The organism is Eubacterium sp. BIOML-A2 (genome assembly GCF_009680135.1).
In the GTDB taxonomy this organism is placed as follows: Bacteria; Bacillota; Clostridia; order Lachnospirales; family Lachnospiraceae; genus Faecalicatena; species Faecalicatena contortus_B.
The window spans coordinates 1-57,671 of record NZ_WKZK01000011.1 but is presented as its reverse complement, the minus strand read 5'-3'; the positions used below and the strand labels follow the sequence as shown (position 1 = coordinate 57,671).

Genomic DNA, 57,671 nt, shown 5'->3' with positions numbered 1-57,671 from the left:
TCCGGTCATCGGAATTGCTGAGCCTTTTCACAAGCACATCCACCATATAAAAACCTTCCCCGAATACCTCGTGGCTGTATGTGAATTTTGAAGCCACCTCGCCCATGATTGTTACCTGATTGTTTTCAATAATCTTATCTGACATAATTTTGTAGTTCTCCCTTCCTCTGAGTGGTATTTTTGAGTCAATACTAAGTCTATGAACATGACATATGCTTTAGAACGAAAAGCAGGTTTGAATCGTTCGACAAAGTTTTGAGATCCGGGCGAAAATTGTCCAAATAGCATGAAGAATATCGTAAAATTGCATTCCGTCTCCGCTGCCTTCTGTAAATGTGCCTTCCCTTCCGTAATTTTTTGTGATAGAATAAAAAAGTTGTAACCACATATCATAAGTAGGAAAGAGTGTTGAAAATTATGAAAACAAAACGTGAAGATATTAGAAACATCGCGATTATCGCCCACGTTGACCACGGCAAGACCACCCTGGTCGACGAACTTTTAAAACAAAGCGGTGTTTTCCGCGAGAACCAGGAAGTCGCAGAGCGTGTCATGGACTCCAATGACATCGAGAGGGAACGAGGTATCACAATTCTCTCCAAAAATACTGCCGTCTTCTATAAAGGAACCAAAATCAATATCATCGATACGCCCGGGCATGCTGATTTCGGCGGAGAGGTAGAGCGCGTCCTCAAAATGGTCAACGGCGTTGTCCTCGTTGTGGATGCTTTTGAAGGTGCTATGCCGCAGACCAAATTCGTGCTGCGCAAGGCGCTGGAGCTGGAGCTGCCCGTGATCGTCTGCATCAATAAAATAGACAGGCCAGAGGCAAGACCCGATGAAGTCATCGACGAAGTGCTGGAACTTTTCATGGATCTGGACGCCTCCGATGAGCAGCTGGACTGCCCCTTCATCTACGCTTCCGCCAAGTCCGGAATTGCCGTGCTGGACCTGACTGACGATGAGAAGGACATGCAGCCTTTATTTGAAACAATCCTGGACTATATCCCGGCGCCGGAAGGCGACCCGGAAGCGCCGACACAGGTGCTGATCAGTACCATTGACTACAACGAATACGTGGGACGGATCGGAGTCGGAAAAGTAGACAACGGAACGATTTCCGTCAACCAGGATATGGTACTTGTAAACCATCACGATCCGGATAAACTGGAAAAGGTAAAGATCAGCAAGCTGTACGAATTCGACGGCCTCAGCAAGGTGGAAGTCAAAGAAGCAAGCATTGGTTCCATCGTTGCCATTTCCGGTATCTCCGGTATTTCCATCGGAGACACCCTGTGTTCTCCCGACTGCCCGGAGGCGATTCCTTTCCAGAAGATCTCCGAGCCCACGATATCCATGCAGTTCATTGTCAATGACAGCCCTTTTGCGGGCAAAGAAGGAAAATATGTCACCTCCCGCCACATCAGAGACCGTCTGTTCCGAGAGTTAAACACCGACGTCAGCCTCCGCGTGGAGGAAACGGAAAATGCAGACAGCTTCAAGGTATCCGGACGCGGCGAACTGCACCTGTCTGTCCTGATCGAAAATATGAGACGCGAAGGCTATGAATTTGCCGTAAGCAAGGCAGAGGTCCTCTACAGAACGGATGAAAACGGCAAAAAGCTAGAGCCCATGGAAATTGCCTATGTGGACGTCCCCGACGAATTTACAGGGACCGTCATCGACAAGCTGAGCCAGCGCAAGGGGGAACTGCAGAACATGGGCGCCTCCAACGGCGGCTATACACGTCTGGAATTTTCCATCCCATCCAGAGGACTGATCGGATACAGAGGAGAATTTCTAACCGATACAAAAGGAAACGGAATCCTCAACACCAGCTTTGACGGCTATGCGCCCTACAAGGGGGATATTCAGTACCGCAAGCAGGGTTCCCTGATTGCCTTTGAGAATGGGGAGTCCGTAACCTACGGATTATTCAGCGCCCAGGAGCGAGGCACCTTATTTATCGGCCCCGGTGAAAAAGTATATGCAGGTATGGTAATCGGCCAGAATGGGAAAGCTGAAGATATCGAACTAAATGTCTGCAAGACCAAGCATCTGACCAACACCCGTTCTTCCAGCGCGGATGAAGCATTAAGGCTCACCACGCCGCGCATATTAAGCCTGGAAGAGGCGCTGGATTTCATTGATACCGACGAACTGCTGGAAGTTACGCCGCAGTCACTGCGTATCCGCAAGAAAATCCTGGATTCCAGAATGCGCAAAAGAAGTAATGCAAAATAAAAGCAGGCTTATAAAACTCGCGCCTGTGGCGGCTGCACTGCGGCATCTGTCTCTTACGCCACAGTGCGCCTCCCGCCGGGGGCTTTTTGTTTTTTAAGTGGATTATCCAATAAATGCTATAACACCCTTCGTTCTGCATTCGTTTATTGCGTGCATCATTTCCCCACAGTTCGGGCTCCGCATGGCAAAGCTTACGTTGGGAAAAATTAGAAGAATTGAAGTGATTCGTTCTATACAATAAAGTTTTTACATGCTATAATATTTACATAATACAAGCAGTAAACATACGACTGTCTGTATAATATGAACAAAAGGAGTTGAGCATCATGAAATTTATTATTAGTGGAAAGAACATCGACGTAACACCAGGCTTAAAAGACACTATTGAACACAAGTTGGGAAAACTCGAAAGGTATTTTACTCCTGAAACAGAAATTATCGTAACGCTCAGTGTAGAGAAAGAAAGACAAAAGATCGAGGTAACAATCCCGGTTAAGGGAAATATTATCCGCTCCGAGCAGACAAGCAATGATATGTATGTATCCATCGACCTCGTAGAGGAAGTAATCGAGCGACAGCTCCGCAAGTATAAAAACAAACTGGTTGCAAAGAGCCAGGGGCACCCAACAGCCTCTGCCGGCGGAAGCAACTTCAAAAAAGAATTCTTTGAATCAGAAGACAGCGAACAGCAGGATGACGAGATCCGCATCGTAAGGACAAAGCGTTTCGGAATCAAGCCAATGTATCCGGAAGACGCCTGCATCCAGATGGATCTGGTAGGGCATTCCTTCTTCGTCTTCTGCAATGCTGAGACAGATGAGGTAAACGTAGTTTATAAACGAAAAGACGGGTCATTCGGACTCATAGAACCTGAATTCGATTAGATTTTGGAAGCGGGGGATGCTGTGGCTGAGGGACGCCTGAACGGAATGTGGAGAGGGAGACACCGGGACACAAGAGGATGGGGCATGGAAGTAACCCGCTTACGGAGAAGTACTAACACAAAATAAGCTGCCCACGAGGGCACAGACAACATGCGACGAGAAAGCCTGATGCTTTCTCGTCTTAGATTGTCCTGGAAAGTGATTTTGGAAAATCACTTTCCATCCCTCGTGGGCAGCTTATTTTGTGTAAGTACTTCTAGACCGTGCGCTCTATACTTCCATGCCCCATCCTCTTGTGTCCCGGCGTCTCCCTCTCCACATTCCGCTCAGGCTGGGCTTCATCCGGCTGCAGAACCTCCGCTTTTTGGGGGAATCTGACGGTAGGGCCGGATTGAATTGGGTATGCGGTGCGCTTTCCACCCCTGACATCCCTGGCTCCTTCCAATCTGCCGCACCCAGGATGCTCCATCCGCGGCGCCCCCCTTCATTCAAAAACAACCTCGCCGTCCACAACCGCATACCAGCACTCCCCCTCTTTTTGGATCTGGCTTTTTCCGTTTGTTCCTTCTATGATTTCTTTGGTGATATGTTTTTCTTCCTCCTGGGATACAAGGGCCGTGATTTCTACGGAGTCGGTATATGCGGTGTCAAGCAGCGGGATATTTTTTTGTGCGAGCAGGTATTGTATTTTTCCCAGACCGGTATAATCCGTGCTTATTTTCAGTTTAAATCCGTAAATCCTGGTTATAATCTTACTGTGAGACAGGCCTTCCCGCGATGCTGCTGTGTATGCCCTCACCAGCCCTCCTGTTCCAAGCAGCGTGCCTCCAAAGTATCTGGTGACGACGATGAGCACATTGTGCAGGCCCTGTCCCCTTATAACCTCGAGAATGGGCTTGCCTGCGGTTCCGCTCGGCTCTCCGTCGTCGCTGCAGCGCTCCTGTACATTTTCAACACCGGTTACATAAGCCCAGCAGTGATGCCTGGCATCCCAGTACTGCCTTTTTACTTTTTCCAGGTACTCCATTGCCTCTTCTGTAGAGGAAACAGGAAATACATCGGCTATGAAACGTGACTTTTTTTCGACGATTTCCGCAGAGGCTCCCTGATATACTGTTTTATAATTCATCGGCTTTACCTCAATTTCTTTAGTAATCATTAATAGAATATAACAGAACTGTAGAAAACCACAAGAAATTATTAAGATTTTTTTAGAAATATGAAGTTTTCCTATTTTTTCTTTATTTAAGCAGGTAAATTTGATATAATGAGTGGAATGATTAAAGGAGGATATGATTCATGAATTACGGAAAAGAAAATCTCGATAAGAGAAAGAAGAATATCTCTTCAAAAAAGAATATGAAAAAGAAGCGGGTTGGCGTCCGTTTTTTCAAAGCTCTAGTGATCTGCGTCTTACTCATTGCAGTAATCGGGGCCGGAGGAGTCGGTCTGTTTGTCAAAAAAATTATAGATGATGCCCCCAAAGTGACTCCTAACATGGTCAAGCCCTCCGGAGCCACTTCCTTTGTTTACACGGAAGACGGACAACTTTTGGATAAGTTCCGTCAGAAGGGATCCAATCGTGTCTATAAAACATACGATGACATTCCGATCAATCTGACGCATGCATTTGTAGCGATTGAGGATGAGCGTTTCTACAAGCACAACGGGATTGATATGCAGGGGATCCTCAGGGCCGCTGTAGTCGGTGTGACCTCGGGCAATTTTTCAGAGGGTGCAAGTACGCTGACCCAGCAGCTGATTAAAAACAACGTATTCCCGAATTTTACAGAAGAGAAGACATTCTATGACAGGCTGGAGAGGAAACTCCAGGAGCAGTATCTGGCTGTTGAGATTGAAAAACAGATGAGCAAAGAAGAGATAGCGGAAGCCTACATGAACACTATCAATCTTGGGCAAAACTGCCTCGGCGTACAGACTGCGGCAAAACGCTATTTTGACAAGGACGTATCCGAACTGAACCTCTCTGAGTGCGCCGTCCTGGCAGGTATTACACAGAATCCTACGGATTATGATCCGGTGAATTTTCCGGAGGCTAATGCCAAGAGACGGGACATAGTACTGAAAAACATGCTGGATCAGGGCTATATCAGCAAGGAAGAATATGACGAGGCCAAAGCTGATCCTGTATACGACAGAATCAAAGCAACTTCACAGGATGCTACCGATAACACCCCATATTCCTATTTTGTTGATGAACTTACACAGCAGATTATCCACGATCTCAGGGAACGCAAGGGCTATACTGAAACGCAGGCATATAACTTGCTTTACAGCGGCGGCCTGACAATCACAGCAACCCAGGATCTTGCAATCCAGAATATCTGTGACGAAGAGGTTGCCAATCCGAACAATTATCCATACACCGTTGAATATGGACTTGAATATGCACTGACTGTTACACATCCTGATGGGAACTCAGATAACTACAGCAAGGAGATGCTTGGGGAGTATATCCGCAGCGCATGGGGAAGAGAATTCCCGCTTGTATTCTCCTCTCCTGATGAAGCTGAACAGGCAATTGCGGAATATAAAGGCACTCTTGGCATTACAGAAGAAGATACCATAATTGAAAATAAGGATATCACCCCGCAGCCTCAGACCTCCGTAGTCCTGATGGATCAATATACAGGTAAGGTAAAGGCGATTGTGGGCGGCCGTGGTGAAAAGACAACGAGTCTTTCCCTTAACCGTGCAACCGATTCGACAAGGCAGCCAGGTTCCTGTTTCAAAATATTATCAACCTATGCACCTGCCATGGACTCCGGCGGTTATACACTTGCAACTACAATTGTAGATGAGCCTTACAGCTATGCGAGTGGTAAGCCTGTGAACAACTGGGATCACCACTATATCGGCAGCACGCGTGTGCGTTATGCAATTGAGCATTCCATGAACGTCTGCGCGGTCAAGACACTGACAGCCATCGGCCCGCAGACAGGTTATGACTATCTGCTGAACTTTGGATTTACCACTCTGGTGAATAACGACGATGACAATTATCCAGGATTCACCGATGTGGCACAGGCCACGGCGCTCGGAGGAATCACACGCGGTATCTACAACCTGGAAATGACCGCGGCATACGCAGCAATTGCAAACAACGGTATCTACACAGAGCCGATCCTCTACACAAAGGTTCTGGACAAGGACGGAAATGTGCTGCTGGACAACACCAAACCTGCGACTCACCAGGTCATTAAAGACTCGACTGCAGCGCTTCTTACAAGTGCAATGCAGGATGTTATCACCCGTGGTACAGGTACTGCCGCAAGATTATACAGCATGCCTGCAGCCGGCAAAACAGGTACAACTGAAAACAGTACTGACCTCTGGCTCTCCGCATATACGCCATATTACACATGTTCCGTCTGGGGCGGCTACGACTCTAATAAGCCGATGAGCAATATGGATCAGGCATGGCATGAGGTTATGTGGAAGAACATCATGGAACGCGTTCATGAAGGCCTGGAGTATAAAGATTTCACTATGCCTTCCACCGTTGAACAGAAGACAATCTGTACGCAGACCGGGTTACTGGCTACTGCAACCTGTCCTCCTCTGACCGAATATTTTGCAAAGGGAACCGCTCCGTCACAGAGTTGTTCCGGGCACTATGTACCGAAAGAGGAAAAAGAAGACGATGAGAAAGATAAGGATAAAGATAAAGACAATGATAAAAAAGAGGAAAATCCCGAGAATCCGGATGAAAACGGAGGAAGTGTCACACCGCCGGAAGGCGGCGGCAATGAAGGCGGTGGAAATGAAGGCGGCGGCAATGAAGGCGGCGGTAATGAAGGCGGTGGAGCCGAAACGCCGGATGCCGGAGGCGGAGAAGAACCTCCTGCCGAATAATTCCTTCGCAGCAGAACTCTGATAGATCCGTCTTTTACGGCGTAACAGCCGGGAATAAAATGAAAGCCAGCATGCTGAACATGTTGGCTTTCATTTTATTCCCGGCTGTTGCACCGCCATACTACATTTCAATCGTCCTGCCGCGTTTCCATACCGCAGGCCCTCTGCCATATTCCACTAAGCCAGCTCCCCCAGCACCAGCTTAGCAGCTCCGCAGATCCCCGCGTCATTCCCCAAAGTGGCGAGTACAAACTTTACATCCTTATTTGCAAAAAAGGCCCGTTCAAGGTATGGCTTCTCAATGTAAGGAATCAGCATATCTCCTGCCTTGGACACGCCGCCCCCGATTACAAAGACTGCTGGATCTGCCACCGCTGCCAGATTTGCAAGGGCATGGCCAAGATACCGGCCAAATTCCTCCGCAATTTCCTTCGCCACAACATCCTCAGCCTTAACCGCATCAAATACGTCCTTTGCGGAGACGCATTCCAGATTTAGCATTGTATTTCTCGTTTCTTCTGCCAGCTTCTTTTTCGCCAGCCTAACGATTCCTGTCGCCGAAGCATATTGCTCCAGGCAGCCGTGGTTTCCACAGCCACAAGTATCTGTCTCCTCATAATTCACACAGATATGGCCGATTTCACCGCCCGCTCCATGAGCACCGGTCAGCACTCGTCCGCCAATGATTACTCCGCCTCCGACGCCTGTCCCGAGCGTAACCATTACCATATTCTTCTGGCCAGCTCCGCCGCCTTTCCACATCTCTCCAAGGGCGGCTACATTGGCATCATTCCCGATCTGTGCGTACAGCCCCGTGAGCTCTTCCAGCTCTTTCCTGACATTTTTATAATTCCATCCCAGGTTCGCGGTACCGTCTACAATTCCCTCTTCTGTTACAGGGGCCGGCACGCCGACTCCCACTCCCACGATATCATCCTTCTTCAGTCCCTTTTCCTCAATCTTTTCCAGGATCGATGCGGAAATATCCGGAAGAATGGCTTTTCCTTCCTCTTCTGTGCGCGTCACAATCTCCCATTTATCTAGGATCTTTCCCGTCTCCTCGAATAATCCCATCTTAACGGTAGTTCCCCCAACATCTATGCCAAAACAATACTTCATGTTAACTCTCCTGTCTGATTTATATTCCCTATGCTGACTATCTGTTTTTTGTCAGGTTTTCCTGGACACGTTTGTATAATTCCTGGGCCGCATTATATCCCATCTGTTTCTGTCTGTGGTTAACCGCTGCGGATTCCACGATGATTGCAAGATTACGTCCCGGACGGATCGGAATGCTGTGGCAAACAACACGGTTACCAAGAAATTCCGTATAGTTCTCTTCCAGCCCAAGTCTGTCATACTCCTTGTCCCTGTTCCAGTCTTCCAGAGTAATGACCAGGTCGATATTCTGGGTTTCCCTGACACTCTGTACGCCGAACATCGACTTCACATCCACAATACCAATGCCTCGAAGCTCTATAAAATGCCTTGTAATATCGGGAGCAGCTCCGACAAGCGTATCGTCGCTGACTTTCCTGATCTCCACTACATCGTCCGTCACCAGGCGGTGGCCCCGCTTAATCAATTCGAGCGCAGCCTCACTCTTGCCGATTCCGCTCTCCCCCATAATTAAAACACCCACACCATATACATCAACAAGCACGCCATGAATCGATATGCAAGGCGCCAGTTTTACATTCATCCATCTGATAATTTCCCCCATAAATGAAGACGTAGATTTTGAAGTTACAAATACAGGAACATCATGCTCCACTGCTTTTTTAAGCAGTATCTCCTCTGGTTCCATGTCTCTGCTGAAAATAATACACGGCACTTTATGGCTGAGGAATTCATCATATATCTGAAGCTTTCTCTCCTCCTCCAATGTCTGCAGATATGTGTACTCTACGTATCCGATCATCTGTACCCTGTCACAGTCAAAATGATCAAAGAATCCGGTAAGCTGCAGCGCCGGCCTGTTGATATCCGGAACATTCACCTCCCGCCCTAAAAGCTCAACCTCGGGGGTCAGATTCTTTAAATTCATTTTCTCGACAATTTCCTGTAGCTTTACACCATGTCCCATAGCTATCTCCTTTTCTCTTATTTTCACTGCTCATCCAGACATCGCAAGGCTGCATAAAAAGCTTCATCCGGCGGCAGATTGATCCTCATGCGGTTATTATACCATAAACCATAGTTTCCTAAAAGCTCTATCAAAATGCATTTAATTCCGCGGTTCTGATTCGTTACTGTTCTGACAAGCCTGAACTGTTACGATTCGTTACTATGCACGGCCCCGTGAATAGTTACTTGAATTCCTCTTCCTGCTCTTTTGTGTGATGAAAAAAAGTATATACCGCCTGCGCCGATTTTTCGTTCATGGAGGGGACTTTGGCAAGCTCCTCCACTGATGCGGCCCTGATCGCATCCAGACTCATATAATGACGCATGAGGGCCTTTCTTCTGGCCGGCCCGATGCCGTCAATATCATCCAGTATCGAATGTACCTGGCCCTTGCCGCGGAGCTGCCTGTGATATTCAATCGCAAAACGGTGGGCCTCATCCTGGATCCGGGTAACCAGCCGGAACGCCTCAGAGGACTTATCAATCGGAATCTCCTCGTTATGATAATATAATCCCCTTGTTCTGTGGTAATCATCCTTCACCATCCCGCATACCGGAATATTCAGGCGGAGATCTTCGAGTACCTGCAGGGCTACATTTACCTGTCCCTTACCTCCGTCCATAAGGATCAGGTCCGGAAATGCAGTAAAGCCGCCCAATTCCCGGCTCTCCTCCCGCTCCTTTAGTCCATGCGTAAATCTTCTGGTCAGTACCTCTCTCATACTGCCATAGTCATCGGCGCCCTGGATCCCCTTTATCTTAAACTTCCGGTAATCATTTCGTTTGGGTTTTCCGCGCTCATATACCACCATGGAGCCGACTGACTCAAATCCATTTGTGTTAGAGATGTCAAAGGCCTCCATACGGCTGATGTCTTCAAGCTCCAGAAGACGGGCAATCTCCTTGACCGCACCGATTGTCCTGCCCTCCTCCCGCTTCAGCCGCTCTTTGTCTTTACTCAGAACCAGACTGGCATTGTTTGCCGCCAGTTCGACCAGTTTTTCCTTCGTCCCCTTTTTGGGCACCCGGATCGTTACTTTTCCTCCGCGCTTCGCACTCAGCCATTCCTCCAGCAGGTGCATATCCTCCAGCTCGGCAGGAAGCATCAGTTCTCCCGGAATAAACGGAGTGCCTGCATAATACAGCTTGATAAAACTGTCCAGAATCTCACTGTCCTGTTCGTCTTTTGCAATACGGAGATAGAAATGATCCCGCCCGATCAGCCTTCCTCCCCGGATAAAAAACACCTGTACAACAGCGTCTTCCTCCTCGGATGCCACCGCAAGAATATCACGGTCTTCTCCGCTGCTATCCGTGATTTTCTGTTTCTGAGATACCTTTTTCACACTGTTCAGCAGCTCCCTGTACTCAATCGCCTTCTCGAATTCCAGAGCCTCCGAGGCCGCCTTCATCTTCTCTTCCAGGTCGTTCAGTATACTGTCGAAATTCCCGTTCAAAAACCGTATGATCTCCTGGATGGATTTCCCATATTCCTCCCGGGAAATATATCCCTGGCAAGGCGCATCGCACTGCTTGATATGATAGTTCAGGCAGGGCCGCTCTTTTCCAATATCCTTGGGCAGATTTCTGTTGCAGCTCCTCACATGATAAAGCTTATGAATCAGGTCTATGGTGTCCCGGACCGCCAGACCGCTGGTATAAGGCCCAAAATACTTTGCCTTATCCTTCAGCATCTTTCTCGCCAGCATCACCCTGGGAAACGGCTCGTTGGTCGTCACCTTGATAAAAGGATAGGTCTTGTCATCCATCAGCATCGTATTATACTTGGGCCGGTGCTCTTTGATCAGGTTGCATTCCAGAACAAGCGCTTCTAACTCAGAATCCGTCACGATATACTCAAACCGCCGGATATGAGTGACCATCTGCTCAATCTTAACCCCCTTATTCCTGCTGCTCTGAAAATACTGGCGCACCCTGTTCTTCAGGCTGATCGCCTTTCCCACATATATGATATTGTCTTTTTCATCATGCATAATATAAACTCCCGGGCTCGCCGGGAGCTTTTTCAGTTCTTCCTGTATGTCAAAATTATAATTATCCATGCCATTTATTATAAGGCCTAATGAGGGATTTGTGAAGGGAAAATATAGGAAGAGAAATAGATTTTCAGAATCAAAATAAGAGTAGGCAAGCCCACTTAGATGCTACCGCGATACCGCTTCGAGGCTATCTGCCTTAACGCTGCGTGTGCATCCCCCCGGAGGGCTTTCAGTAATAGGAAAGTACTGAGCACTTTTCTATTATAGAAAAAGCTACCCTCTTGGCAGAGAGGATAGCTTATATAACTGCAAAGAACAGTTATCGGCAATCACTGAACGGCAATCCACTGATTAAGCCTAGATAAATTATACATGCCGGCAAAACTTTTTTCAAGTATCCATTCTAACTTTCCTTATCCGCCGGATTCCTTATAGTAACGGTTCAGGCCGTCCTAAACGGTTACTGCGCGTCCGCCTCTCCCTCAACTGGTTTCATAGCGATACGCACTTCTTTTTTTATTTCCTCACCCTGTTCCGGCTCCTCAATTCCCTTAACTTCACGGAATATCCTCATGAACTCTTTTCCCGTAATTGTTTCTTTTTCGATCAGGAATGCGGAGATGCGGTCCAGTGCTTCTCTGTTCTCGCCCAGCAGACGTTTTGCTTCATCGTAAGCATACTTTAGCATGCTCATTACTTCGCCGTCTATCTCAGCAGCCGTAGCTTCCCCGCAGTTCATAACCGGACGTCCGTCCAGATAGCGGTTCTGGATTGATTCCAGTCCGATCAGCCCGAACTTGTCGGACATACCGTACTGTGTGATCATCGCCCTGGCGATCTTTGTCGCCTGTTCAATATCGTTGGAAGCCCCTGTTGTTACCGTGTCAAACACAAGCTCTTCTGCCGCACGTCCTGCCAGCGCACCAACCAGCATGGCCTCCAGTTCTTTTTTGGTATTGAGGAACTTTTCCTCCTCCGGTGTCTGCATTACATATCCCAGAGCGCCCATCGTTCTGGGCACGATCGTAATCTTCTGCACCGGCTCCGCATCTTTCTGCAGGGCGCTCACCAGCGCGTGGCCTACTTCGTGGTAGGATACGATCTTTCTCTCCTCTTCACTCATAATGCGGTCTTTTTTCTCTTTACCAACCAGCACCACTTCTACAGCCTCGAACAAATCCTTCTGGCTGACCACATGCCGACCATTCTTAACGGCATTAATTGCAGCTTCATTAATCATATTGGCCAGATCGGAACCGACCGCGCCTGAGGTTGCCAGCGCAATGGCCTCCAGATCTACAGTCTCATCCATCTTAACATCCTTGGAATGTACCTTCAGGACATCCACACGCCCCTTCAGGTCAGGCTTATCGACAATGATACGGCGGTCAAAACGGCCCGGACGCAGCAGCGCCGGATCCAGTACCTCCGGACGGTTCGTTGCCGCCAGAAGCAGAAGGCCCTTGTTGGTATCAAAACCATCCATCTCCGCCAAAAGCTGGTTCAGTGTCTGCTCACGCTCATCGTTGCCGCCCATGGCCGTATCACGTGTCTTGCCAATTGCATCAATCTCATCGATAAATACGATACACGGCGCCATCTGCTGTGCCTGCTTGAACAAATCCCTCACTCTGGATGCGCCGACACCGACGTACATCTCCACGAATGCAGAACCTGACAGTGAGAAAAACGGTACCTTTGCCTCGCCTGCCACAGCCTTCGCAAGCAGTGTTTTTCCAGTACCGGGAGGGCCAACTAGCAAAGCGCCCTTCGGCAGTTTCGCACCGATACCCGTATATTTGCCCGGATTATGCAGAAAGTCTACCACCTCCTGCAGAGATTCCTTCGCTTCATCCTGGCCCGCAACATCCTGAAAAGTGACTCCGGTCTCCTTTTCCACGTATACTTTGGCGTTGCTCTTGCCGATTCCCATCATTCCGCCGCCCTTTGACATGCGTTTCATCAGGAAATTAAACAGGATCACGATCATGATGATCGGGAGCACAACGGTGATAAATATCTCAAATATCATAGAAGAGGCTGTGTCGGGCATCTGCTGCTCAAAATGAACCCCCGCTTTATGAAGCCGGTCCACCAGCTTTTCATCCGCTGTCCGGACAACATAATAGTCCGGAGCCCGCTCCTCTTCTCCGCTTTTTTGCTCAAGCTGATTAATCAGATCCGACGCGTCCTTCGGTGTGTCACCGTCCGCAGCCTTTTTATCCGATTTCTCCTCTTTTCTTGCCTCATCTGTTAAAGTAACGTATAACTTCGATGAATCAATCGTTACTTTCTCAATTTCTCCGTCATCTACCTTTGTAAGGAATTCATCGTAACTCAGCTCCGCAGGATTCTTGTCCTGCATCATTGAATACAATCCCATCACAATAAAAACAGTCAGCAGTGTGGTTACGAGGATCACTCCCCACCCCTGCTTGTTGTTCTTAGGATTATTATTATTCTTGTTATTCTGATTGTCCATTCTATGCCTCCTAAAATCCACTATCCCCATTATAAGTACAGGTTCCATATAAATCAATAAAAAGATTATGAAAATATTGTAAACACAGGGCATTTTATAGTATACTGAGAACGAAATATGTCATGAAAAGGAATGTGAAAATGAAAATAGGATTCGATAATGAAAAGTACTTATCTATGCAGTCAGAACATATCCGTGAGAGGATTAACCAGTTCGACAACAAGCTCTACCTTGAATTTGGGGGGAAATTATTTGATGATTACCATGCTGCCAGAGTGCTGCCGGGCTTTGCTCCTGACAGTAAACTGCGCCTTCTGAAGCAGCTCAGCGACCAGGCTGAGATCGTCATCGTGATCAGCGCACGCGATATTGAGAAAAATAAGGTCCGCGGAGATCTGGGCATTACCTACGATTCCGACGTTCTCCGGCTGATGGATTCTTTCCGGGAAAACGGCCTGTATGTAGGAAGCGTTGTCATCACACAATATTCCGGACAGGAAAGCGCCGTCCTCTTCAAAAACCGCCTCGAAAATTTGGATATCCCTGTATACATGCATTACTGCATCAACGGTTATCCTTCTAATATCCCTCTGATTATCAGCGATGACGGATACGGCAAAAACGATTATATTGTAACGTCCCGTCCCCTCGTGATTGTCACCGCTCCGGGCCCAGGAAGCGGGAAAATGGCGACCTGCCTGTCACAATTATATCATGAGCATAAACGTGGAATTCATGCAGGCTACGCCAAATTTGAAACATTTCCCATTTGGAATCTTCCTCTGAAACATCCGGTTAATCTTGCATATGAGGCCGCTACCGCAGATCTGAACGATATCAATATGATTGATCCCTTCCATTTGGAAGCTTATGGAGTAACTACCGTGAATTATAACCGGGATGTTGAAATTTACCCTGTTTTAAACACAATTTTTGAAAAAATTTACGGAAAAAGTCCTTATAAGTCTCCAACCGACATGGGTGTAAACATGGCCGGCAAATGTATCTGCGACGATGAAGTCTGCCGTGAGGCATCCCGGCAGGAGATTGTCCGGAGATATTTTGCATCACTGAATTCTTTATTGATGGGGACAACTTCAGAGGAGGAGGCTCAGAAAATCGAACTCCTCATGAACCAGGCGAATGTCTCCGTCCAGGACCGCAAAGTGGTTGCAAAGGCTCTGGAACGCTCCAGGGAGACGAACGGGCCTGCGGCGGCTATGGAGCTGGATGACGGGCGCATGATCACCGGCAAGACCACTAATCTGCTGGGCGCCTCTGCGGCGCTCCTGTTAAATGTCTTAAAGGAACTCGCGGGAATTGACCACGAACTGCATGTTATTTCTCCCGAATCCATCGAGCCGATCCAGAAGCTCAAGGTGGATTATTTGAAAAGCAAGAATCCGCGTCTGCATACGGATGAGGTTCTGATCGCCCTTTCCGCCAGTGCCGCCAACAGTAATATGGCCCGAAGAGCGCTGGAACAGCTGCCGAAACTGGAAGGCTGTCAGGCACACACCTCGGTCATGCTGTCCGATGTGGATATCAAAACCTTCAAAAAGCTGGGCGTACAGCTCACCTGCCAGGCTGTTTACGAGACAGATCATATTTACCATTAATGAATCCGCCGTTCAGGCAAATCTGAACGGCGGATTCAATTCTTCCAGAGTTTTTATGTACTTGAAAAAAAACTGTATTTTTTGTAGAAATTGGTGTATACTCTTTAAGTATTTTTTAGGCACAGATTTCATACAAGGAGGATTATATGGCAGTAAAATATGTATTTGTTACAGGTGGAGTTGTTTCTGGACTTGGAAAAGGAATTACTGCTGCGTCACTTGGCCGCCTGCTGAAGGCCCGCGGATATACTGTTACGATGCAGAAGTTTGACCCTTATATCAATATTGACCCCGGAACAATGAACCCGGTACAGCACGGTGAAGTATTCGTAACGGATGACGGCGCTGAGACAGACCTGGATTTGGGACATTATGAACGCTTTATTGACGAAAGCCTGACGAAAAATTCCAATGTAACAACAGGAAAGATTTACTGGTCTGTCTTACAGAAAGAACGCCGTGGTGATTTTGGCGGTGGAACGGTACAGGTTATTCCTCACATCACCAACGAGATCAAAAGCAGATTTTACCGCAATCCTGCTGCCAAAAGCACTGAGATCGCCATTATAGAAGTCGGCGGAACCGTCGGCGATATCGAAAGTCAGCCCTTTCTGGAATCCATTCGGCAGTTCCAGCACGAAAAAGGCCGTGATAACGTAATTCTGATCCATGTAACCCTGATTCCCTACCTAAAAGCCTCACAGGAGATGAAAACAAAGCCGACCCAGGCAAGTGTGAAAGAGCTCCAGGGAATGGGCATACAGCCGGATATCATTGTCTGCCGCTCCGAGTATCCTCTGGACGCCGGCATGAAGGACAAGATCTCTTTATTCTGCAATATTCCTGCAAATCATGTACTCCAGAACCTTGATGTTGAATATTTATACGAAGCCCCCCTCGCCATGGAACGGGAAAATCTGGCCCAGGTTGCATGTGAATGCCTGCATCTCGACTGTCCGGAACCAGATCTGAAAGATTGGACCGAGATGGTGGATAACCTCCGCAATCCGACCCAGGAGGTTCACATTGCCCTTGTGGGAAAATATATCCAGCTCCATGACGCCTACATCAGCGTTGTCGAGGCGCTGAAGCACGGCGGAATCTACAGCCATACGACGGTTAACATCAAATGGGTGGACTCCGAGACAGTCACTGCGGACAATGCCGCAGAGGTGTTCGGCGATGTCAGCGGTATCATTGTCCCCGGCGGTTTTGGCGACAGAGGCATAGAAGGAATGATTGAGGCAATCCGGTATGCCCGTACCAACCGCATCCCCTTCCTGGGCCTCTGCCTGGGGATGCAGCTTTCCATCGTGGAATTTGCAAGAGATGTTCTCGGATACAACGATGCACACAGCATGGAACTGCAGCCTGACACTACCCACCCCGTCATCCATATCATGCCGGATCAGATCGGCATCGAAGATATAGGCGGGACTCTGCGCCTTGGCTCATACCCCTGCGTTCTCAAAAAGGATTCCCTTGCATACCGTTTATATGGAAAAGAAGAAATCCAGGAGCGCCACCGCCACCGCTATGAGGTAAACAACGACTACCGTGAGGCGCTGGAAGAACACGGCATGATACTCTCCGGACTTTCACCGGACGGCAGGATTGTAGAAATGCTCGAAATTCCGGATCATCCCTGGTTCATTGCAACACAGGCGCATCCGGAACTAAAATCAAGGCCGAATAGGCCGCATCCGCTCTTCAAGGGGTTTGTGGAGGCGGCTCATTTGAGGAGTGGGGTGCAGGGGGAGTAAAGCGTACGCCTGCACGGTACGGGGTTTTTAATACGCTGTACCTTTCAGCGGGAGCCGGGCTCACCTTTTTTACGGCGCTCAGCTCTTTTCTTCTCGATATACGCAATTATCCTGGCGGCTGCCCATGCCGCGAATGCTCCTATGAGCAGCCCGGCTATTACGTCGCTGGGGTAATGGACTCCTACGTAGAGACGTGAAAAGGCGATCAGGGCCGCCAGTATTACGGAGGCTGTTCCCCAGAATCTGGGCAGCATACGGTAATAGACAAGCGCCGCGGCGAAGGATGCACATGTGTGGCCGGATGGGAATGAATAATCATGCTGCTTTCCTATTAAGAGTGTCAGTCCCTCCACGACTTCGTATGGGCGGATTCTGGCTACCAGGTTTTTCAGTGTTACGTTTGTGATCAGCGCTCCGATGGCTATGGCTGCTATAGCGGTAATCCCTGCTTTTCTCGTCTTTTGAGGGATCAGCAGCAGGAGGGAGACTGCAAGCCAGAACCAGCCGGAGTCTCCGAGTGACGTGATAAACTTCCAGAAGGAATCCATCCAGTCATGCCGGATATATTCCTGTATCGCGAGTAAGATATTTCCGTCTAGCTGTAAAAGAAAATCCATAAATGCTCCCTTCGAGTTGATTTTATGTATCATAATAATTTAAAAGTATATCATACGCAGGAAGGGCTGTCTATGGCAGTTCTTTCATCTCCCTATCGTTCAGAGGATTGACATGGACCATACAGTGCTTGACTTCCGGGAACTCCATTTCAATCCTTGAATGGACGCTTTCGGCTATTTTATGCGCTTCATTTAATGTCAGATTCCCATCCGCAGCAATTTCTATATCCACATAGGCCTTCGCTCCAAACATTCTGGTTCTCATTTCATCGATCTTTGCTACTCCCGGATTTTCCAGGACCGACTGTCTCATATCCTGGATTGTCCTGTCATCACAGGATTTATCCACCATCTTGTTCATAGCATCATGGAAGATATCCCAGGAGGCCTTCCCAATAAATATACAGATAATAACACTTGCCAGCGGATCCAGAACCGGAAAGCCCAGGCGCGCACCCAGTATCCCCGCAAAGGCTCCGATCGAGGAGAGAGAATCCGAACGATGGTGCCATGCATCCGCCATCAGCGCACCGGAATTAATTTTCTTTGCTGCAGCCCTTGTATACCAGTACATCCATTCCTTCACAACAATTGATATGACAGCCGCTGCAAGCGCCAGTCTTCCAGGGGCTGCTGCCGATTCCATCCCGCCCCCCGCAATCTTTTCTATCCCGCTTACTCCGATTCCAAGCCCCGTCGCAAACAGAACCACAGCCAGGAGAATCGAAGCCACGCATTCCATCCTGTCATGCCCGTAGGGATGCTCCTTGTCGGACTTTTTGCCGGATATAGTCACCCCAATCATAACAATCACCGTGCTGAAGACATCCGATGCCGAATGAATCGCATCGGACACCATTGCCCCCGAACCAGCCAGCAGGCCAGCCAGCAGCTTAAAAACAGATAAAATGACATTTACCACAATGCTTACAATTGAGACGCGCATAGCGATCTTATTTGGTTCATTCATACTTAGCCTCCCAAGGGGTCTGACCCCTTTGCGTTCCATTTTCAGAATATTCACAAAAAAGACACCTGCGGAACAAGAAAACTAAAACTGTCCCGCAGATGTCTATTATCTGCTGCCGCCATCCGGCGGCCCGGTCATGTGATACATAACCTGCTCAGTTTGTACTGTAGTTATAATATGCAGTGCAAAGAGTTTCTATTTATAATATGCGGTCGTACTCTATTTGTCAATATTTTTATGAAAATTATTGCCATGAACTAATAAGAGGAGGCTGTTACGGAAAACAGGTTTCGGTAACAGCCTCCTCTTTATGAGGGGGTCGATTTTAGTCGCACTACATATTTGCCTTCATTTTGTATTTTCTTTCTTTTTTGAAGATGTCTTTGTCTCTGCAATCTTCTTTCCTGCGTGTCTCCGCCTGCCTGTAATGAATGATTTCTTCGTCTCTGTGTACGCTCCCCAGTTCTTCTCCGATCCGCATCCTGCGGAAGTCTTTTTTATGGTTTACTCCTCCGCAGAAATCTTCGAAAGCGTATACCATTCTGTTCCAGATGCTCAGATTGGAAATTTTCTCTACGGAAAGCTTCCTGACAGAGCGGAGCCAGTATTCTGCAAGTATCCAGCAGACGATCACCAACGCTGCTGCGGAGATGAATAAGATCATAAATTTTTCTAACATAGCTTCCACTCACTTCTGCCTTTTCTGTTATCTTTATATTATCCCTTATTTTTTAATTAGTCAATATATTTGTATTTATTTATTATTTTTTCTGTCTTTTAATGTTTTCTCATTCAATTTATCCGTCTACCGTCTCATTTTTTAACAGCCAAACTATGTTGTACTGCGATTTAGCCGCTATTCTTCTTTGCTCTTTATATAAGCCTCTGCTGCCGGATCCTTCATCTCATATTGCCGGTACCACTCTTTATTGGCATCATTTCTCAGTACATCTGAACGGTTCTGGGAAAGAAATCTGACCAGGGGATAGACATCGACCCATATCTCGTTGTTCCCCTCCCGCTGAGATTCATCAAAGATCAGTTGAAGGCCAAAGTGCAGATGATACGTGTCAATATTATTTACATTCTCCGTCGTGCTGTACCCGGTTCTTCCCATGTAGCCGATCACATCACCTGCCTGGACAATATCCCCCTCCTTCAGATTTTCCGCAAACGGGATATTCTGACGGAGGTGTGCGTAATAATAGTACCTCTTGCCGTCAAAGCTGTTGATACCGATCCGCCATCCGCCATACTGGTTCCAGCCCATGACGGTAATATATCCCGACTCCACGGCAATCACGGGTGTACCCACCTGCCCCATCATATCGTGCCCCAGATGGTTTCTCCGGTAACCATAGCTTCTGGACACCCCGAAGTCATCGTAATCCGAATAGGGAAATGTCTTTGCAATCGGACAGTATGCTTTCAGCCCGTAATACTTTTTCCAGACCTTTTTATCTGCCCCTTCCCCGTCCGGCCGTTCAATCTCATATTCGCCTACCATTCCATCCAGGACAGCGCCGTATGCTTCCCGGTAATACCCGTAATACTGCATGTCTGCAGTCAGTTCTTCCATGGTCACCTCGCCCGACAACAGCTTTTCGGCAGCTTCTGTCATATCACGCTCCGAATAACGTGTAAAATCCCCGCCGTATTTCGCGCCCAAATACGCCAAAAGCTCCACCCAGTTCAGATGGACGTCCTCCTCATAGGTTTCCACATCATATGTATAGGCCCTGTTCAATGCTTCATAAGTCACATTGAATTCCACCCACTTAATAAAGTCTTTTTTCTCCTCTCTCTGTACCTCATTCTCCCAATAACCGGTTTCTGTTCCGCTTTGTGCATTGACAGAAACACTGTCCGAAATACCTCCTCTGCTTATCTTCCGCCCATTCTCTCCGTCTGCATCCCCGGCCTGCCAGATAGAAAGAACCAGAAACAGCAGCAGAACTTCTACAGTAATCCCAAACGGGGAAATCAATCGTTTACGCATAAATTTGGACGCCTTCCAGGATAAACTCTTAATAGTTTATGCGCCATGAACGCTACAAATACTTCTGAATATACTGAATACAAACAACAATTATGATGTCAGGAGCAGATTATGCATCTAATCTCATCACTTCTATTCGCAATTTCTGCAAATATAGACAGCTTCATTGTCGGTATGTCCTATGGAATCAAAAAATCCAATATCGACCTCTTAAAGAGCACTGTCATCAGCCTCGTGACACTGACAGGCACCGTGATTGCCATACTGATGGGCACACAAATCTCACAGTTTCTGCCGGCCTCTTCCACACAGGCCATAGGATGTGCTCTTCTGATCGGCCTCGGCCTTTACTATATCATAAAATCTTTTTTCAGCTACATCCGGGAAAAAATCAAAAAGGCTGAAGTAAAGTCGAACGAATGCGGTTCCGGAACCCAAAACAATGTACCTGCAAAGGCCTCCCTGCTTACCATGAAAGAGGGGCTCTTCCTTGGCCTTGCCTTATCCATCAATAACTTCGGCATGGGCATCGGAGCCAGCATAACGGGACTGAAACTGCTTCCCACCGCAGTCATGTCCCTGGTCGTGTCCGTCATCTTTCTGTATGCAGGCAACCTGATCGGAAAAACAAAAGTCCCACACATATCCGACCAGTCCGCCGACTTTATCTCCGGCCTGATTCTGGCTGCTCTGGGAATATACGAACTCCTGGCCTGAATCACTGAGACATGCCAAAAGCCCGGAGTAATAGAAAAAAGGAAACCCACAGCACACAGTATCCTACATGCTTTGGGTTTCCTTTTACACTCTGTCATTGACTGTCTCAGACCCCGGCTCACGCAGAATCCCACATTCCACAGGCCCTCTCTAAAACGCCCCCGTACCAACACTCTCCCTCCCCTGCTTCATCCTTCTGTCCACCTGAGCGTAGAAGTCTTCATTCTCCCGATACTCTATCATATAGAAGCTCGTCAATATATACATACTGATTTCTTTTCTCCTCGTCTCGTTCTCCGGCTTCTGAAGCATATACTGCGTATCCTTCAGAAAATAATGCCAGTCCGCAATGAATTTCTGGTTTTTCTCAAGTTCAGGAGTATCAATCCATTTTTTAACCTTTATTTTTGCGCGGTTTTCCTTCAGACACTCATGGATCTGCAAAAAATACCGGAAGCTTCTGTCTTCATAATATCTTCCCAACGGAAAAATCCTGCATATCCCCGGTCTTGCATCGTGGATACTGCACCTTCCCCGGCTGTTCAGAAAAACACAGCTTTCTCCCTCTCCGTCCATCTTTAAGTTCGGCAAAATCAGTCCGTCTGCTACATTCAGCTCTATTTTATCTCTCAGCAGCTCCTCAAACTTCACACCCAGAGCAGTCGTCATGCGGTATACATCCAGAGGATCCAGGACGATGGTCTTCCCCATCCCCCGGCAGCACGATGCAGGGCAACCCTCACAGCCCCCGCAGTCGGCACGCACCATATCATTCGGCCCGTAAAGCCTCCCGTCCGAGATTTCTTCAAGTCTGACATATCTTTCCATATCCGCATCTCCTTATCCTATACAAATATCCTGCTCATCAAACAGAGCTGCCACTGCACTCTCATACGCTGCCAGCTTTTCTGACTTTTTAATCTTCTTCGCGTACTTCTCGCAATTGGAAAATACAGAGGCCATATAAAACCAAAGTTCTTTCATCTTAAATAAAATTGTCTTCTCCCCATACAGAATTTCTTGATAATCCCGGTATATCTGGTCATGGAAAGCAAGCAGCGTCTCCTTATCCATCGGGCCGCTTCCGCGAATGGAATTTACCAGCCCCGGATTGGAAAGAATGCCGCGTCCCAGCATAACACATCCTGTTTCCGGAAATGCTTCTGTAAACCTCTTAAAATCCTGCACGGTAAAAATATCTCCATTATAACACACAGGGCACTCACATCTGTCCAGCGTCTCGCCGAAAACCTGCCAGTTGGGTGTGTTCTTATACATATCCGACTGCAGCCTTGGATGGATGATCAGTTCCTTCACCGGATAGTGATTATAAATATCCAGAATTTCCTTAAAATCACCGGAACTGTCCTTACCAATTCTTGTCTTGATCGATATTTCCATATCCGTGTATGCAAATATCTCTCCTAAAAACTGATCCAGTCTGTCCGGAAATGCCAGGAAACCGGAGCCCCGTCCCTTTGATACAACCGTCTTCGAAGGACACCCCAGGTTCAGATTCACCTCTTTGTAACCGTACTTTTTCAGCTTCCCGGCTGTTCTGATAAAATCTTCCGCCGAGTTCGTCAGGATCTGGGGAACCGCTTCCATTCCCTCATTGTGTTCCGGAAGGATATCATTCTTCTCCTTGGAACTTAGATGCCCGAATTGATTGGGACTGATAAAAGGGATAAAATATTTATCCATCTCTCCGAAATATTTATGATAGGCATTACGGTACACATACCCGGTAATCCCTTCCAAAGGCGCCAAATAAAATTTCATGTTCCTAATTTTCCTTTTCTCTTTTTAGTATAGCATCCTGTTTTCTCGTGGTAAATAAGACTTTCAGCTCTATTTTCCCCTCCGAAATAATCAGTCCCAGAAGTGTAAGCACGGCACCGGCTGCCGCCAGCTTGGTCAGCTGCTCATGCAGGATCAGCACAGATGTGACAATCGTTACCACCGGTACCACATAGATATATACACTCGTCCGCACGGCTCCCAGTACCTGGACGGCAAAATTCCATGTCACAAAGCAGACTGCCGATGCCCCCGCTCCCAGAAACAGAATATTCAGCAGGTTAACAGGCTCCAGAAACCTTGCGATTCCCAGGTGAAAGTCAAATGCAAAGGCGGCCGGGATCATAAAGAGAATCCCATACCCGAAGATGTGCCTGGTTGTCTGAATCATCGGATACCCATAGCTGCTGATTTTCTTCGTCAGCACGGAGTAGCAGGCCCACACAAAGGCAGCCGCCAGGGCCAGAAGATCCCCTGCCGGATTCAGCGCAAAATCCTGACCGCCGAAGCTGATCATACAGATTCCGCCAATCGCAACTCCAAATCCCAAAAAGAACGACAGCCGCAGCCTGCCTTCCTCCTTCATAAAAATATGGGTCAAAAAGGCCGTAAAAAAGGGAGCCGCCGAGATGATGACTCCTACATTCGATGCAAGTGTATAAGTCAATGCTATATTTTCAAGCAGAAAGTACAGGCAGATGCCACATAAACCTGCTCCGGCAAACAGCCATTCCTGTTTCTTTTCTTTCAGCCTGACCCAGCCTGGTTTAGCAGCCAGCAGAAGGAGATAGCCGATTACAAACCGTATCACCAGGATTTCCACAGGCTGAAAGTCCCTGAGCAGAACCTTTGTAGAAATAAACGTTGTCCCCCACACAACAATTGTGAATAACGCCGCTAAATGTCCGGCTCCATTTTTCTTTTGCATCATACATCCCCTCCTTCCTGCATTCCGCACCCTTGCCGCCATTGCATTTTCTTTTCCATAATGTCCTACCTCACTGTCTGTTTTTTGGATATCCTACTGTTAGTTATACTATACTTTCCGAACTTTTGCTTGTATTATATCTTCAATCCAGGAATTTCCAGAGACAGTGACAGCCATTTTTTATCTTCTGCTTCTGTCAGGCAGGCAGACAGCCTTCCGCCCATCGCCTCCGCCAGGTGCTTTGCTATGGGAAGGCCCAGCCCCGTACTCCCCTGCTTTCTCGCGCTGTCCCCTGTATAAAATCTTTCAAACAGGGAATCTGCGTCCTGTTGATTCTCCATATCCGTATCATTTATCATCAGCACATATACCTTGCCTGACTCTATAGTCAGACTTACAGAAAAAACGCTTAAAGCGTAACGTCCCGCATTTTGCAGCAGATTCTGAAAGATCCGCTCCAGCGCTTCCTCATTTCCCCTTACAAAAACCGGAGTATCTGGAATGTCCACACTGACATTCAGATTCTTTAACTTCAGTTCCTGATAGGAATCCAGGACCGTCTCCCGCAATATCCTGCCCAGATCCGTTTTCTTCAATTTCAGCTGGTAGTCCTCCGCCGCCAGCCTGGACAAATCGTAAAACTGAGCGGTCAGCTTTTTCAGTGCCAGGGCTTTCTTCTTAACCACTTCCAGGGACTCTCTGTCCTCAACGTCCAGAGAGTCCCTGTCAATCAGCTCCAGAAACCCGATGATAGCCGTCAGCGGCGTACGAAGGTCATGGCTGATATTTTCAATTTGATTCAATAATTCCCGCTCTTTTTTTCCATAGCGGATTTTTACTTTCCGGATTTCTGTCAGGTTCCGGTTAATTTCCGTCAGCAGCTGCTCCAGTTCTCTCTGGGGCACTGCCAGCTTTACCACCCTGTTCTCTTCCAGATCTGCGGTAATCTCACGCAGTTCCCCGGCAGCCTGCCGGACCGCGCGTTTCAGAAGCAAAAAGCGCATGCAGAAATACACCGCTGCAAGACACGCCCCTGCTAAAAAGATATAGACCATTACTGCATGCACCTCCCCGATCTAACTAATCTCCCTTTTGCGAAATGCCAAGATTCCTGCCGCATAGAATATCAATATCCCGATGGCGCCTGCTATCAGGCATTTGGCCGCTCCTTCCGGCGTATCCCACAGGCAGCGATAACCGGACATGTTAACGGAAACCTCATATTTCAGGTAATTCCAGGGCATCCATTCCGAAATTCTTTCAATGGATTCTATTTTCAGCCCCAGGAAAAAACAGACCACAGGCAGCCACCACATGATTCCCAGCCACCAGAGAACAACCGCTGTTTCTTTCTTAAAACAGCAGCACAGAGCCGATGCCAGAATAACCGAAGCAAATGCAGCCGGCAGATTCACGGCGGTGCCTGTCAGCAGCTGTCTGACCGGCATACTGCCTTCTGTATTCAAAAGCAGATATGCACTGCCGATATAAACGGCGAGTACCACAAGCATACTCAAAAAAGCTGCCGCTGCACACGCAATACATTTTCCGGTAAAAAATGCATTGCGGGAAATACCGTATGAAATTGCATTTTTCAGGGTACCGTTCTTATATTCGTCCGAAAACAAAAAGAGAACGATGATCAGGCCGGCCATAAGCAGCATCGGCATACTCCCCGTCATCATGTTCAGAGAAAATGTCACCGTTGCATATGGAAAATCCGGAGTCAGCCTGTCAAAGGCAAACAGAACCAGATTCATCAGCACAGTCAGGCCGGCCAGCGCGGCCGTTGCCGAGTAGATCTCTCTTCCGTGCAGAATCCTGTAAAATTCACTCTTCAAATAATTTAACATGACAGTCTCCCCCTCTCCTTTAATTCCATATAATATTCTTCCAGCGACTTTTGCTTCTGCTCCAGCCTCATAATACTGACCCCATGTCCGGATGCCAGACCGCTGTATGCTTCCACCGGAAGCTGCGGGTTCTGTATCCGTATCTGTAAGTCCGGCATTACTTTGTACTGCACGCCGTCCATCTCTTTCTCCAATAGTGCTGCGTAGCGTTCCGGATCACTTACTTTGATCTCCAGATAACCGGCGCAGTGTTCGTGCAGCTGCTCCGCCGTCAGTTCCCGCAGCAGCCAGCCCTGGCTTAGAAAGCCGTAAACGGTTGCAATTTGTTCCAGCTCCGAGAGTATATGACTGGATATGATGATTGTAATATTCTTTTCCTGATTCAGCCTTAACAGAAGATTTCTCATCTCTATGATACCGCTGGGATCCAGTCCGTTGATCGGCTCATCCAGGATCAATAGCTCCGGCTCTCCGAGCAGCGCGATGGCAAGCCCCAGTCTCTGTTTCATCCCCATGGACAGCGCGGCGCACTTTTTCTTTCTCTTGTCCCTGAGCCCCACTGCCTTCAGGGCATCCTCAGTCCGGTTCTTTCCCGGTATCCCCTTCTGAATCCGGTAATACTCCAGATTCTTTTCTACCGTAAGCTTTGGATAAAATCCCGGCGATTCTACGATCGCTCCGGTACGTTTCCTGTTCTGTTCCAGTTCCTTTTCGGAATAAGCCCCGAACAGTTTTAGTTCGCCGCCTGATGGATAGATCTGTCCGGTCAGCAGTTTTAAAAATGTAGTCTTGCCCGCCCCGTTGTCGCCGATCAGACCGTAAATATCTCCGCGTTTGACTGTAATATCAACGTCTCTGAGAGCCGTAACATCTTTGTATTTTTTCGTAACGCTTCTGGCTTCTATGACATGCTCTTTCATTCTTCTTAGTTCCTTTCTTATGTGATTGCCTCTTGACGTAAGTTATTGTAGCCCGGTGGTCTTTAATAAGTCCTCAAGAAAGTTTAAAGAAATCGTAAAGTTTATGCCATTTTAAAACCAATTCCCCAGACCGTCCGAATGTACTCATCCTCCGGATCGGCTGCTGCAATCTTTCTGCGCAGATTGCTGATATGGACGTTTACCGTGTTGTCCTCCCCATAATAACCGCCCTTCCATACCTGCTCATAAAGGTGCTCCCTCGAGTACACTTTTTCAGGGTCCTTAATCAAAAGATACAGAATATCATACTCATGCATGGTCAGGGGCAGCTCCTGTCCCCCGATCTCCGCTTTACGGGAGTCCGGATGGAGACGCAGTTTCTTATATCTGTATACCTCCGTATCCTTCTCCGTCTTCCCGGCTTCTATCTTATAACGCCTGAGGGCAGCGTATACTCTTGCCAGAACCTCCTCCGGTTCGAAGGGCTTGGTCAGATAATCGTCCGCGCCGCCTTTGAGGGCCGCTACTTTTGTCTCCAGGCCTGCCCGGGCAGAGAGCACCAGAATCGGCAGGTCCAGTTTTAGCTCCTCTCTTACGGATGTAATAAGCTCCTCTCCGCTCATCCCCGGCAGCATCAGATCGAGCAATATTAAATCAGGGGTCTCAAGTCCAAGCAGCAGTTTCGCTTCTGTTCCTGAAAATGCCTGGATCGTGTCATAACCGTCCTGCACCAGAATCCGTTGCAGTAAGCGGTTGATATCGGTGTCATCTTCCACAATTAAAATCTTGTGCCTGTCCATCTCTTCTCTCCTCCATACCGTCTTATTGTACACGAAAAAACTCTGGAAATAAAGAGGGGGATTTGGAATGGGAATCTGGGCTCATGGATGGGAGGGACGCCAGGCGGAGTGTAAGCCGCAGGCCTTCCTGCCTGTAAGGGTGGTTTAATATCCTGACCGCTTGGCGGAGAAGTTCTAATAGAGCCGGATGCCTCCGGCTCTATAAGAACTTCTAGTCGCCCGCTTTAAGGCGTTTTAAACCGCCCTTACAGGCAGGAAGGCCTGCGGCTTACACTCCGCCTGGCTGGTTCATCCGATCGGCAGGGAGGATTCTATTCGGGGTGGGATCCCTGGGCGGGTGCGGCGGATGGGGATTGGCTGGGCTGAACATCATAGAGGCTGGAGTTGTTACTTACGCATTTAAGTAGCGTGTGATTGAAAATTGACTGGCGTAAGGTATTATCCTGATTTGCTGTATCTGTTATTTTTTGCCCTGGTAGGTTCGGTATTTTTGGTAGGCCAGGATCAGGCAGGATACGGCGACGGCCAGGGCGGTTAGGAGATGCCGGTGGATCTGGGCGGCGGTGAATCCAAAGCTCCAGTTCATGGGGAGGTACATGGGCATGGATGCCATGAAGTGGTTTACTGCACGAGTAAGGCTGTATCCCAGTATCCACATGGGGGCAAAGACTTTGAGCCAGACCACGGGGATCAGGTAGAGGGATAGTGAAACGACTACGGTCAGGAAGGAATTTCTGCACAGGGCGGAGGCTGCCAGGACACATCCGGTCAGCAGGAGCCCTCCTGCCAGGCCCAGGGCCGATATGGACAGAAGGAATCCCCCGATGCTGCCGGGGCCGTAACCGAAAAAGCTGGCTCCCGCCAGGACGGCTGAAGCATCCAGGCCCTGTGTGCCGTATACGAGCAGATAGATGAACCAGATATATGCCGTTACCATGAGGTATACGATGGCGGTAAAGGAAAGCGCTGCTGCGATCTTCAGATAGATGCAGCTCTTTTTTCCCCGCTGTGTGGACAGAAGGATGTCCGCTGTCCGCAGTGTGTATTCCTCCGCAAATACTGGTGAAAGCCCGATGATTAGGATTACGTATAGTAACAGGATGCCCATCATACCGTAAATCTCCTGGAAATCCTGCCAGCCATAGAAGTAGTCAAATTGAAGATTATCCTTTAGGAGCGGCGCTGCGTTTTGTTCCCACTTTTCGCCCTCATAAAACCGGATTTGGGACGGATCATTTCCGCTGGTCTGGTTATAATTTGTCATCTGCTCTGTTACAAATTTGCTGCAGAAATTTCCTGCATAGCTTTCTGTTTTATCATCATAATAATAGAATCCGTATTTATCATAGATTTCCTGCACCTTCTCCCGTGTCAGCATTCCTGCATACTCTGCGGTCAGCTTCCGGTCCTTTTCTATGGCCTCTTTTCCATGATAACTTTGTCCGTCAATCGTTACAGAATAGTCTTTCTGTTCAGCGTAAAGACGGAAGGTTATAAAGGAGAGGAGCAAAAGCACACCGCACCAGATTACTTTCCGGGATGCAATTTTATAGATCTCTTTTTTCCAGATTTCCCACATGATCCGACGCCTCCTCAAAATAATACATATACACATCCTCCAGCCCGGGCTGTACCGGCACTGCTCCCTCGCAGGGACAAGTTTCTGAGACAAGCCGGAGATAGATCCTGTCCCCTTCATTTCTTAGGTTGCTGACCGAAAAAGCCGCATTCATCCGCAGTGCCTCTGCTTCATCCGCCCGATATTCCCATACCCGGCCTTTCACGCTCTCCGTCACTGCCCCCGGTGATCCCTGTTCTACAATACATCCTGCCTTCATAAGAAGAATTTCATCCGCTATGAACTCTACGTCCGAAACAATGTGGGTGGACAAAATTACAATCCGGCTTTTGGACAACGCGCTGATGATGTTGCGGAACCGGATTCTTTCTTTGGGGTCCAGGCCGGATGTAGGCTCATCTAAAATCAGAATTTCCGGCTCATTTAAAAGAGCCTGGGCGATTCCCAGCCTTCGGATCATTCCTCCTGAAAACGTTCGGATTTTCTGCTTTTGCTCATTTTTCAGCCCGACCAGTTCCAATACTTCCTGTACCTTCCCTCCGGCGATCTCTTTTGGAACCGCTTTACACGCTGCCAGATATTCCAGATACCGCTTTGCTGTAAAATCCGGATAATAGCCAAAATCCTGGGGCAGGTACCCCAGCATGCAGCGGTACTCACCGTCCAGAACCCGGATCGGTACACCATTGCAGAGTATATCACCCGAAGTGGGCCTGAGGACGCCACAGAGCATCCGAAGCAGCGTGGTCTTACCTGCACCATTTGCCCCCAGGAATCCGTATACTCCCGACTTTAGCCGGAGTGATACTTTATCCACTGCAATTTTATTTTTAAACTGTTTTGTCACTCTGTCTAATATTAATTCAGGCATAACCCTTCCCCTCTTTCTATCTTTTCCAACATATAGCGTATTTCCGCCGCCAGCAGCAGACAGCCCGCAGCCGCCAGTACTCCCCATACCGGTAAATATACCGCCTTATAGGCATCCTCCATGAACACCGGGATAAGCGCAAGCAGCCCGCCGATCAATCCCGCCGAAACCTGCCAAAAACCCGGCCATATGCTCCGGAGTGCGGTCAGCATATACAGATACAGTAAATCTGACCACAGAAAAGGAACCAGCATATACAAAAGACAGGCTCCGGCTCCGGCTTCATTCTGTCCGCCTGCGATACCCACAATCATTCCTAATACAAGCAGATCTGCCGCCCCTCCAAACAGCATCTGGATACAGACCATCTGTTTCAGGTTCAGATACAGCGTCTGTTCCAGTTCAGCCATATTCCGTGAGAAAAGCCGGCCCAGACCGCTCAATCCAATATTGCCCGCAAATACCAGAAATACAGCGCAGACAGAGATGGCTCCCTCTCCGTCTGCTTCTGCTCTGCTGAGATATAGAACCAGCGCCATGGCGGCCACAAGTATCCCGCCCTGCACAGCCCAGTACTTCCACGACTGAAACTTAAGCTGGCTCCGGATATTTGCCGCCAGAGACGGATACTTGCGGATTTGCTTTTTTTCCGCAGCCCGGCCAATCCTCCCCAGACTTTCCATCTTTCTTTTTTCATCCAGCGGAAATCTCCAGGATTCCCTTTCCGGTTGTCTATCCATAAAAATCCTCCTTGTCCAAAAGCTGCTGCAGCTTGCCGAGTCCCTGATTAACCCTGGACTTAACCGCTGCACAGGATGCCCCGGTCATGCGGGCAATCTCACGGTTTTTATAGCCATAAAAGTGATGCAGAAGAACTGCCTCCCGCTGTATATCCGGAATCTTCAGAAGCGCTTCCGCCAGCAGCCGGCTCTGCTCCAGCTCCTCCATGGCCTGTACGGTGGTATCCGTTTCCCGCCCCTCTGATGCCGTTATATCCCCGGCTGCTGCCCTGCCGGATCCCGCCGCATTCCCATTGATATTTTCCACCGTTTCCGTAACCAGGCGCGTCCGCCCCGTCTCGTGAAAATATCTCCTGCACAGATTCATGGCAATCGTCAGCAGATAGCCTTTCAGATTCCTGTACCTGTACTGCTCTGCGTACCGTATAAAGCGGAGAAACGTCTCCTGTGCCAGATCATAGGCGTCTTCCCGGCTGCCGGTCTGATAACAGCAGAAATAGTAAATATCATCATAATATTTTTCGGCAATTTCATTCAGATATTCCTTCTGCCCGTTCTGAATCCGCCTGATCAGTTCCCTGTCCTCCAAAAAACGCTTCCCCCTTTCTCTTTTTGTAAAACGTCTTACTCTCTATATAATCCTGTATATAACCAAAAGGATTTAAAATAAGCAAAAAAATCCCCGATATGTACTTTTCTGCCATACCGGGAATGAATGCTCATCTCTTTTTTAAATTATAAGCCACCTAAAAAAGCCGTTTTCGCAGCTTACTCCATATGTGCCTCTGCACATAATCATATGCCCTGTCATAAATCCAAAGCCCTGCCTGCCCCGCAGCAATCAGCCCTGCCATCCATGCCGGGGAAAGATTCCTGCCGAACAAAAGCTGCTGGAACACGATCAGCGCAGGAATATATAAAATATTAAAAATGATATACTTAATCGCCCAGAACAACGCCTTTCTGTTTACCCTGGCCTCAGTCCGGCCCAGCATCACAAACGCTTGTTCCGCCGCAAGTATATAAAAGCCCATGGCCGCAAAAGATACGACATAAATCTTATTCGGCGCCACGATAAATCCGAGCAGCACCGCCGCGATATAGAAGGCCGCACCTGTCCGCATTCCCGTCTCACGGATAATAATACCCACGAAATAGGACGCCGCCGCCAGAAGAAATAAGGTATTAGATTCTATCACGCTGCCCAGCACCATACAGACAATTGTCAAAGCCAGCAGCAGTCCTCCAAAAGCCATTTTCTTAGCCTTTACATGCATGAACAAAGATCTCCTCCCATACATTCACATAAGCTGTCCGCACACCACAGGTCACAGCACAGGTTTCCCGTACCGCAAGATTGATTGTTGCCGCCGTATCCGCCGCCATATGGATTATTCTGATACAGCTGGCTGTTCCACTCGAGCTGGTTTAACAGCTGGCGGTACTGCGGATTACCGGGATCCAGATTCACGGCCTGGCCCGCATGATCCTTTGCCAGCACGTTATTGCCCATGCCCATGTTAGCCGCCGCACTCAGATAATACCATTGTGCATCCCGCTGCGGCATACGGTTCAGAAGATTGACTGCTTCCTGATAGCGCCTCGAATTGATATAATTGACGGCAGCCTGCATCTCTGCATTCTGCGGCCCGCTGCTCTGCTGGTAACCGCCTGCAGAACCGCCATAACCGTAGCCATAACCGCCGGAACTGCTTCCTGAACCATAGCCTGCATAACCGCCGCCCTGCTCCCGCTCTTTCATGATTACATCATAGGCTTCCTGTACTTCCTTGAACTTCTCCTCCGCCAGGTCAGCCAGCGGATTATTCACGTTGGCATCCGGATGATATTTTCTGGTCAGATCCCTGTATGCTTTTTTTATGTCATCATCCGATGCATTCTGAGAAACTCCCAGCACATCATATGGATTCTTTGTCATTCTGATTATCCTCACTTTTCTTCTTTTGTTCCTGCATCTTACGATAACGGGTCCACACACCATCATATAATATATTCCGCAAAATGTCTACATCTAATAAACAGGGAAGCAGTTCAAACTGCGCACTGCATTCTGCGATCATCATACAGAGAAGTTCCTTGCACCGCTCCTCATAGTCCTCCCTCCGGCTCAGTTCCTTCAGAGGGTTGTAGCATCCGGCCTTCTTGTCCTTCTCCAGGTCTTCGTATGCGTCCATGATATAGATAAATTTTCCAAGGTAAAAAGCCATCTTGCGGAGCCTTCCCTCCCACAGGTCTTCCCGGAACACAAACATCTCTGCCATCAGCCTGCCGAAACACCCGGCTGTCTTGTCGATATCCTGCGTTGCTTCTTTTTCAAAGTCTGCAAGATTTTTCAGTTCTTCCTCTATCACACGGCTCTGCCTCGGATACTTCTCCACGACCTTCTGCGCCCTGCCCTTAAGGGCATGATACCCCGCGAAACCGCTGATCTTCTTCTCATCCTCCCAATCGTCCTTCTGATGATAATAGGCCAGGAGCACGTTCATATCCGCCGCATATTCCGTAATTTCATTCTGGAGCATATTCTGCTTTTTCACTGGATGAACCTTGCAGCGATGGCTGGAGAATCTGGTTTCACTCTCATATAATGAAGTCAGCAAAATAACCGCGAACGTCATGTCATAGGTCAGGGTCAGCTGTCCCAGGCCCCCGAAGCGCTCCTTCAGCGTCCGGCACAGTCCACAGTAATATGCTCTATATTTCCTTAAATCTTTTACCTTGAGTTCAGGCTCACATATCGTTACATAACCAAACATAGTCCGCACAAGTAATGTATCCCTGATACATTTTCTCCTTTTTGCTGCATATGTATGCTATTATAACATCAAAATTTCTCATTGCAAAGATATTTTTCGGGATTTAGGGACGTAGTTTTTTTCGGGGTGGGGGACGCTCCATGAAGGGAGAGCCGAAGGCCCCCGGAAGAACATACCTGTTATGAAAAATCGCGGACACGAACCTAAGTAATTCTAGTCGGGAACCGGCCATGGAAATGGAGCACTGCTGACACATCACGTGAAATCTGATGATTTCACGCGCTGGGTCAGCAGCTTCATTGATTCGGAATCAATGAAGCTCTCCATTTTCATGACCGGTTCCCGCCAAGAATTACTAAGGTCCGCTTAAGCGATTTTTCATAACAGGTATGTTCTTCCGGGGGCCTTCGGCTCTCCCTTCATGGAGCTGGCGCATCCGGCCGGCAGGAAAAGACTCGTTCCTCAGATGGAGCCTTAGACGGGGGCAGCTTATGGTATTGGATCAGGGGGAAATTTTTTGTCCCCGGAAAGTTTTATTAGGGCACACTTCCCGGCATTTTGGTTATTAGAGGCCCCATCCGCGCCGAGGCTAAAGCTCGCCGCTAATTCTCGTAGCTAATTAGCAATTCTTAGAAGCGGACATGGATACTTAGCACGCCGTCGTTGTAGCGTGCGCTGATTTTCCCATGCATCTGTTCCGTCAATATTTTTGCAATGGAAAGGCCCAGCCCTGTTGACTTATCTGCTGCCTCGACCGTGTAGAAGCGGTCGAACAGTCTTCCGACCTGGATCTCGTTGAGCCGGGATGCATGATTGGAAAAGATTATCTCACCATCTTCCCGCAGCATAATATGGAGGTCGCCATCGCTGTATTTTAACGCATTGTTTATAATATTGCTGAAAATCCGGGATACTGATTTTTTGTCCAGCCTGCGCCTGATTTTTTCTTCCGGTATGGAGATCTGCGGTTCAATACGGCTGTTTTTCAGGGCGGCATAATATGCAGATATACTTTCTTCCAGAACGTGATTTAATATGATATCTTCCTCATTGGCGTCCCTGTGTACTGATGTGATCACAGAGTAGCGGAAAAGTTCCTCCGTGAGCTGTTTTAATGTTTCGGAACGCTCTTTTATGACCGCCAGGTATCTGCCGGCTGTCTCTGATATTTCTTCCTGTTCCAGCAGATCCAGGTAGCCGCAGATTGCGGTCAGAGGGGTGCGAAGATCGTGAGAGATATTCGTAACCGCCTCTTTCAGTTCATAATCTCCCTGCTGAAATCGGCGGCGCTGTGCACGAAGTTCCCTGAGCTGCACGTTGATCTCTTCGGCAAGCCTGCACATATAGCGGTCACGGGTAGAAAGGAGGATCAGGGTATTCGTGTCATTCTCCAGCTTCTCGACAAATTGAGAGTGTATTTCATCGCCCGCCCGGTGAAGCAGAACGATTTTGACAAGCAATATGACGACTGTGATTCCAAGAACTGCACATAAAATACCGAGCCAGAGCATGACACGTCCTCCTTTCCTTTGAGCATTCCCGGACATTCTTTTGCACCTGTTTTTGCGGCTGAATTGCCGGGAGTACTCACTTGATATCCTTTTTCCGGAAGAAAAACAGGCCGGCCCCTGTTGCCGCAATGGTGATTGCCGCAGAATACCCGGCCAGCCTCCATGGGCTTACCGCCTCCATCGACGTTATCTGGAGGGATTGGCATGTAGGTATAACATCATAGAGAAATGTATACACTTCCCGCTTTGTGCCGCTGAGGTAATTGGGATTAGGCTCTTCTTCGACCTCCACGATTTCCCCGCTTTCATCCTTATATACGTAGCCCTCATATACTTTTGGTTCATAGAGCTTTGCCCGGATATAAATGGCCCCAAAGAGCAGAATAAATACACCCAGCATATTGATCACCGCCACAAGTGCTTTGTTCTGGTTCAGCATTGCAACCATTGTAAAAACGGCAGTAAAGGCCAGCGACATGATAACGCTGCACAAAATCAATCCCAGAATCACCTGAATATCCGTCTGGAAAAATCCCAGCAGACAAGTTCCAATCATTCCTGCCGGCAGAAAATAGGCCGCACACATCAGCAGCCCTGCCGCTGAACATACCAGAAAGTGCGAGAGATAAACCTGAATTCTGCCATGACCGATTACAATCTTATTCCGTATCGTTCCGTCACTATATTCCGTGCCCACAAACAGGCTGCAGAATGCTGACAACAGAATTCCAATGTAGACAGCATATACAAAAAATGAACTCTCCAGGGGAATTTTGTATCCTCCCTGATTCATATCGATATAGTTCATGACAGGACTTAGAATTCCCACTGCCAACATAAATATCATACCGATCCAGAATACCTTGTCTTTTTTGAGTCTCGCAAAGTCTGCAGATAAAAGTTTACTCATAGCTGCCACCTCCTACAAGACTGACGTAATAGCTTTCCAGGCTTTCATCCCGGATATTCATGGACAGCACTTCACAGTTCATTTCTGCAAGCTCCAGTACCAAAGCGGTTACATTTACACTGGCAAAGATGTCCGCCTGGCTGTCAGACAGGATCTCATACTCCAGTTCCATCCGGTCCAGCACCTTTGACAACGCCCCCGTGTCTGTCACTTCCACACGCACACACTTACGGCAGGCAGCCTCCAGTTCCGGTGCACTGATCTCCTTAATCATATGTCCCCTGTCAATAAAACCATAATGCGTGGCAAGACGGGACAGTTCATCCAGAATATGGCTGGAAATCAAAACGGTAATCTGCCGCTCCCGGTTCAGCTTTAGAATCAGCTCCCGCATCTCGATGATCCCCTGCGGGTCCAGACCATTAGCCGGTTCATCCAATACCAGAAAATCCGGATCACCCGCCAGTGCAATTGCGATTCCCAGTCGCTGCCGCATCCCCAGGGAAAAGTTCTTTGCCTTTTTCTTTCCGGTATCTTCCAGTCCCACCAGCCTAAGAAGCTCCGGTATCGTATCAAAAGACGGCAGACCCAGGATGCGGTACTGCTCCTTCAGATTATCCTGTGCAGTCATATCCAGATAGATAGAGGGGGTTTCCACTACTGCCCCCATTCTGCGGCGGGATTGTGCAATCTCTGCGCCTCTGCCGCCGGCCCCATAGAGCGTATACTGCCCAGATGTCGGTTCCTGCAGGCCACATATGAGCCGGATCAGTGTTGTCTTACCGGCGCCGTTTTTACCCACAAAACCATAGATTGCCCCTTTCGGAACATGTATGGAAAAATTATTCAATGCTTTAAAATGTCCGTATTGTTTGCTTAAAGAATCGGTTGTCAGAACATATTCCATTTATTTTGCCTCCTTTTATTTGATACTGGCATTCTAACTGATAAAGGTTAAGACAGCAGTAAAGAAGGCAGTAAAGAAATCGTAAAGATTTTATTCTTCTTTCAGTTTGAAACCAATTCCCCAGACGGCTTCAATATAATCCCTGCCCCCGGCTTCCCGCAGCTTCCTTCTCAGATTGCTGATATGAACCTTTAGAGAGCTTTCCACACAGTCGGGGGTATCCTCACTGATTCTGTCCAGTATCACAGACTTTGGTATCACCTGAGAAGGATTTTTCATAAGAAGCTTTAAAATCGCAAACTCTGTTTTCGTCAGATGGACTCCGCATTCATTCACACTGACAGAATGTGCGGACAAATCCATGGACAATTTCTCCCATTTAAGAACAGAAGAGGCCTCTGTACAGGATCTGTTGCGAAATTGAACCTCAATTCGTGCAAGCAGCTCCTGTATATCAAACGGTTTCGTAACATAATCCGCTGCCCCGCCCAGCAGCAGCTCCACCTTATCACTGACTTCCGCTTTCGCACTGATCACAATCACAGGAATCCCCTTTATCTCAGGAAGCACTTCCTCTCCGCTTAACCCCGGCAGCATCAGATCCAACAGGATCAGGTCCGGCCTGTTCGCCTCCAGATAAAGAAGCGCCTCTGTCCCAGAATACGCGCGGGAAACCCTGAACCCCTCCCTGGCCAGCGCCTCCTCCAGCATATTCCCGATACTTACATCGTCATCTATAATCATAATATTCTTAATCAGAACCACCTCCCGCTTAGTTACAATTAATACACTGAAGTCTATTATAGGGGACAAGGGGGATAATAGCAACTGTGGGATTACTCGTATAGATGAGGGACGCTTAATGACAGGGATGCCGGGAAGGGGATGGGGCTATATATGCCGGTTCGAAATGCACCCGTGCTGCCAACTGCTTCTAGGTCAACCGGTGCCGGCCAGGCGGGTACGCAGAACACATCACGGGAAATCTGATGATTTCCCGCGCTGGGTTCTGCAAAAACTTGATTTGGTAATCAAGTTTTTCCCCGCCTGGCCGGCACCGGTTGTCCAAGAAGCAGTAGGCGCACTCCAGCATGCTCGAACCGGCATATATAGCCCCATCCCCTTCCCGGCATCCCTGTCATTAAGCTGGCGCATCCGAACGGTAGTTAAGAGATTATTATCCGGAGGGACTTCTACGGGTGCAGCGGATGTGGGCTGACTGCACATAATCGTTCATCTGCCCGGCAGGAAATGGCACATTCCCGGGTGGTATATTAGTCCAAGTGGATCGGAAATGTTTAAAAACTTACTGGGAATAAAAGTTCCACCAATTCACTTCCCATACGCTGCCCCGTCTAAGGAACCTCCATGGAAACGGGTTTCACTTCCCGTCGGATGCACCAGCTCGAGGAAGGGAGAGCTGTGAGCCTTCAGAAGAATATGCCTGTCCTTTCTATACGCTAAAGCGGATCTTAGAAATACCAGGCGTGGTACAGCCGTGAAAATGGAGAGATTTTTTGATCCCGAATCAAAAAATCAGCTGACCCAGCGCGAGAAATCATCAGATTTCTCACGATGTGTCAGCTGTGCTCCATTTTCGCGGCTGTACCATGCCTGGTATTTCTTAGGTCCGTGTCCGCGTATAGAAAGGACAGGTATATTCTTCTGAAGGCTCACGGCTCTCCCTTCCTCGAGCGTCCCATCCGCCAAAAAAGTATCTCGTTACCGTTCCCCCGCATAAGGCAGTCTTCCAAACCTGATCTTCACATATTCCTTTATAATCTCCCCAGTCTTTTCAAATCCGACTTTACCGCTGTCGATACTCAAGTCATAATTCTTCGCATCATCCCATTCCAGACCTGTATAGTACCTATGAAAATTCCCCCGGTATTTATCAATTTCTTCCACATACCGCTCCAGCTCTTTTCCGGTCAGCGCAACGCGCTCTCCTGCCCTGTCCAGGCAGAATTGCTTGTTCGCATGTACAAAAACGCTGATTGCATTGGGATTATCACGGAGCACAAACCCGGCGCAGCGCCCGATAATCACACAGGATTCTTTTTCCGCCAGTTCCTTCATAATCTTTGCCTGATAGTAAAACAGGTTCTCGGTCGAAACAAAGTTGTCCCGGCCCGGAGGAATCAACTGTCCGTCATAGATATGCTTGGATATCCCGAACAGTTTGCCCGACTGGATCTTTTCATCGGCCTCGTTAAATAATGCTTCGTTAATTCCGCTGTCATCCGATGCCATTCGCAGGATGTTTCTTCCATAGCATGGAATGCCAAGTTCTCTGGCAAGATCTTCACCAATCGTCTTTCCACCGCTTCCAAACTGCCTCTGAATTGTAATAATAATGTTGTCCACAAGTACACCCCCTCTTATTCACCCAGATAAGCTTTCTTAATTGACTCATCGTTCATCAGTGCTTTCGCTTCTCCTGTAAGCACTATATTCCCGGTTTCAAGAACATATGCTCTGTCTGCAATTCCCAATGCCTTTTTTGCATTTTGTTCCACGAGCAGCACGGTTGTGCCGCCGGCGCTTACTTCTTTGATGATATCAAATATTTCATTTACGAAGATGGGGGAAAGTCCCATGGAAGGTTCATCCATCAGAATGATTTTCGGATGGCTCATCAGCGCCCTCCCCATAGCAAGCATCTGCTGCTCGCCGCCACTTAAGGTTCCTGCCGCCTGGTTCCTGCGCTCCTTCAGCCTCGGGAAACGCTTATATACCATCTCTAGTGTCTGTTCTATCTCCGTTTTATCTGATCTTGTATAGGCTCCAAGCTTCAGGTTCTCATATACTGAAAGCTGCGCAAACACACGTCTTCCTTCCGGTACGTGCGCCATTCCCATGGATACAATCTTATGGGCAGGTGTCTTCGTGATATCGGTTCCCTCGAATTCTATTCTTCCGGCTTTTGGTGCAATCAACCCTGTAACTGTGTGGAGAATCGTCGTTTTCCCCGCACCATTTGCCCCAATCAGCGCGATGACCTCGCCTTCTTTTACTTCGAAGGATATCCCTTTGATTGCCTGGATTACCCCGTAATATACTTCCAAATCTGTAATTTTCAACATTGACAACTATATCCCCTCCTATTCGCCTAAGTAAGCCGTAATTACTTCCGGATTACTGAGCACTTCTTTTGTATCTCCCTGGGCAAGCACCTGTCCAAAGTTCAGTACCGTCAGCTTCTCACAGATTCCGCTGACCAGCTTCATATCATGCTCAATCAGAAGGATCGTCATCTTGAATTCTTTTTGTACAAACTTGATCGTATCCATCAGTTCATTCGTCTCGTTCGGGTTCATGCCGGCCGCAGGTTCGTCCAGCAGCAGGAGCTTTGGATTCGTTGCAAGAGCTCTTGCGATCTCCAGCTTCCGCTGTTTTCCATAGGGAAGATTGGATGCAAGATATTCCGACTCTTTATCAAGATCGAAGACCTTTAATAATTCCATCGCTCTTTCGTCCATCTCTTTTTCCACCCTGTGGTAGCGTGGAAGCCTCAGAATCCCCTCCACGGTACTGTAACGATGTCCATTGTGGAGGCCTGCCTTTACATTATCCCGGACAGTCAATGCTGAAAAAAGGCGGATATTCTGAAAGGTCCGGGCCACACCGGCTCTGTTAATGTCGATGGTTTTTTTCCCTGTTATATCTTTGCCGTCGAGGAGGATCTTGCCTTCCGTCGGTTGGTAGACACCTGTCAGCAAATTAAAAATGGTTGTCTTACCCGCTCCGTTCGGCCCAATCAGCCCATAGAGCTGGCCAGGTTCGACAGCGACATCGAAAGCGTCTACCGCACGGAGACCTCCGAATGAGATACCCAGATTCTTTACTTCTAATAGAGCCATCTTAGTTCCCTCCCTTCGCTGCATGGTCTTTTCTGCCAAATAACTTCTTCAGGGAATGGCGCGCCTTCCAGTCCTGAGCCTTAGGGCTCCAGTTAAAGAGCATCATAACAATCAATACGACCGCATAGATCAGCATACGGTAATCATTGAGCCCGCGGAGCACTTCCGGAAGAAGGGTAAGAATGACTGCCGCAATAATAGATCCGCGCATATTTCCAATTCCGCCGAGCACCACAAATACCAGAATCATGATGGACATATTGTATCCAAAATTTTTCGGAAGCGCTGTCAGTGTTGCAAGGTTATGTGCATAGAGGACGCCCGCCACACCTGCAAGACTGGCAGAGATTGCGAATGCCATTAATTTATATTTTGTAATATTGATTCCGATAGATTCTGCAGCAATACGGTTATCGCGGATCGCCATAACTGCACGTCCATCCCTGGAATTCATCAGATTAAGAATGATAAACAAGGTAATCAAAACCAGAATCACGCCGATTGTAAATGTAGAATTCTTCGGTGTTCCTGAGATTCCCTGCGCACCTTTTATGATTACTTCGCCGCCCGCTTCAAGGTTGAGCGACATCTGGTCCTTCAATGAAAAATGGAATCCGGATGAATCTTTTCCAACGTATAAAACATTCATCACATTTTTAATAATTTCCCCAAATGCCAGCGTCACAATCGCCAGATAATCTCCGCGCAGGCGAAGAACTGGAATTCCGATTAATATACCGAAAACTGCCGCCACCAGCGCACCAATCAGAATGGCCAGGAAAAAACGAAGCCCGTCCGGCATGGTTCCAAAGGTGCACTTTGAAAAAAAGGCTCCGGTAAACGCACCGATACACATGAAGCCCGCATGTCCAAGACTCAGTTCCCCCAGCACACCCACCGTAAGATTCAGGGAGAGCGCAAGAATAACATAAGTGCAAAGCGGCACTAAAAGCCCCTGCATCAGGTTGGACATGCTGCCCGATAATACGAATATCTGCACAATAATATAGGCCAGAATCACTATGCCATATGTAATAAAATTATTTTTTGTAGTCTTTAGCATCTTCTTTTTCATCTGTCCCACCTACACTTTCTCATTGATCTTCTTGCCCAGAATACCGGTAGGCTTCACAAGCAGCACAATAATCAGGACACCAAAAACAATTGCATCCGAAAGCTGTGAGGAGATATATGCCTTGGAAAGGATCTCGATCACACCAAGAATCACACCGCCGAGAAGTGCGCCCGGGATAGAACCGATTCCTCCAAACACCGCTGCTACAAACGCCTTAATACCCGGCATGGAGCCTGTATAAGGCGTCAGGGATGGATATGCAGAACACAAGAGCACGCCTGCAATTGCTGCCAGGCCGGAACCGATCGCGAATGTAAGGGAAATCGTCTTGTTGACATTTACCCCCATCAGCTGCGCTGCACCTTTATCCTCGGATACAGCCAGCATGGCCTGCCCTGGTTTTGTTTTCATAAACATAGTCAGGATAATCATAATTACAAGACATGTTACAATCGTCACAATCGTCTCTCCTGAGATAATCAGCTTACCGCCCGCCAGATTCAGCGCCGGAACCTTCACCACAGATGTGAAGGATTTCGGATTTGCACCAAATAAAAGGAGCGCAATGTTTTGTAAAAAGTAACTGACACCAATCGCAGTAATCAGTACGGCCAGCGGCGAAGCTCCTCTAAGCGGCTTGTATGCCAGTCTTTCAATCACGATACCAAGTATGGTACAGATTACAACAGACAGTAAAACTGCCAGCAGCGGATTCATCCCTGTTGCGCTCGTAGTTATGAACACAACAAAACTGCCAATCATAATGACATCACCATGAGCGAAGTTCAACATCTTGGCAATACCATAAACCATGGTATATCCCAGCGCTATGATCGCATAGACACTGCCAAGGCTTATGCCATTAATTAAATACGACAAAAAACTCATAAGGCACCTCTTTCTCATTCTTTTTTCTCACAAAAGTATAGCATATACGGGCGATTCCGACAATATTTTTATGCAATCCCGTTTTCTCTGTAAAAAAGAACGAAGAACCACATGCCGGCAGTTCTCCGCTCTCTTTTGCCTTTTTTCTGTTATTACTTGCTTTAGCTCTGCTATTACATCGCTTTATATGCACCGTCTGTGATGACAACTGCTTTTGGAGACTTGTTCGGTTCTCCGTCAGCTGTCCATGTAATTCCTTCTTCTCCGCCGGTCAAACCTTCAATCTTGATTGCTGTCATGCCTTTTTTAGCCGCCTCGCAGATGTCAGAAGCGCTCATGTCCGGAGTCACATTCTCCGCTTCAAATGCAGCCTTCAGCGCATACATTCCATCATAAGCGTCTGCTGCAAACTGGTTCGGGATGTCGCCGTATTTTTCTTTGTATGCAGAAACAAATTTCTGTGTTGCCTCATCCTCTGCATCTGCTGCAAATGGTGTAAGAAGCATTACGCCTTCCGCGAGTGATGTATCAAAGTTCTCAACGGCAAGAATTCCATCCAGGCCGTCGCAGCCGAAGAATTTCGTATCGAATCCAGATTTTTTAGCCTGGTCAAGGATCAGAGATGCTTCGGTATAGTAGATTGGCAGGAATACCAATTCCGCACCCGCATCTTTGGCTTTCTGAATCTGTGTAGAGAAGTCTTTGTTGTTGTCGGCGGTAAATGCTTCTGCTGCAACAATCTCAAAATCCTGATTCTTTGCTTCTTCTGCAAACTTTTCATAAATACCGGATGAATATACATCAGAGCTGTCATAGATTACAGCTACCTTTGACGCCAGCTTATTCTCTCCGATATATTTAGCGGATGCCAGCCCCTGGTTAGGATCTGAGAAGCATACGCGGAATGCGTTGTCGTACTGTACACATTCTACTGCTGAACCGGATGGTGTTAGTAAGAACATGTTGTCTGCATATGCCTCATTGGCTACTGCAACACACGGCGTGGATGTTACAGTCCCAAGCAGCGCCTGCATCCCCCAGTCTTTCAGTGTGTTATAAGCATTAACAGCCTTTTCCGCATCGTGCTCATCATCCTGGAAGTTCAGTTCAATCTGCTTGCCATTGATGCCGCCTGCCTCATTAATCTCAGCGACTGCCAGCTCTGCTGCGTTTTTCACTGCCTGTCCGTAAACAGCCACTCCGCCTGTGGTTGGTCCGATGCCTCCAATCTTGAAGGTATCGCCGTCAGAAGAACCTGAATCCGTGCTCTCTGCAGAGCTCTTTGAGGTACTGTCTTTGGCACTGTCATCGGCACTCTTTTCTTTGCCTCCGCATCCTGCTGCTCCAAGCACCATCATGCCTGCCAAAAGAATGCTTAAAATTGCTTTTCCTTTTTTCATAAAAAATTCCTCCCTTTTGTTTTATTTATGATACCTTCGAAATTCTGTTTTGTCAATAGACTTTCTTACCTGAAAGACAAGCTTCTGACTGATATAAAAAAATATTTCAAAGGTCCTTTTAACAATATGAATCGCAGGTAATTATCAGACACTAACTTTATCCGACTGCTATAAAAAATCTGATTTATACTGCCGCTCTGCTTCTAATTTCGCAACTTTCACGTAAAATCCGGTACTGTTTACTTTTTACGGAATAAAATAAAGTAACTATATTGAAAGGATTCTATCCATGTTGACCATATTAATTATAATTGGCGCTGTTCTGCTCCTCCTGGTTGTGATATTTGTCATCGTCTGGAAGGTGCGTACACACAAGTTTAGTCCTACTTCGGATAAGGCTTTGCTAGCGGCTAATGTAAACGCGGATTTAAAGGAAACCGGGTTTGCCTATGATATAAAGGGGGATTATTTTTACTCCCTGATGAACTGCTGGCAGAGAGAGATGGGGTATTGTGAGGCTTATGATGAGGGTTCCCCGCTTTTTAACATGATCATGGACTGCGAGCCTGTCACATTTTCTTATGGCGGGAAACGCTGGCTGATCGAACTTTGGAAAGGTCAGTACGGCATTACCACCGGAGGCGAAATCGGGGTTTACAATACGATAAAAGAAGACATTGACCACGAAAAATTCAAAGGAACCTTCTATGAGGCTGTCAGCGACGCCGAACTGATCCCACTGGCCTTTATACTTAGGAAAAACCGAAAAGTACTAATCAAACGAAGTGCGGTCCACTGGTGGCTGACAGGGTTTAAGCTGGGCGAGTTTTCCGAGACAGACACACTGACAATGGATGCAAAAATTACCTTTCCGGATGCTGAAATGCGCGATAACTTTGTAAGCGCCCTCCGAAAGATCGGGTATACGAAAAAAGAGTACTCCGTGAAAAGACTGACGGTTCTGGTTCATTATGACAAACCGCATACTCCACAGTCGCTTACCAGAAACGCGGCACAGGAAACCGCCGTACAATTGACAAATAAAAATAATTGTGCACTATATGAACTTGCAACACATAAGTACAAATTCACACTGGATAAACTGGAATATCTAAAAACGGCAATGCCTGAAGTATATGAATTCTTCCTGCATTCTCTCTATGCACGTGGATTTTATGAGGCATTTAAATGGCTGATTGATCTCATCCACGGCCTGAAGCCGGAACCGACTCCACCAATACCTCCAAAACCATGCCCGCCTGAACCTCCGAGACCTTGCCCGCCGGTACCTCCGAGACCTTGCCCGCCTGAGCCTCCGAGGCCTTGCCCGCCTGAGCCTCCGAGGCCTTGCCCGCCTGAGCCTCCGAGACCTTGCCGGCCTGAGCCTCCGAGGCCTTGCCCGCCCTATCAGCCAGGATCCTGTCAGCCGTGTCAGCCAAATAACTGCCGGTCATGTACTCCGAGATCCTGTCGTCCGTGTTCGCCAAGGCTCTGCCCGCCCAGGCAGAATGCAGCGGTTCCAAGTCAGGAAGGCAGATTTCAAAGCAAAAATTACCCGGTAAGCAGGGACACTTATGAGACGGAAGATTCTATGTACCATTCCGGACAATCTGATGAATCAGAATTCTGCAGTTCAGATTATGAATTATTTTACGATGGACAGGAAGATGAATTCAGAGATTAGAAGTATTTCCGGCATTGATTAACAGGAACGCAATAAGCAAAGAATAAAACAACAGGGGATCAGCAGTCTGGAATTGCTGATCCCCTGTTCTTGTTTCATCTATATTTTTAAATCTTACATTTACCTTACATTTATGACAGAAAAGGAAATTCAGAAATTCTCCATGCTATAATAATAACAGATATATAAAAAGGGGGACTGTTCATGTCACTGGATTATTTAAAAGGGAAAAAAATCCTTCTGGTCGATGACGAGGACGATCTGCTGGAAATGCTCCGCTCCATTCTGCAGGACGACGGCTACCGGCGGATCCGTACTGCTTCCACGCAAAAAGACGCCCTGGAGCTCTGCCGCACCTGGAAACCGGAGCTGGCCGTACTAGATGTCATGCTGCCGGACGGAGACGGATATACACTCTTCAAAGAGATACGCCGGTTCTCGGATTTTCCTGTGCTGTTTCTGACCGCGCGCGGAGAAGATGAAGATAGATTCCGCGGGCTGGGGCTTGGCGCCGACGATTATATAGTAAAACCATTTCTGCCCAGGGAACTGACCCTGCGGCTGGGCGCCATTCTGCGCAGAAGCTATAAGCATGAAACGCCTCTTCTGCGGCTTGCCTACTGTACCGTTGATTTTGAACGGGCGGAAGTCATACGCGAAGACGGCACTTTGTCGCTGACAGCTAAAGAATTCGAACTCCTGTCCGCACTCTCACGCAATGCCGGCAGGATCGTCACTACTGATCTGCTCTGTGAGGCCCTCTGGGGCAACAACCCCTATGGTTATGAAAATTCTCTGATGGCCCACATCCGCAGGCTACGCGAGAAGATAGAAAAGGTACCGTCCTGCCCTGAATCCCTGATCACAGTAAAGGGTCTGGGCTACAAACTGATTATTGAGGAGGATCAGGCATGAACAGCATCCCAAAACTGATCCGACGATTTTTTGGAATCTTAATTCTGTCCGTCTTTCTTCTTCTATTTTTGAACCTGGCCCTCTTGATTTTCACAGCCGGACGCCAGTTAAAAAGCCAGGGAGGATGGGCGACAGCCGACACGATATCCGCGGGTTTAACGAAACAGTCAGACGGCCCATATGTCCTGGACGCCAGTGCGGCAGCGCAGCTGAAGACAGATAACGCCTGGGCAGTCCTCATCGATGGGCAGACCCTGCAGATTACCTGGCACAGTGATTTCCTCCCGAAGGAAATTCCTTCTTCCTACAGCGTTGCCGACATTGCCTATCTGTCCAGGGCTTATCTCAGGGATTATCCCACTGCAACAAGCAGCCATCCGGACGGCCTCCTTGTTGTAGGCTTTCCCAAAGACCGCTTTTGGAAACTGGTACACAATACCTATGACTATCAGCTGATTGCCGATTTTCCCAAAACAGCGCTGCTTTTTATCTGCATGAATTTTCTTTTGATGTTTCTGATCTATATGGCGGTGACCACCCGCCTTCTGGGCACAATAAAACCGATCATAGAAGGCATCAAAGAACTCCCCGGCGGGCAGCATGTATTTGTCAGGGAATCCGGTCTGTTTTCGGAAATAGCCCGGGCAGTCAACCGTACCTCGGAAAAGCTGCGGATGCAGGAAACAGCGCTGCGAAGACAGGAACAGGCAAGGGCAAACTGGATCGCCGGTGTTTCCCATGACATCCGCACGCCGCTTTCTATGATTATGGGATATGCAGGACAACTGGAAGAATCTCCTATGGTTCCTGAGAGTATGCGCAGTAAGGCTTCCGTCATACGAGAGCAGAGTATCCGCATGAAACATTTGATCAACGACCTGAACCTCGCGTCGAAGCTGGAATACAATATGCAGCCTCTGCACACAGAACTAAACGATATCATTCCTATCATCCGTCAGACAGTGGTTGATGCGCTGAATATGGATCTGGAAAACAGATACCCCATAGATTGGGAGACAGACGAATCCCTTAGTATGTGCATGTCCATTACAGATAAAGATCTCATCCGACGTGCCGTATCTAACCTGCTAGTCAATACCCAGACACACAATCCCCAGGGCTGTACACTGCATTTAAGTGTATCCTATGAGGACGAAACATGCAGTATCACGGTCGAGGATAACGGTGTGGGAGTCACTGATGAACAGCTGGAGGAGTTAAACACGGTTCCGCACTATATGATCTGTGACAGCAGGACAGACGGACAGCGGCATGGTCTGGGGCTCATGATCGTTAAACAGATTGCCATGGCCCACGGCGGCTCACTGGAACTAGGACACAGCAAATACGGCGGCTTTCTCGCCAGAATAAAATTACCGGCATTTCTCTCCTGAAATGCCGGCACTTCTATTTTGCAGCTTTTATTTTTTTCCACATAAACCGTATCACCAGATACAGGCAGACTACAATCAGTGCTGCTTTTATGATAGCCGAATATTTTTGTATGTACACCAGAACAACTTCCCAGGAAGCTCCCAGTATGGCTCCCAGCGACACGAGCACGATATTCCAGATGGTACTCCCTACGATCGTGTAAAGGAGAAAGACCGGCATATTAATTCCCGCCATCCCCGCAGGCACCGAAACAAGGCTTCGTATGATCGGAATGCACCTGCCAAACAGAATCGCTTTTTTTCCATGTTTGTCAAACCAGCAGAGCGTTTTTTCGACATCCTCTTTTTCAAAGCCAAGCAGCCGGAATGCTTTCCCTTTGGTCAGCGTCTCCAGCCGTTCCGGATTCAGCGCCGTTCCCGCCCAATACAATACAAGCGCTCCTATCGTGGAGCCGAGAGTTGAAAAAATAATAACCCCCGGTACTGTCAGCCTTGTATAGGTCGTCATAAATCCGCCAAAAGTCAAGATGACTTCTGAAGGAATCGGCGGAAAAATATTTTCCACAGCTATCAGGAAACAGACCCCCAGATATCCGAACTGATTCATAATCTGAATAATAATCTCCTGCATAAACCCATCCTTCATTTACCACATTCTGTAAAATAAGTATATGAAAAATTGAGCGAATCATTCCTATTTGCTGTTAAATAAAAGTATAACCTATCAGATCTGTTAAAGCATACCCAAAGGGCACCCGGTAACTCATGCCCTTCGGGCGGGTCTGCAGCAGAGCTACAGAATACTGTTTAATATCAGGTATCCGTTTGATTGAAAGAAATCGTCAGGCCAGCCTGCTGCCCTCTGCGATCAGGATTACAACACAAAATCTCTCCGCATCATAGGTAATATCCACCGTTCCCTGATAGCGCCTCACCACATCTTTGACATTCTCTATGCCGATCCCATGCTGCTGCTTCTCCTTTTTCCATGTCCTGAATCTTCCGTTTTCCATCAGAACCTCCCCGTTTTTGGAGTTCTCAATCTCAAAACTGAAATACCCTTTTTCCGTACATCGCGCCTTCAAAGATATCCGGCGTTTCTCTGGGACTACCTTCATGCATGCCTCTATGGCATTGTCCAGCGTATTTGAAAAAATAGTACAGATATCCAAAGGATCAATGAAAAACAGCTCGTCAATCTCAATATTAAAAAAGCAGTCAATTTCCTGTTCCAAGGCCCGGTTGTACTTTGCATTCAGGACGGCATTAACAATACTGTTTCTGCAGAATGAACGCCCTTTCGCGCTAAGATGTCCCGACAATTTCCGGAAATATCTCTTTGCTTCTTCTTCTTTTCCATCGTCCATCAAGCCCGCCACTACGCTGAAATGATTATTCATATCATGTCTGAATTTCCGCAGTTCCTGCTGCCCGGCCTCTAATTCCCTGTAATAATCCTGCTGTAGTTTTTCATTTTTCTGTTCCAGGCGGCCGCGGATATTCTCCGCCAGATAGAATACCAGCCTGATACTTGCAAAATTGGTAATCAGACACGCAAGCATACAGAGCCATACTTTGTAGGATTCCCTAGGCGTATAGTATACACAGCTCATCACAGCGGTCAGCGATGCCAGACAGACTGCATCCAGCAGAAGCCATGACTGCTCATCCAGAGTATCCACCATCTCCCTGGTCTTTTTTTCCCAAATCTTCCAAAACCAATACCAAAACAAAATATTTAAAATATATGACAGATTCGATAACGCCGCATTGGCAATTTCGTCTCTTGCCAGCATATTTATCCAGATCCATGTCCCAATCTGCTGTATCAAGAAATTAAAAGATATGATGATCGGAAAAAACATAAGCACAACAGAAGCTTTTACCAGAATCTTCTGCTTGAATCCAATCAGCAGCATAGCAAAGAAAAGAGGAATCGTAACCGTAATATTTACCACATCCCTTGGAAATATCACCATTGAACTTACGAACAGCCCAATAAGATAACTCACTGCCCGCCGGCTAAACTGCCTGCGCGGTTCCAAAAAGCAGGTAAGCGTACGGTAAAAAAAGTAACTCCCTATAAAATATAAACCTGTCCCCAATATGTCAAAAAACCCTGTTATATGCATGTTGTCCCTTCCTGTGCAAAACGCTACTTCAACATTAGCTTCGCAAATGCTACTGCCGTCGCCTGCTTATATGCCCTGCTGACCGGCAGGCTCTGCCCGCCGCATTCCAGACTGCTTGCCTCCAGCTTATCCACGTATTTCAGATTCACAAGATATCGGTTATGTATCCGGATAAAAAACGACGGCATCTCTTCCTCGATCTCACCAAGCTTTCCATAAAATTTTACGATTTCATAAGCAGCGCTGGCTTCCATATCTCCGTTGTCAAGCAATGCCTCCACGGTCCGCCCTTCACTTTTAAAATACAGTACCCTTCCAAACGGCAGGCGCAGCGTCCCTGCTTTTTGCTCTACCAGATAATACTTTTCCTGGCTCAGCCCGGTCTCTTCCACGGCTTTCCCGAGTACTTCCCGTATCTTCTCCTCCTTATAAGGCTTCAATATATAATGGAAGGCATGCACCTCATATCCCTGAAACACAAAATCCGGATAAGCTGTCACAAAGATCAACACCGTATCCTGATACTTTCTGCGAAGCTCCCTGGCCGTCTCCATTCCGTCCATTCCATTCATCTCTATATCCAGGAACAATATATCCGGCACATTGTGTTCTATCTTGGCAAGCAGATCCTCCCCACACTCATATTCCTGAATCTCATAGTCCACACCATCCAGCTGCAGCTGCGTTTCCAACACTCTGCGCAGGCTGTTTCTCAGTTTTTTCTCGTCATCACAGATTGCAATTCTCATCTCGTTTGTCCCCCAGATTCCGTTCTCCTCCATAGGCTATCATACCCACCGCCATAATTGCAATCCCTTTCCCGGAATTCTGTTGTATGCACTTTCCAAATATGTAACAGTTCAGGCATGCCTGAACTGTCAACCAAATATGACAGAATCTATGCCAAACTTGACAGTACGGAAGATATTTATTTTTCCCCCTATCCACTACAATAGAGTCATCAAGTACAGAAAATACAAGGAGGAATTACAAGATGCTAAAGGTCAATCATTTAAGTAAAAGTTATCAGACAGGAACCGCCGTCTATCCGGTGCTTAAAGATATTTCATTTGAAATTAAGAAAGGGGAATTCGTTGCAGTTATGGGGCCCTCAGGAAGCGGCAAAACTACACTGCTCAATTGTATCTCCTGTTTTATCCCCCACGACAGCGGCGAAATACTGCTGAATCAAAAAGATATCTCCGGCCTCAGTGAAGCCAGGCTTGCAGCTGTGCGGAATCAGCATATGGGATTTGTCTTCCAGGACTTCATGCTCCTGGACGGTCTGACTGTATTCGAAAATATCTGCCTCCCGCAGATCATCGCGAAAAAGCCGGCCGCTCAAATGGAAGCCAAGGCGAAACGGCTTTGTGAGATATTCGGCATCGACTCGATCGCAGCAAAATATCCGGCTGAAATATCGGGCGGAGAAAAACAGCGGACAGCGGTTGCCAGGGCGCTTATGAACCAGCCTTATATGCTGCTTGCGGATGAGCCCACGGGCAACCTGGACAGCAAGTCCTGCCGTGCTGTTATCGACGCATTTCTTCAGGCAAAGGAAGAGATGCATGCAACCGTATTTATGGTAACCCACGACAGCTATGCCGCGTCCTTCTGTGACCGGGTAATTGTGTTAAAAGACGGTGAGGTGAACCAGGAACTGGAGCGCACCGGAAGCCGCCGGGAATTTATGGACCAGCTGCTGGATGTACTCAGAATACTTGGAGGTGATGATTCTAATGACGCTGCATAATATTTTTTCCAAACTCAGAAAACAGAATAAAGGGCAGTACCTGATGCTGGGATTTTGTATTTCCCTTTCGGTCCTGCTGATTACCGCTTTTGCCCTCATGTATCTGGGCCCTACGGTACAGGATTTTCTGCCGGACGGCGGCGACACACGAAAACTTGCCACACTTCTGCTGGCAGTGACAGCCGTGGGGTGTACCATCTTCACCCTCTATGCATCCAGCCTGTTCTTCCGCTATAAGAGCCGGGAATACGGTATTCTGCTGGCTCTTGGAACCCCCAAAAAAGCGCTGAAGCCCATGCTGCTTTCTGAGCTTGCCCTCGTAACCTTCATCGGCGCAGTCATTGGACTGATCCTTTCCGTACCGGTATCCTTCGGAATCTGGAAGCTGTTCGAGACATTTCTGCTGCCGACAGAGGATATGGTATACCGCTTCGGCTGGAAGGGATTTATCGTAGGAATTGCATTCTGTATCGTTCTTGTTCTGCTGCTCTTTCTCGCCGGCAGACGCTTTATCCGCAGAACCGATATTATGGAGATTCTGCGATCAGGACAGAAAACAGAGATGGTAAAAGTGATCCCTTCCTGGACAGGGAAAGTGGGCGTCATCCTGACCGTCACAGGCATCGTACTTGGCCTCGGCGTGCCAGCTGTCGCTGCCAAAGTGTTGCTTATTAACATACCATCCATTTTCAACCTTGTTTATCTCGTTGCCCTTGCCGGGATCTACCTGATCATTCTCAGCTTTGTTTCTCAGTCCTCGGCCGGAAAGCACAGAGAAAAATACTACAAAAACCTGGTTTCCATCAGTATGATGCGTTTTACCGCAAAGGTGACAACGAAAAACATGTGCGTCATTGTGCTCTTACTGTTCTGTTCCCTGTTCGCCGCCTTTTTCGGCATGCTGTACAGCGACCAGTCCGGTATTACCATCGGAGAAAATGAAAAAGCTTATGCATTACATTTTCCGGTACAGGAAGAACAGATTACGAGAGAAGATATTCAAAAGCTTTCCGATGAGTACGATATGCCGCTGTCTTCCTACGCGGAAACCAATGCCGCAAATCTGGTAATCTCCTTCCGCCAAAGGGATCTGATCGACGGTCAATACGTGACCCTGGATGCAAAGGAAGCCAAACTGGCGCTGTTTTTCCCTGAGAGTGCCTATGAAGAGATCAGCGGACAGGATATTACCGTAGTACCCAATACGTATAAAACGATTACTACTACCGACTACAGAGAGACTGTGTGGGAATTCAAAGACGGATTGTACGCCGCTTCCAACCCGGATACCGATACAACACTTCCGCTTTCCTTTGACGGTACCGTAGAATTCGATGCCCTCAGCGATATGAGCAGCCCCTTCGCCTACGTTCTGAATGATACGGATTATCAGACAGCTGCAGCTTCTCTTGGCAGCCAGTACATGGAAAAGGTCATCTGCTTTGATTTAAAAGACGCCGAACATTCCTACGCATTTGCCAGGGCGCTGGGAAGGGAATATCTGGCCCGCACTACCGCCCTGTCCGATCATATGGGAAATTACGATGCCTGGGAGGACCGTACCTCACGGGAAAATGGGGAAGATTATTGCTATGCCGGAAGCATCGGGCTTTCACAGGACATGGAGAACACTCCTTACGACTGGAAATACGCGCCTCGCTTCGTCGTGCAGATACGTCAGGAATATATGCAGCAGATATCCGTTTACGTCATGCTCTGCCTGTACATCTTCATCATCATGCTGGCAACCATCACCATCATGAGTTACGTACGGAGCATCACCGTTGCCACGGACAACAAGGCCCTGTTCCAGAGCCTTACAAAACTGGGCGCAGGCCCCGCCTACAACAAGAACATTCTGAAAAAACAGCTGCGGAAAATTTTCCAGTATCCTGCACTGCTCGGATGTGCCATTGGCTGGATATACGCACTGTTTATGTCCGTATTCAACGACATGAGAGTGTCTCACTCGGAACTTCTCAACCTGGGATATCTGCTCATATTAATCCTGATCATCTGGGGTGTCCTGTATCTGGTTTACAGACGCGCCCTTCACAAATCCCAGCAGATTCTTGGTATTCTTTAAATGTTGGGAGGCTTTTAGAAATTACAGGGAAAGGCCGCTCTCGCAGAGATGGGATGCGGCCGGAGAGAGGAACAAAGGCAGGGCCCTTTTTGGCAGCGGGGAACTGTCCGGCTGAAAGCCGGCAATATCCGCAGATATGTATATACAATATCGCAGGAGATGCCGGCTTTTTGCGCTGCCGCTTCATTAAGATCTGAGGAATCTGTAACAGTCAATTTTATTCCCAGTGAAATATATTTTCTGCATAGGGAAGTTTATCTGCATCTTCCTGTTCCATTTCCAGGTATTTCAACGCGATCTCTACACCGGCCTTCATGCAGTGAACACATTCACTCTGACGGTCATCATTCCAGTAACCGTGATTACGGTCGATAATTATCCCCTGATCCCGCTTCCGCAAGAGACTCTCCTGCTCCCGCACAGCGTCCCATTTATCTCACCCTCCGCCGATAATAAAGATACCCGATCCCATCCGCAAGCAGCCATCCTATGGGGACAGCTGCCCAGATTCCGGTTACTCCGATCCACGGAACAGCGGAAAGGATGTATGCCAAAATGACGCGGCTTCCAAGGGATGCCGCAGTCAGGATGACAGACATGCCCGGTTTTTTGATTGCTCTGTAGAAGCCGTAGAACAGGAAGAGAAAACCGATCAGGCAGTAAAAGCTGCCTTCAATTCTCAGATAGCTTATACCTACGGCGAGTATCTCCGTCTCCTGGGGTTTTACAAACAGCAGGAGAAGTGGTTTTGCGAAGATAAAGACGCCTGCCGATATTAACAGGCAAAAAATGAGTACGAGCAGTACTGCATTTTTGATCCCTTCCCGGATACGCTCTTTTTTGCCTGCGCCATAGTTCTGTGCCACAAAGGTGGAAAATGCATTTCCAAAATCCTGTACCGGCATATAGGCGAAGGAGTCGATCTTTACCGCGGCGGAAAAGGCCGCCATTACGATCGTGCCGAAGCTGTTTACCAGGCCCTGCACCATCAGAATTCCGAAATTCATGACCGACTGCTGGATGCAGGTAAGGAAGGACAGTTGAAAAATGTCTTTTAATACAGGCAGATTCCATCTGAAATGCCTTCGGCCGGGCATCATATCACGGAATTTCAGCATGACATAGAGACAGATTCCGGCCGCGGATACATACTGTGACAGCACCGTTGCCCCTGCCGCCCCTGCAACGCCCATTTTTAAAACCAGTACGAAGTACAGATCCAGGCAAATATTCAAAACGGCTGAGATTCCGAGAAATACAAGGGGAACCGTAGAGTTGCCCAGGGCGCGAAGCCATGAGGCAAAAAAGTTGTACAGGAACGTTGCCGGCAGTCCCCAGAAAATCACCCAGAGATAATCCCGCATCATTCCGTAAATCTCCCCCGGCACCTGCATAAGCCGGAGAATCAGATCAATTCCCCCGAATACAATCGCGATAACAAGCACCGTTACACCGCCGATCAGTATAAAAGACATAAACACGCCATTTTTCAGGCCGTCCATGTCCTTTTTTCCAAAACATAGGGAGAATTCTACGCCGCTCCCCATACACAGCCCTAGCAGAATTGATGTCAGAAATGTCATCAACGTGTAGGAAGCACCGACTGCCGCCAGTGCCTCCTTCCCTAAGAATTGTCCTACAATTAGAGTATCAACAATATTGTACAGCTGCTGAAGCAGATTTCCCGCCATCATAGGCAAGGCGAACCAGATCAGAGACTTTCTGATACTGCCCTCTGTAAAATCCCGATTCATGTTTCTTCACCTGATGAGGCCTGCAGTTAATCTAAAATCTCTACAGCTGCCCGTTCGATCGGCAGACCTGCCACATACCTCTCCATAAACTTTTCAAAGCCTTCCACATCTTTCGGATCCGGCTCGAGTGTCACAGACTTCTCGTCTGCAAATATCTTCTGCGCCAGATAGGCATCCAGTGTCTCGCCCGCCTCTTTGTTCTTCATATAGGAAGCCAGCAGTGCAATGCCCCAGGCGCCGCCCTCTCCTGCCGTCTCCATGACAGATACCGGCACCTTTGTCGCCGCTGCCATGATTCTCTGTCCCACACCGGCTGTCTTGAACAGCCCGCCGTGTCCCAGAATCTGGTCAAGCTCCACACCGTCGTTGTAGAGGATGTCCATCCCCAGCTTCAGAGCGCCCAGGCAGGTGAACAGATGGGAACGCATAAAGTTAGCCAGCGTAAACTTACTTTCGGATGTCCTCGCAAACAGCGGGCTTCCCTTCTCAAAACCGGTAATGTGCTCACCTGAGAAATAGCAGTAGGAAAGCAGTCCGCCGCAGTCCGCATCGCCTTCCAGCGCCTTATTATACAGGGTTCCATACAGCTTGTTCATGTCTGCTTCCATGCCCATAGCTTCTGAAAACTCTTTAAACAGATTCACCCATGCATTCAAATCGGATGTACAATTATTGGAGTGTACCATGGCCACAAGATCCCCTGCGGGTGTCGTCACCATATCGATCTCCGGATATACTTTGGAAAGCTCTCTTTCCAGAACAACCATAGCGAAAACAGAGGTTCCGGCCGATACATTAGCCGTACGCTTTGCGACGCTGTTTGTTGCCGCCATACCCGTGCCGGCATCACTCTCCGGCGGACACAGTGGAATGCCTGCTTTCAAGGTACCTGTCACATCCAGCAGTTTTGCCCCCTCTTCGCTAAGCACGCCTGCATCTTCCCCTGCCACCAGTACTTCCGGAAGCAGCGCTCCCAGGTTCCATGGGTATCCGCACTCTTTTACAAGTTCGTCGAACTGGCCTATCATGTGACGGTTAAAGTCCTTCCTTTCTACATCAATCGGGAACATGCCGGAAGCCTCGCCGATGCCAAGCACCTTTCTGCCCGTCAGCTGCCAGTGCACATACCCGGCCAGCGTTGTAAAGAAATCAACATCTTTCACATGCTCTTCCCCATTCAGGATCGCCTGGTAAAGATGCGCGATACTCCATCTCTGAGGAATATTATACTGAAATACCTCTGTCAGCTTCTCAGAAGCCTGTCCGGTGATATTATTGCGCCATGTACGGAACGGTGTCAGCAGCTCTCCATCTCTATTAAAAGGGAGGTAGCCGTGCATCATGCCGCTAAACCCGATGGAACCGATTGTTTCCAGTGCCAGCCCATATGTAGCCCTTACACTGCCTGCCAGATCCTGGTAACAATCCTGCAGCCCCTTCCATACAGCATCCAGGCTGTATGTCCAGATATCGTTCACGTACTGGTTCTCCCAATCGTGACTGCCTGATGCAAGAACCTTACCGGCCTCATCCACCAGTACGGCTTTAATCCTTGTAGAGCCAAATTCAATTCCCAGAGCGGTCTTTCCCGCAGTAATGATTTCTTTTGCTTCCATGCTTATTAAACACCCTTTCCTACTTATTCAGAATTGTCTTCTTACTTCCAGGCCTTCTTCTCGTGCTATTTTACAGAACTCCTGAATTAACTCTATTTTATCCTTTCCGGGTATTTAATACAACTATTTTTTAACAAAGTGATTGCGTAAATTTACCTTCGGAAATAATGGTGTAGAGTTCACCCATGATGTACTGATAAAGTATCAGACAATGACT

52 protein-coding genes and 1 riboswitch (1 of these 53 running past the window's edge) are annotated in these 57,671 nt (G+C 48.0%); of the genes, 11 read left to right on the top strand and 41 right to left on the bottom strand.

The genetic code is table 11. The features are described 5' to 3' along the window. Window positions 1-145, bottom strand: the 5' end (the start) of a protein-coding gene (locus GKG43_RS06275; protein WP_025655625.1) for a single-stranded DNA-binding protein. 485 nt of this gene lie to the left of the window's left edge; 145 of the gene's 630 nt are visible here — the first part of the coding sequence; it begins with the start codon at window positions 143-145; its stop codon lies beyond the left edge, outside the window. A gap of 272 nt (window positions 146-417) precedes the next feature. Here GKG43_RS06275 and typA point away from each other — a divergent pair, with 272 nt between their 5' ends. Together typA and raiA are read left to right on the top strand one after the other, a co-directional pair. Then, window positions 418-2,244, top strand: a complete 1,827-nt coding sequence (typA, locus tag GKG43_RS06270) for a translational GTPase TypA (RefSeq protein ID WP_050640971.1) — start codon at window positions 418-420, stop codon at window positions 2,242-2,244. A gap of 326 nt (window positions 2,245-2,570) precedes the next feature. After that, window positions 2,571-3,128, top strand: a complete 558-nt coding sequence (raiA, locus tag GKG43_RS06265; protein ID WP_025655623.1) for a ribosome-associated translation inhibitor RaiA — start codon at window positions 2,571-2,573, stop codon at window positions 3,126-3,128. 256 nt (window positions 3,129-3,384) lie between these two features. Here raiA and GKG43_RS06260 read toward each other — a convergent pair whose 3' ends face one another. Both GKG43_RS06260 and GKG43_RS06255 read right to left on the bottom strand, forming a co-directional pair. Continuing rightward, window positions 3,385-3,597, bottom strand: a complete 213-nt coding sequence (locus GKG43_RS06260) for a hypothetical protein (RefSeq protein ID WP_055153093.1) — start codon at window positions 3,595-3,597, stop codon at window positions 3,385-3,387. A 15-nt stretch (window positions 3,598-3,612) separates the two neighbouring features. Continuing rightward, window positions 3,613-4,257 (bottom strand): YigZ family protein, encoded by a 645-nt coding sequence (locus GKG43_RS06255; protein WP_055153095.1) that lies wholly within the window; start codon window positions 4,255-4,257, stop codon window positions 3,613-3,615. 170 nt (window positions 4,258-4,427) lie between these two features. Between GKG43_RS06255 and GKG43_RS06250 the strand changes: the two genes are divergently transcribed. Continuing rightward, a complete protein-coding gene (locus tag GKG43_RS06250; RefSeq protein WP_055153097.1) occupies window positions 4,428-7,004 on the top strand; it encodes a PBP1A family penicillin-binding protein in 2,577 nt (858 codons plus the stop codon). Window positions 7,005-7,181: 177 nt separating this feature from the next. Here GKG43_RS06250 and GKG43_RS06245 read toward each other — a convergent pair whose 3' ends face one another. The 4 genes from GKG43_RS06245 to ftsH all read right to left on the bottom strand — a co-directional run bounded on the left by GKG43_RS06245 (window position 7,182) and on the right by ftsH (window position 13,613). After that, the gene (locus GKG43_RS06245; protein WP_050640975.1) at window positions 7,182-8,123 is read right to left on the bottom strand and encodes an ROK family glucokinase; all 942 of its coding nucleotides are present in this window, start codon (window positions 8,121-8,123) and stop codon (window positions 7,182-7,184) included. A gap of 37 nt (window positions 8,124-8,160) precedes the next feature. Continuing rightward, a complete protein-coding gene (gene hprK / locus GKG43_RS06240; RefSeq protein WP_025655619.1) occupies window positions 8,161-9,090 on the bottom strand; it encodes an HPr(Ser) kinase/phosphatase in 930 nt (309 codons plus the stop codon). 223 nt (window positions 9,091-9,313) lie between these two features. After that, window positions 9,314-11,194: an excinuclease ABC subunit UvrC gene (gene uvrC, locus GKG43_RS06235; RefSeq protein WP_055153099.1), complete on the bottom strand. Its 1,881-nt coding sequence runs from the start codon at window positions 11,192-11,194 to the stop codon at window positions 9,314-9,316. Window positions 11,195-11,591: 397 nt separating this feature from the next. Continuing rightward, window positions 11,592-13,613, bottom strand: a complete 2,022-nt coding sequence (ftsH, locus tag GKG43_RS06230; protein ID WP_082202985.1) for an ATP-dependent zinc metalloprotease FtsH — start codon at window positions 13,611-13,613, stop codon at window positions 11,592-11,594. 140 nt (window positions 13,614-13,753) lie between these two features. Here ftsH and GKG43_RS06225 point away from each other — a divergent pair, with 140 nt between their 5' ends. Together GKG43_RS06225 and GKG43_RS06220 are read left to right on the top strand one after the other, a co-directional pair. Then, window positions 13,754-15,232, top strand: coding sequence for a DUF1846 domain-containing protein (locus tag GKG43_RS06225; RefSeq protein WP_050640978.1), 1,479 nt, complete (start codon window positions 13,754-13,756; stop codon window positions 15,230-15,232). Window positions 15,233-15,378: 146 nt separating this feature from the next. Further along, window positions 15,379-16,995: a CTP synthase gene (locus GKG43_RS06220; protein WP_050640979.1), complete on the top strand. Its 1,617-nt coding sequence runs from the start codon at window positions 15,379-15,381 to the stop codon at window positions 16,993-16,995. 44 nt (window positions 16,996-17,039) lie between these two features. On the opposite strand, the gene GKG43_RS06215 is transcribed toward GKG43_RS06220, so the two are convergent. The 4 genes from GKG43_RS06215 to GKG43_RS06200 all read right to left on the bottom strand — a co-directional run bounded on the left by GKG43_RS06215 (window position 17,040) and on the right by GKG43_RS06200 (window position 20,581). Beyond that, entirely contained in the window at window positions 17,040-17,612 is a 573-nt protein-coding gene (locus GKG43_RS06215; RefSeq protein WP_050640980.1) for a phosphatase PAP2 family protein, read from the bottom strand. A gap of 70 nt (window positions 17,613-17,682) precedes the next feature. Continuing rightward, on the bottom strand, window positions 17,683-18,582 hold the full coding sequence (locus GKG43_RS06210) for a cation diffusion facilitator family transporter (RefSeq protein WP_050640981.1): 900 nt from the start codon (window positions 18,580-18,582) through the stop codon (window positions 17,683-17,685). 85 nt (window positions 18,583-18,667) lie between these two features. Next, window positions 18,668-18,750, bottom strand: a riboswitch (NiCo riboswitch). Window positions 18,751-18,916: 166 nt separating this feature from the next. Continuing rightward, window positions 18,917-19,261, bottom strand: a complete 345-nt coding sequence (locus GKG43_RS06205; RefSeq protein ID WP_050640982.1) for a hypothetical protein — start codon at window positions 19,259-19,261, stop codon at window positions 18,917-18,919. A gap of 177 nt (window positions 19,262-19,438) precedes the next feature. Beyond that, window positions 19,439-20,581 (bottom strand): M23 family metallopeptidase, encoded by a 1,143-nt coding sequence (locus GKG43_RS06200; RefSeq protein ID WP_129878878.1) that lies wholly within the window; start codon window positions 20,579-20,581, stop codon window positions 19,439-19,441. Between the two features lie 111 nt (window positions 20,582-20,692). Between GKG43_RS06200 and GKG43_RS06195 the strand changes: the two genes are divergently transcribed. After that, the gene (locus GKG43_RS06195) at window positions 20,693-21,298 is read left to right on the top strand and encodes a manganese efflux pump (protein ID WP_025655537.1); all 606 of its coding nucleotides are present in this window, start codon (window positions 20,693-20,695) and stop codon (window positions 21,296-21,298) included. A gap of 150 nt (window positions 21,299-21,448) precedes the next feature. Here GKG43_RS06195 and GKG43_RS06190 read toward each other — a convergent pair whose 3' ends face one another. The 24 genes from GKG43_RS06190 to GKG43_RS06075 all read right to left on the bottom strand — a co-directional run bounded on the left by GKG43_RS06190 (window position 21,449) and on the right by GKG43_RS06075 (window position 44,120). Further along, on the bottom strand, window positions 21,449-22,126 hold the full coding sequence (locus GKG43_RS06190) for a YkgJ family cysteine cluster protein (protein WP_055154488.1): 678 nt from the start codon (window positions 22,124-22,126) through the stop codon (window positions 21,449-21,451). A 12-nt stretch (window positions 22,127-22,138) separates the two neighbouring features. After that, window positions 22,139-23,080 (bottom strand): tRNA-dihydrouridine synthase, encoded by a 942-nt coding sequence (locus GKG43_RS06185; protein ID WP_050641047.1) that lies wholly within the window; start codon window positions 23,078-23,080, stop codon window positions 22,139-22,141. Between the two features lie 4 nt (window positions 23,081-23,084). Continuing rightward, window positions 23,085-24,029, bottom strand: a complete 945-nt coding sequence (locus GKG43_RS06180; protein WP_330377724.1) for a DMT family transporter — start codon at window positions 24,027-24,029, stop codon at window positions 23,085-23,087. Window positions 24,030-24,160: 131 nt separating this feature from the next. Then, window positions 24,161-25,081 (bottom strand): HAMP domain-containing sensor histidine kinase, encoded by a 921-nt coding sequence (locus GKG43_RS06175; protein WP_055154490.1) that lies wholly within the window; start codon window positions 25,079-25,081, stop codon window positions 24,161-24,163. A 21-nt stretch (window positions 25,082-25,102) separates the two neighbouring features. Continuing rightward, complete coding sequence (locus GKG43_RS06170; RefSeq protein ID WP_055154492.1) at window positions 25,103-25,879, bottom strand: ABC transporter permease; 777 nt, start codon at window positions 25,877-25,879, stop codon at window positions 25,103-25,105. After that, window positions 25,873-26,799, bottom strand: a complete 927-nt coding sequence (locus GKG43_RS06165) for an ABC transporter ATP-binding protein (protein ID WP_055154494.1) — start codon at window positions 26,797-26,799, stop codon at window positions 25,873-25,875. The genes GKG43_RS06170 and GKG43_RS06165 overlap by 7 nt, the downstream gene beginning before the upstream one ends. A 101-nt stretch (window positions 26,800-26,900) precedes the next feature. After that, a complete protein-coding gene (locus tag GKG43_RS06160; protein ID WP_055154495.1) occupies window positions 26,901-27,599 on the bottom strand; it encodes a response regulator transcription factor in 699 nt (232 codons plus the stop codon). Window positions 27,600-28,059: 460 nt separating this feature from the next. Further along, on the bottom strand, window positions 28,060-29,178 hold the full coding sequence (locus tag GKG43_RS06155) for an ABC transporter permease subunit (protein WP_055154497.1): 1,119 nt from the start codon (window positions 29,176-29,178) through the stop codon (window positions 28,060-28,062). Then, entirely contained in the window at window positions 29,147-30,049 is a 903-nt protein-coding gene (locus GKG43_RS06150) for an ABC transporter ATP-binding protein (RefSeq protein WP_055154499.1), read from the bottom strand. The genes GKG43_RS06155 and GKG43_RS06150 overlap by 32 nt, the downstream gene beginning before the upstream one ends. Beyond that, window positions 30,037-30,789: a hypothetical protein gene (locus tag GKG43_RS06145; RefSeq protein WP_055154501.1), complete on the bottom strand. Its 753-nt coding sequence runs from the start codon at window positions 30,787-30,789 to the stop codon at window positions 30,037-30,039. The genes GKG43_RS06150 and GKG43_RS06145 overlap by 13 nt, the downstream gene beginning before the upstream one ends. Further along, window positions 30,782-31,378: an RNA polymerase sigma factor gene (locus GKG43_RS06140; protein ID WP_050641055.1), complete on the bottom strand. Its 597-nt coding sequence runs from the start codon at window positions 31,376-31,378 to the stop codon at window positions 30,782-30,784. The genes GKG43_RS06145 and GKG43_RS06140 overlap by 8 nt, the downstream gene beginning before the upstream one ends. 157 nt (window positions 31,379-31,535) lie before the next feature. After that, on the bottom strand, window positions 31,536-32,066 hold the full coding sequence (locus GKG43_RS06135) for a hypothetical protein (protein WP_050641056.1): 531 nt from the start codon (window positions 32,064-32,066) through the stop codon (window positions 31,536-31,538). After that, the gene (locus GKG43_RS06130; protein WP_055154503.1) at window positions 32,057-32,728 is read right to left on the bottom strand and encodes a J domain-containing protein; all 672 of its coding nucleotides are present in this window, start codon (window positions 32,726-32,728) and stop codon (window positions 32,057-32,059) included. Before GKG43_RS06130 ends, GKG43_RS06135 begins: the two co-directional genes overlap by 10 nt. Further along, a complete protein-coding gene (locus GKG43_RS06125; protein WP_050641058.1) occupies window positions 32,709-33,566 on the bottom strand; it encodes a DUF5685 family protein in 858 nt (285 codons plus the stop codon). The genes GKG43_RS06130 and GKG43_RS06125 overlap by 20 nt, the downstream gene beginning before the upstream one ends. A 629-nt stretch (window positions 33,567-34,195) precedes the next feature. Further along, window positions 34,196-35,077, bottom strand: a complete 882-nt coding sequence (locus tag GKG43_RS06120; protein ID WP_055154504.1) for a HAMP domain-containing sensor histidine kinase — start codon at window positions 35,075-35,077, stop codon at window positions 34,196-34,198. Between the two features lie 76 nt (window positions 35,078-35,153). Then, window positions 35,154-35,987 (bottom strand): ABC transporter permease subunit, encoded by an 834-nt coding sequence (locus GKG43_RS06115; protein ID WP_055154505.1) that lies wholly within the window; start codon window positions 35,985-35,987, stop codon window positions 35,154-35,156. Beyond that, a complete protein-coding gene (locus GKG43_RS06110) occupies window positions 35,980-36,894 on the bottom strand; it encodes an ATP-binding cassette domain-containing protein (RefSeq protein WP_129878877.1) in 915 nt (304 codons plus the stop codon). The genes GKG43_RS06115 and GKG43_RS06110 overlap by 8 nt, the downstream gene beginning before the upstream one ends. A gap of 90 nt (window positions 36,895-36,984) precedes the next feature. Next, on the bottom strand, window positions 36,985-37,650 hold the full coding sequence (locus GKG43_RS06105) for a response regulator transcription factor (RefSeq protein WP_025655522.1): 666 nt from the start codon (window positions 37,648-37,650) through the stop codon (window positions 36,985-36,987). A gap of 966 nt (window positions 37,651-38,616) precedes the next feature. Next, window positions 38,617-39,261, bottom strand: a complete 645-nt coding sequence (locus tag GKG43_RS06100) for a cytidylate kinase-like family protein (protein WP_025655521.1) — start codon at window positions 39,259-39,261, stop codon at window positions 38,617-38,619. Window positions 39,262-39,275: 14 nt separating this feature from the next. Continuing rightward, entirely contained in the window at window positions 39,276-39,986 is a 711-nt protein-coding gene (locus GKG43_RS06095; RefSeq protein WP_025655520.1) for an ABC transporter ATP-binding protein, read from the bottom strand. Between the two features lie 12 nt (window positions 39,987-39,998). Then, the gene (locus tag GKG43_RS06090; RefSeq protein ID WP_025655519.1) at window positions 39,999-40,757 is read right to left on the bottom strand and encodes an ABC transporter ATP-binding protein; all 759 of its coding nucleotides are present in this window, start codon (window positions 40,755-40,757) and stop codon (window positions 39,999-40,001) included. Window position 40,758: 1 nt separating this feature from the next. Further along, window positions 40,759-41,832: a branched-chain amino acid ABC transporter permease gene (locus GKG43_RS06085; RefSeq protein ID WP_025655518.1), complete on the bottom strand. Its 1,074-nt coding sequence runs from the start codon at window positions 41,830-41,832 to the stop codon at window positions 40,759-40,761. Between the two features lie 9 nt (window positions 41,833-41,841). Beyond that, window positions 41,842-42,720: a branched-chain amino acid ABC transporter permease gene (locus GKG43_RS06080; RefSeq protein ID WP_025655517.1), complete on the bottom strand. Its 879-nt coding sequence runs from the start codon at window positions 42,718-42,720 to the stop codon at window positions 41,842-41,844. Window positions 42,721-42,893: 173 nt separating this feature from the next. Continuing rightward, the gene (locus GKG43_RS06075) at window positions 42,894-44,120 is read right to left on the bottom strand and encodes an ABC transporter substrate-binding protein (protein WP_117440945.1); all 1,227 of its coding nucleotides are present in this window, start codon (window positions 44,118-44,120) and stop codon (window positions 42,894-42,896) included. A gap of 289 nt (window positions 44,121-44,409) precedes the next feature. Between GKG43_RS06075 and GKG43_RS06070 the strand changes: the two genes are divergently transcribed. The 3 genes from GKG43_RS06070 to GKG43_RS06060 all read left to right on the top strand — a co-directional run bounded on the left by GKG43_RS06070 (window position 44,410) and on the right by GKG43_RS06060 (window position 48,113). Next, on the top strand, window positions 44,410-45,804 hold the full coding sequence (locus tag GKG43_RS06070) for a DUF4474 domain-containing protein (RefSeq protein ID WP_240285666.1): 1,395 nt from the start codon (window positions 44,410-44,412) through the stop codon (window positions 45,802-45,804). Between the two features lie 204 nt (window positions 45,805-46,008). Next, window positions 46,009-46,719 carry a response regulator transcription factor gene (locus tag GKG43_RS06065; protein ID WP_025655514.1) on the top strand — a complete coding sequence of 237 codons (711 nt, stop codon included), beginning with the start codon at window positions 46,009-46,011 and terminating at the stop codon, window positions 46,717-46,719. After that, window positions 46,716-48,113 (top strand): HAMP domain-containing sensor histidine kinase, encoded by a 1,398-nt coding sequence (locus GKG43_RS06060; protein WP_025655513.1) that lies wholly within the window; start codon window positions 46,716-46,718, stop codon window positions 48,111-48,113. Before GKG43_RS06065 ends, GKG43_RS06060 begins: the two co-directional genes overlap by 4 nt. Window positions 48,114-48,126: 13 nt before the next feature. On the opposite strand, the gene GKG43_RS06055 is transcribed toward GKG43_RS06060, so the two are convergent. The 3 genes from GKG43_RS06055 to GKG43_RS06045 all read right to left on the bottom strand — a co-directional run bounded on the left by GKG43_RS06055 (window position 48,127) and on the right by GKG43_RS06045 (window position 51,027). Then, on the bottom strand, window positions 48,127-48,744 hold the full coding sequence (locus GKG43_RS06055; protein ID WP_025655512.1) for a DedA family protein: 618 nt from the start codon (window positions 48,742-48,744) through the stop codon (window positions 48,127-48,129). Between the two features lie 211 nt (window positions 48,745-48,955). Further along, entirely contained in the window at window positions 48,956-50,125 is a 1,170-nt protein-coding gene (locus tag GKG43_RS23665) for a GHKL domain-containing protein (protein ID WP_173020083.1), read from the bottom strand. Window positions 50,126-50,268: 143 nt separating this feature from the next. After that, window positions 50,269-51,027: a LytTR family DNA-binding domain-containing protein gene (locus tag GKG43_RS06045; RefSeq protein ID WP_240285665.1), complete on the bottom strand. Its 759-nt coding sequence runs from the start codon at window positions 51,025-51,027 to the stop codon at window positions 50,269-50,271. Between the two features lie 212 nt (window positions 51,028-51,239). On the opposite strand from GKG43_RS06045, the gene GKG43_RS06040 reads away from it, so the two are divergent. Continuing rightward, the gene (locus tag GKG43_RS06040) at window positions 51,240-51,998 is read left to right on the top strand and encodes an ABC transporter ATP-binding protein (RefSeq protein WP_025655509.1); all 759 of its coding nucleotides are present in this window, start codon (window positions 51,240-51,242) and stop codon (window positions 51,996-51,998) included. Beyond that, a complete protein-coding gene (locus GKG43_RS06035) occupies window positions 51,985-54,084 on the top strand; it encodes an FtsX-like permease family protein (protein WP_129878880.1) in 2,100 nt (699 codons plus the stop codon). The genes GKG43_RS06040 and GKG43_RS06035 overlap by 14 nt, the downstream gene beginning before the upstream one ends. Window positions 54,085-54,301: 217 nt before the next feature. On the opposite strand, the gene GKG43_RS06030 is transcribed toward GKG43_RS06035, so the two are convergent. Genes GKG43_RS06030 through GKG43_RS06020 form a run of 3 tightly spaced genes read right to left on the bottom strand, consistent with a single transcriptional unit; the run spans window position 54,302 to window position 57,454 of the window. Further along, the gene (locus GKG43_RS06030; protein ID WP_129878876.1) at window positions 54,302-54,484 is read right to left on the bottom strand and encodes a hypothetical protein; all 183 of its coding nucleotides are present in this window, start codon (window positions 54,482-54,484) and stop codon (window positions 54,302-54,304) included. A 31-nt stretch (window positions 54,485-54,515) separates the two neighbouring features. Next, the gene (locus tag GKG43_RS06025; RefSeq protein ID WP_129878875.1) at window positions 54,516-55,838 is read right to left on the bottom strand and encodes an MATE family efflux transporter; all 1,323 of its coding nucleotides are present in this window, start codon (window positions 55,836-55,838) and stop codon (window positions 54,516-54,518) included. Window positions 55,839-55,864: 26 nt separating this feature from the next. Next, on the bottom strand, window positions 55,865-57,454 hold the full coding sequence (locus GKG43_RS06020) for an FGGY-family carbohydrate kinase (RefSeq protein ID WP_154253261.1): 1,590 nt from the start codon (window positions 57,452-57,454) through the stop codon (window positions 55,865-55,867). Window positions 57,455-57,671 lie beyond the last annotated feature (217 nt).

Bases quoted from the DNA above. Each gene is read 5' to 3' on its own strand.
- typA (WP_050640971.1), top strand. From the start codon at position 418: ATGAAAACAAAACGTGAAGATATTAGAAACATCGCGATTATCGCCCAC.
- raiA (WP_025655623.1), top strand. From the start codon at position 2,571: ATGAAATTTATTATTAGTGGAAAGAACATCGACGTAACACCAGGCTTA.
- GKG43_RS06260 (WP_055153093.1), bottom strand. From the start codon at position 3,597: ATGGAGCATCCTGGGTGCGGCAGATTGGAAGGAGCCAGGGATGTCAGG.
- GKG43_RS06255 (WP_055153095.1), bottom strand. From the start codon at position 4,257: ATGAATTATAAAACAGTATATCAGGGAGCCTCTGCGGAAATCGTCGAA.
- GKG43_RS06250 (WP_055153097.1), top strand. From the start codon at position 4,428: ATGAATTACGGAAAAGAAAATCTCGATAAGAGAAAGAAGAATATCTCT.
- GKG43_RS06245 (WP_050640975.1), bottom strand. From the start codon at position 8,123: ATGAAGTATTGTTTTGGCATAGATGTTGGGGGAACTACCGTTAAGATG.
- hprK (WP_025655619.1), bottom strand. From the start codon at position 9,090: ATGGGACATGGTGTAAAGCTACAGGAAATTGTCGAGAAAATGAATTTA.
- uvrC (WP_055153099.1), bottom strand. From the start codon at position 11,194: ATGGATAATTATAATTTTGACATACAGGAAGAACTGAAAAAGCTCCCG.
- ftsH (WP_082202985.1), bottom strand. From the start codon at position 13,613: ATGGACAATCAGAATAACAAGAATAATAATAATCCTAAGAACAACAAG.
- GKG43_RS06225 (WP_050640978.1), top strand. From the start codon at position 13,754: ATGAAAATAGGATTCGATAATGAAAAGTACTTATCTATGCAGTCAGAA.
- GKG43_RS06220 (WP_050640979.1), top strand. From the start codon at position 15,379: ATGGCAGTAAAATATGTATTTGTTACAGGTGGAGTTGTTTCTGGACTT.
- GKG43_RS06215 (WP_050640980.1), bottom strand. From the start codon at position 17,612: ATGGATTTTCTTTTACAGCTAGACGGAAATATCTTACTCGCGATACAG.
- GKG43_RS06210 (WP_050640981.1), bottom strand. From the start codon at position 18,582: ATGAATGAACCAAATAAGATCGCTATGCGCGTCTCAATTGTAAGCATT.
- GKG43_RS06205 (WP_050640982.1), bottom strand. From the start codon at position 19,261: ATGTTAGAAAAATTTATGATCTTATTCATCTCCGCAGCAGCGTTGGTG.
- GKG43_RS06200 (WP_129878878.1), bottom strand. From the start codon at position 20,581: ATGCGTAAACGATTGATTTCCCCGTTTGGGATTACTGTAGAAGTTCTG.
- GKG43_RS06195 (WP_025655537.1), top strand. From the start codon at position 20,693: ATGCATCTAATCTCATCACTTCTATTCGCAATTTCTGCAAATATAGAC.
- GKG43_RS06190 (WP_055154488.1), bottom strand. From the start codon at position 22,126: ATGGAAAGATATGTCAGACTTGAAGAAATCTCGGACGGGAGGCTTTAC.
- GKG43_RS06185 (WP_050641047.1), bottom strand. From the start codon at position 23,080: ATGAAATTTTATTTGGCGCCTTTGGAAGGGATTACCGGGTATGTGTAC.
- GKG43_RS06180 (WP_330377724.1), bottom strand. From the start codon at position 24,029: ATGATGCAAAAGAAAAATGGAGCCGGACATTTAGCGGCGTTATTCACA.
- GKG43_RS06175 (WP_055154490.1), bottom strand. From the start codon at position 25,081: ATGGTCTATATCTTTTTAGCAGGGGCGTGTCTTGCAGCGGTGTATTTC.
- GKG43_RS06170 (WP_055154492.1), bottom strand. From the start codon at position 25,879: ATGTTAAATTATTTGAAGAGTGAATTTTACAGGATTCTGCACGGAAGA.
- GKG43_RS06165 (WP_055154494.1), bottom strand. From the start codon at position 26,799: ATGAAAGAGCATGTCATAGAAGCCAGAAGCGTTACGAAAAAATACAAA.
- GKG43_RS06160 (WP_055154495.1), bottom strand. From the start codon at position 27,599: ATGGACAGGCACAAGATTTTAATTGTGGAAGATGACACCGATATCAAC.
- GKG43_RS06155 (WP_055154497.1), bottom strand. From the start codon at position 29,178: ATGTGGGAAATCTGGAAAAAAGAGATCTATAAAATTGCATCCCGGAAA.
- GKG43_RS06150 (WP_055154499.1), bottom strand. From the start codon at position 30,049: ATGCCTGAATTAATATTAGACAGAGTGACAAAACAGTTTAAAAATAAA.
- GKG43_RS06145 (WP_055154501.1), bottom strand. From the start codon at position 30,789: ATGGATAGACAACCGGAAAGGGAATCCTGGAGATTTCCGCTGGATGAA.
- GKG43_RS06135 (WP_050641056.1), bottom strand. From the start codon at position 32,066: ATGCATGTAAAGGCTAAGAAAATGGCTTTTGGAGGACTGCTGCTGGCT.
- GKG43_RS06130 (WP_055154503.1), bottom strand. From the start codon at position 32,728: ATGACAAAGAATCCATATGATGTGCTGGGAGTTTCTCAGAATGCATCG.
- GKG43_RS06125 (WP_050641058.1), bottom strand. From the start codon at position 33,566: ATGTTTGGTTATGTAACGATATGTGAGCCTGAACTCAAGGTAAAAGAT.
- GKG43_RS06120 (WP_055154504.1), bottom strand. From the start codon at position 35,077: ATGCTCTGGCTCGGTATTTTATGTGCAGTTCTTGGAATCACAGTCGTC.
- GKG43_RS06115 (WP_055154505.1), bottom strand. From the start codon at position 35,987: ATGAGTAAACTTTTATCTGCAGACTTTGCGAGACTCAAAAAAGACAAG.
- GKG43_RS06110 (WP_129878877.1), bottom strand. From the start codon at position 36,894: ATGGAATATGTTCTGACAACCGATTCTTTAAGCAAACAATACGGACAT.
- GKG43_RS06090 (WP_025655519.1), bottom strand. From the start codon at position 40,757: ATGGCTCTATTAGAAGTAAAGAATCTGGGTATCTCATTCGGAGGTCTC.
- GKG43_RS06085 (WP_025655518.1), bottom strand. From the start codon at position 41,832: ATGAAAAAGAAGATGCTAAAGACTACAAAAAATAATTTTATTACATAT.
- GKG43_RS06080 (WP_025655517.1), bottom strand. From the start codon at position 42,720: ATGAGTTTTTTGTCGTATTTAATTAATGGCATAAGCCTTGGCAGTGTC.
- GKG43_RS06075 (WP_117440945.1), bottom strand. From the start codon at position 44,120: ATGAAAAAAGGAAAAGCAATTTTAAGCATTCTTTTGGCAGGCATGATG.
- GKG43_RS06070 (WP_240285666.1), top strand. From the start codon at position 44,410: ATGTTGACCATATTAATTATAATTGGCGCTGTTCTGCTCCTCCTGGTT.
- GKG43_RS06065 (WP_025655514.1), top strand. From the start codon at position 46,009: ATGTCACTGGATTATTTAAAAGGGAAAAAAATCCTTCTGGTCGATGAC.
- GKG43_RS06060 (WP_025655513.1), top strand. From the start codon at position 46,716: ATGAACAGCATCCCAAAACTGATCCGACGATTTTTTGGAATCTTAATT.
- GKG43_RS06055 (WP_025655512.1), bottom strand. From the start codon at position 48,744: ATGCAGGAGATTATTATTCAGATTATGAATCAGTTCGGATATCTGGGG.
- GKG43_RS06045 (WP_240285665.1), bottom strand. From the start codon at position 51,027: ATGGAGGAGAACGGAATCTGGGGGACAAACGAGATGAGAATTGCAATC.
- GKG43_RS06040 (WP_025655509.1), top strand. From the start codon at position 51,240: ATGCTAAAGGTCAATCATTTAAGTAAAAGTTATCAGACAGGAACCGCC.
- GKG43_RS06035 (WP_129878880.1), top strand. From the start codon at position 51,985: ATGACGCTGCATAATATTTTTTCCAAACTCAGAAAACAGAATAAAGGG.
- GKG43_RS06025 (WP_129878875.1), bottom strand. From the start codon at position 55,838: ATGAATCGGGATTTTACAGAGGGCAGTATCAGAAAGTCTCTGATCTGG.
- GKG43_RS06020 (WP_154253261.1), bottom strand. From the start codon at position 57,454: ATGGAAGCAAAAGAAATCATTACTGCGGGAAAGACCGCTCTGGGAATT.